The sequence below is a fragment of the Exiguobacterium sp. GL_137 genome (assembly GCF_057834585.1).
This window is the reverse complement of the sequence record NZ_CM174406.1, coordinates 783,956-841,626: the sequence shown is the minus strand read 5'-3', so window position 1 is coordinate 841,626 and position 57,671 is coordinate 783,956. Positions and strand designations below refer to the sequence as shown.

57 protein-coding genes (2 of these 57 running past the window's edge) are annotated in these 57,671 nt (G+C 46.7%); 7 read left to right on the top strand and 50 right to left on the bottom strand.

The window, feature by feature from the left end; genetic code table 11:
* The 8 genes from wecB to AC3IRK_RS04330 all read right to left on the bottom strand — a co-directional run.
* Positions 1 to 354, bottom strand: partial view of a non-hydrolyzing UDP-N-acetylglucosamine 2-epimerase gene (wecB, locus tag AC3IRK_RS04365; protein WP_131973213.1) — the start only. It extends 747 nt beyond the left edge of the window; the window shows 354 of its 1,101 coding nt (coding positions 1-354); its start codon is at positions 352 to 354; the stop codon falls past the left edge of the window.
* 23 nt (positions 355 to 377) lie between these two features.
* The gene (locus AC3IRK_RS04360) at positions 378 to 1,208 is read right to left on the bottom strand and encodes an ABC transporter ATP-binding protein (protein ID WP_214854082.1); all 831 of its coding nucleotides are present in this window, start codon (positions 1,206 to 1,208) and stop codon (positions 378 to 380) included.
* Between the two features lie 11 nt (positions 1,209 to 1,219).
* Positions 1,220 to 2,020: an ABC transporter permease gene (locus AC3IRK_RS04355; RefSeq protein WP_214854085.1), complete on the bottom strand. Its 801-nt coding sequence runs from the start codon at positions 2,018 to 2,020 to the stop codon at positions 1,220 to 1,222.
* Entirely contained in the window at positions 2,017 to 3,309 is a 1,293-nt protein-coding gene (locus tag AC3IRK_RS04350) for a nucleotide sugar dehydrogenase (RefSeq protein ID WP_489170446.1), read from the bottom strand. Before AC3IRK_RS04350 ends, AC3IRK_RS04355 begins: the two co-directional genes overlap by 4 nt.
* A gap of 300 nt (positions 3,310 to 3,609) precedes the next feature.
* The gene (locus AC3IRK_RS04345) at positions 3,610 to 4,848 is read right to left on the bottom strand and encodes a glycosyltransferase (protein WP_489170445.1); all 1,239 of its coding nucleotides are present in this window, start codon (positions 4,846 to 4,848) and stop codon (positions 3,610 to 3,612) included.
* Positions 4,845 to 6,167, bottom strand: a complete 1,323-nt coding sequence (locus tag AC3IRK_RS04340) for a glycosyltransferase family 4 protein (RefSeq protein WP_255508425.1) — start codon at positions 6,165 to 6,167, stop codon at positions 4,845 to 4,847. Before AC3IRK_RS04340 ends, AC3IRK_RS04345 begins: the two co-directional genes overlap by 4 nt.
* Positions 6,059 to 7,063 (bottom strand): methyltransferase domain-containing protein, encoded by a 1,005-nt coding sequence (locus tag AC3IRK_RS04335; protein ID WP_131503940.1) that lies wholly within the window; start codon positions 7,061 to 7,063, stop codon positions 6,059 to 6,061. The genes AC3IRK_RS04340 and AC3IRK_RS04335 overlap by 109 nt, the downstream gene beginning before the upstream one ends.
* Positions 7,063 to 9,705 (bottom strand): glycosyltransferase, encoded by a 2,643-nt coding sequence (locus AC3IRK_RS04330; RefSeq protein WP_131503939.1) that lies wholly within the window; start codon positions 9,703 to 9,705, stop codon positions 7,063 to 7,065. The genes AC3IRK_RS04335 and AC3IRK_RS04330 overlap by 1 nt, the downstream gene beginning before the upstream one ends.
* A 279-nt stretch (positions 9,706 to 9,984) precedes the next feature.
* On the opposite strand from AC3IRK_RS04330, the gene AC3IRK_RS04325 reads away from it, so the two are divergent.
* Positions 9,985 to 10,146, top strand: coding sequence for a hypothetical protein (locus tag AC3IRK_RS04325; protein ID WP_165871660.1), 162 nt, complete (start codon positions 9,985 to 9,987; stop codon positions 10,144 to 10,146).
* 68 nt (positions 10,147 to 10,214) lie between these two features.
* Here the strand turns inward: AC3IRK_RS04325 and AC3IRK_RS04320 are convergent, their stop codons facing one another.
* Positions 10,215 to 11,207 carry an NADP-dependent oxidoreductase gene (locus AC3IRK_RS04320; protein WP_489170443.1) on the bottom strand — a complete coding sequence of 331 codons (993 nt, stop codon included), beginning with the start codon at positions 11,205 to 11,207 and terminating at the stop codon, positions 10,215 to 10,217.
* A 190-nt stretch (positions 11,208 to 11,397) separates the two neighbouring features.
* On the opposite strand from AC3IRK_RS04320, the gene AC3IRK_RS04315 reads away from it, so the two are divergent.
* Positions 11,398 to 12,459, top strand: a complete 1,062-nt coding sequence (locus AC3IRK_RS04315) for a PTS sugar transporter subunit IIC (protein WP_131973216.1) — start codon at positions 11,398 to 11,400, stop codon at positions 12,457 to 12,459.
* A 49-nt stretch (positions 12,460 to 12,508) separates the two neighbouring features.
* Here AC3IRK_RS04315 and AC3IRK_RS04310 read toward each other — a convergent pair whose 3' ends face one another.
* The 3 genes from AC3IRK_RS04310 to AC3IRK_RS04300 form a co-directional block, all read right to left on the bottom strand.
* Complete coding sequence (locus tag AC3IRK_RS04310) at positions 12,509 to 13,135, bottom strand: HAD family hydrolase (protein WP_188005230.1); 627 nt, start codon at positions 13,133 to 13,135, stop codon at positions 12,509 to 12,511.
* 12 nt (positions 13,136 to 13,147) lie between these two features.
* Entirely contained in the window at positions 13,148 to 13,732 is a 585-nt protein-coding gene (locus AC3IRK_RS04305; RefSeq protein ID WP_131973218.1) for a DedA family protein, read from the bottom strand.
* Positions 13,733 to 13,876: 144 nt separating this feature from the next.
* Positions 13,877 to 14,311 carry a YkvA family protein gene (locus tag AC3IRK_RS04300; protein WP_026829007.1) on the bottom strand — a complete coding sequence of 145 codons (435 nt, stop codon included), beginning with the start codon at positions 14,309 to 14,311 and terminating at the stop codon, positions 13,877 to 13,879.
* Positions 14,312 to 14,479: 168 nt separating this feature from the next.
* On the opposite strand from AC3IRK_RS04300, the gene AC3IRK_RS04295 reads away from it, so the two are divergent.
* Together AC3IRK_RS04295 and AC3IRK_RS04290 are read left to right on the top strand one after the other, a co-directional pair.
* On the top strand, positions 14,480 to 15,229 hold the full coding sequence (locus tag AC3IRK_RS04295) for an SDR family NAD(P)-dependent oxidoreductase (RefSeq protein WP_131973219.1): 750 nt from the start codon (positions 14,480 to 14,482) through the stop codon (positions 15,227 to 15,229).
* A gap of 320 nt (positions 15,230 to 15,549) precedes the next feature.
* On the top strand, positions 15,550 to 16,806 hold the full coding sequence (locus tag AC3IRK_RS04290; RefSeq protein WP_489170442.1) for a murein hydrolase activator EnvC family protein: 1,257 nt from the start codon (positions 15,550 to 15,552) through the stop codon (positions 16,804 to 16,806).
* A 65-nt stretch (positions 16,807 to 16,871) separates the two neighbouring features.
* On the opposite strand, the gene AC3IRK_RS04285 is transcribed toward AC3IRK_RS04290, so the two are convergent.
* The 15 genes from AC3IRK_RS04285 to lepA all read right to left on the bottom strand — a co-directional run bounded on the left by AC3IRK_RS04285 (position 16,872) and on the right by lepA (position 34,225).
* Positions 16,872 to 18,521, bottom strand: coding sequence for a methyl-accepting chemotaxis protein (locus AC3IRK_RS04285; RefSeq protein ID WP_489170441.1), 1,650 nt, complete (start codon positions 18,519 to 18,521; stop codon positions 16,872 to 16,874).
* On the bottom strand, positions 18,518 to 19,495 hold the full coding sequence (locus AC3IRK_RS04280) for a BMP family lipoprotein (RefSeq protein WP_131973222.1): 978 nt from the start codon (positions 19,493 to 19,495) through the stop codon (positions 18,518 to 18,520). Before AC3IRK_RS04280 ends, AC3IRK_RS04285 begins: the two co-directional genes overlap by 4 nt.
* 156 nt (positions 19,496 to 19,651) lie before the next feature.
* The gene (gene deoC / locus AC3IRK_RS04275) at positions 19,652 to 20,317 is read right to left on the bottom strand and encodes a deoxyribose-phosphate aldolase (RefSeq protein WP_026829012.1); all 666 of its coding nucleotides are present in this window, start codon (positions 20,315 to 20,317) and stop codon (positions 19,652 to 19,654) included.
* A gap of 76 nt (positions 20,318 to 20,393) precedes the next feature.
* Positions 20,394 to 21,278: an EamA family transporter RarD gene (gene rarD / locus AC3IRK_RS04270; protein WP_131503934.1), complete on the bottom strand. Its 885-nt coding sequence runs from the start codon at positions 21,276 to 21,278 to the stop codon at positions 20,394 to 20,396.
* A gap of 22 nt (positions 21,279 to 21,300) precedes the next feature.
* Positions 21,301 to 22,176, bottom strand: coding sequence for an EamA family transporter RarD (gene rarD, locus AC3IRK_RS04265; RefSeq protein WP_131503933.1), 876 nt, complete (start codon positions 22,174 to 22,176; stop codon positions 21,301 to 21,303).
* A gap of 58 nt (positions 22,177 to 22,234) precedes the next feature.
* Positions 22,235 to 22,930 carry a 23S rRNA pseudouridine(2604) synthase RluF gene (rluF, locus tag AC3IRK_RS04260; protein ID WP_131503932.1) on the bottom strand — a complete coding sequence of 232 codons (696 nt, stop codon included), beginning with the start codon at positions 22,928 to 22,930 and terminating at the stop codon, positions 22,235 to 22,237.
* Between the two features lie 125 nt (positions 22,931 to 23,055).
* Positions 23,056 to 24,390, bottom strand: a complete 1,335-nt coding sequence (mtaB, locus tag AC3IRK_RS04255) for a tRNA (N(6)-L-threonylcarbamoyladenosine(37)-C(2))-methylthiotransferase MtaB (protein ID WP_131973224.1) — start codon at positions 24,388 to 24,390, stop codon at positions 23,056 to 23,058.
* Between the two features lie 5 nt (positions 24,391 to 24,395).
* Positions 24,396 to 25,142 (bottom strand): 16S rRNA (uracil(1498)-N(3))-methyltransferase, encoded by a 747-nt coding sequence (locus tag AC3IRK_RS04250; RefSeq protein ID WP_131973225.1) that lies wholly within the window; start codon positions 25,140 to 25,142, stop codon positions 24,396 to 24,398.
* Between the two features lie 4 nt (positions 25,143 to 25,146).
* Positions 25,147 to 26,094 carry a 50S ribosomal protein L11 methyltransferase gene (prmA, locus tag AC3IRK_RS04245; protein WP_489170440.1) on the bottom strand — a complete coding sequence of 316 codons (948 nt, stop codon included), beginning with the start codon at positions 26,092 to 26,094 and terminating at the stop codon, positions 25,147 to 25,149.
* Between the two features lie 23 nt (positions 26,095 to 26,117).
* The gene (dnaJ, locus tag AC3IRK_RS04240) at positions 26,118 to 27,224 is read right to left on the bottom strand and encodes a molecular chaperone DnaJ (RefSeq protein WP_012369687.1); all 1,107 of its coding nucleotides are present in this window, start codon (positions 27,222 to 27,224) and stop codon (positions 26,118 to 26,120) included.
* A 133-nt stretch (positions 27,225 to 27,357) separates the two neighbouring features.
* Positions 27,358 to 29,184: a molecular chaperone DnaK gene (gene dnaK / locus AC3IRK_RS04235; RefSeq protein WP_131503928.1), complete on the bottom strand. Its 1,827-nt coding sequence runs from the start codon at positions 29,182 to 29,184 to the stop codon at positions 27,358 to 27,360.
* 55 nt (positions 29,185 to 29,239) lie between these two features.
* Positions 29,240 to 29,806, bottom strand: a complete 567-nt coding sequence (gene grpE, locus AC3IRK_RS04230; RefSeq protein ID WP_489170439.1) for a nucleotide exchange factor GrpE — start codon at positions 29,804 to 29,806, stop codon at positions 29,240 to 29,242.
* Between the two features lie 24 nt (positions 29,807 to 29,830).
* Positions 29,831 to 30,868, bottom strand: a complete 1,038-nt coding sequence (gene hrcA / locus AC3IRK_RS04225; protein WP_489170438.1) for a heat-inducible transcriptional repressor HrcA — start codon at positions 30,866 to 30,868, stop codon at positions 29,831 to 29,833.
* Positions 30,869 to 31,185: 317 nt separating this feature from the next.
* A complete protein-coding gene (hemW, locus tag AC3IRK_RS04220) occupies positions 31,186 to 32,334 on the bottom strand; it encodes a radical SAM family heme chaperone HemW (protein ID WP_489170437.1) in 1,149 nt (382 codons plus the stop codon).
* A gap of 67 nt (positions 32,335 to 32,401) precedes the next feature.
* Positions 32,402 to 34,225 carry a translation elongation factor 4 gene (gene lepA, locus AC3IRK_RS04215; protein WP_114596442.1) on the bottom strand — a complete coding sequence of 608 codons (1,824 nt, stop codon included), beginning with the start codon at positions 34,223 to 34,225 and terminating at the stop codon, positions 32,402 to 32,404.
* Positions 34,226 to 34,458: 233 nt separating this feature from the next.
* Here lepA and rpsT point away from each other — a divergent pair, with 233 nt between their 5' ends.
* On the top strand, positions 34,459 to 34,719 hold the full coding sequence (gene rpsT / locus AC3IRK_RS04210) for a 30S ribosomal protein S20 (protein WP_012369681.1): 261 nt from the start codon (positions 34,459 to 34,461) through the stop codon (positions 34,717 to 34,719).
* Between the two features lie 109 nt (positions 34,720 to 34,828).
* On the opposite strand, the gene AC3IRK_RS04205 is transcribed toward rpsT, so the two are convergent.
* Both AC3IRK_RS04205 and holA read right to left on the bottom strand, forming a co-directional pair.
* The gene (locus AC3IRK_RS04205; protein WP_214854130.1) at positions 34,829 to 35,260 is read right to left on the bottom strand and encodes a GNAT family N-acetyltransferase; all 432 of its coding nucleotides are present in this window, start codon (positions 35,258 to 35,260) and stop codon (positions 34,829 to 34,831) included.
* Between the two features lie 12 nt (positions 35,261 to 35,272).
* Positions 35,273 to 36,274, bottom strand: a complete 1,002-nt coding sequence (holA, locus tag AC3IRK_RS04200; protein ID WP_131503924.1) for a DNA polymerase III subunit delta — start codon at positions 36,272 to 36,274, stop codon at positions 35,273 to 35,275.
* A 102-nt stretch (positions 36,275 to 36,376) separates the two neighbouring features.
* Here holA and AC3IRK_RS04195 point away from each other — a divergent pair, with 102 nt between their 5' ends.
* Positions 36,377 to 36,538: a YqzM family protein gene (locus AC3IRK_RS04195; protein WP_012369678.1), complete on the top strand. Its 162-nt coding sequence runs from the start codon at positions 36,377 to 36,379 to the stop codon at positions 36,536 to 36,538.
* 35 nt (positions 36,539 to 36,573) lie between these two features.
* On the opposite strand, the gene AC3IRK_RS04190 is transcribed toward AC3IRK_RS04195, so the two are convergent.
* The 15 genes from AC3IRK_RS04190 to AC3IRK_RS04120 all read right to left on the bottom strand — a co-directional run bounded on the left by AC3IRK_RS04190 (position 36,574) and on the right by AC3IRK_RS04120 (position 48,923).
* A complete protein-coding gene (locus tag AC3IRK_RS04190) occupies positions 36,574 to 38,733 on the bottom strand; it encodes a DNA internalization-related competence protein ComEC/Rec2 (RefSeq protein WP_489170436.1) in 2,160 nt (719 codons plus the stop codon).
* Complete coding sequence (locus AC3IRK_RS04185) at positions 38,733 to 39,350, bottom strand: helix-hairpin-helix domain-containing protein (RefSeq protein WP_489170435.1); 618 nt, start codon at positions 39,348 to 39,350, stop codon at positions 38,733 to 38,735. The genes AC3IRK_RS04190 and AC3IRK_RS04185 overlap by 1 nt, the downstream gene beginning before the upstream one ends.
* 189 nt (positions 39,351 to 39,539) lie before the next feature.
* Positions 39,540 to 40,268 (bottom strand): class I SAM-dependent DNA methyltransferase, encoded by a 729-nt coding sequence (locus AC3IRK_RS04180; protein WP_131503921.1) that lies wholly within the window; start codon positions 40,266 to 40,268, stop codon positions 39,540 to 39,542.
* Positions 40,268 to 40,615 carry a ribosome silencing factor gene (rsfS, locus tag AC3IRK_RS04175; protein ID WP_131503920.1) on the bottom strand — a complete coding sequence of 116 codons (348 nt, stop codon included), beginning with the start codon at positions 40,613 to 40,615 and terminating at the stop codon, positions 40,268 to 40,270. Before rsfS ends, AC3IRK_RS04180 begins: the two co-directional genes overlap by 1 nt.
* Positions 40,612 to 41,187, bottom strand: coding sequence for a bis(5'-nucleosyl)-tetraphosphatase (symmetrical) YqeK (gene yqeK, locus AC3IRK_RS04170; protein ID WP_131503919.1), 576 nt, complete (start codon positions 41,185 to 41,187; stop codon positions 40,612 to 40,614). The genes rsfS and yqeK overlap by 4 nt, the downstream gene beginning before the upstream one ends.
* Positions 41,177 to 41,746, bottom strand: coding sequence for a nicotinate-nucleotide adenylyltransferase (gene nadD, locus AC3IRK_RS04165; RefSeq protein ID WP_131503918.1), 570 nt, complete (start codon positions 41,744 to 41,746; stop codon positions 41,177 to 41,179). Before nadD ends, yqeK begins: the two co-directional genes overlap by 11 nt.
* Entirely contained in the window at positions 41,743 to 42,036 is a 294-nt protein-coding gene (gene yhbY, locus AC3IRK_RS04160) for a ribosome assembly RNA-binding protein YhbY (RefSeq protein ID WP_012369671.1), read from the bottom strand. Before yhbY ends, nadD begins: the two co-directional genes overlap by 4 nt.
* 1 nt (position 42,037) lies before the next feature.
* A complete protein-coding gene (gene aroE / locus AC3IRK_RS04155) occupies positions 42,038 to 42,823 on the bottom strand; it encodes a shikimate dehydrogenase (protein ID WP_131973232.1) in 786 nt (261 codons plus the stop codon).
* Positions 42,823 to 43,929, bottom strand: a complete 1,107-nt coding sequence (gene yqeH, locus AC3IRK_RS04150) for a ribosome biogenesis GTPase YqeH (protein ID WP_026829033.1) — start codon at positions 43,927 to 43,929, stop codon at positions 42,823 to 42,825. Before yqeH ends, aroE begins: the two co-directional genes overlap by 1 nt.
* A 140-nt stretch (positions 43,930 to 44,069) precedes the next feature.
* The gene (locus AC3IRK_RS04145; protein ID WP_012369668.1) at positions 44,070 to 44,654 is read right to left on the bottom strand and encodes a YqeG family HAD IIIA-type phosphatase; all 585 of its coding nucleotides are present in this window, start codon (positions 44,652 to 44,654) and stop codon (positions 44,070 to 44,072) included.
* A gap of 151 nt (positions 44,655 to 44,805) precedes the next feature.
* Positions 44,806 to 46,155, bottom strand: a complete 1,350-nt coding sequence (locus tag AC3IRK_RS04140; protein ID WP_489170434.1) for an ArsB/NhaD family transporter — start codon at positions 46,153 to 46,155, stop codon at positions 44,806 to 44,808.
* Positions 46,156 to 46,211: 56 nt separating this feature from the next.
* Positions 46,212 to 46,991, bottom strand: a complete 780-nt coding sequence (locus AC3IRK_RS04135) for a phosphatidylserine decarboxylase (RefSeq protein ID WP_131973234.1) — start codon at positions 46,989 to 46,991, stop codon at positions 46,212 to 46,214.
* Positions 46,984 to 47,475, bottom strand: a complete 492-nt coding sequence (locus AC3IRK_RS04130) for a thioredoxin family protein (protein WP_131973235.1) — start codon at positions 47,473 to 47,475, stop codon at positions 46,984 to 46,986. Before AC3IRK_RS04130 ends, AC3IRK_RS04135 begins: the two co-directional genes overlap by 8 nt.
* Positions 47,476 to 47,487: 12 nt before the next feature.
* Positions 47,488 to 48,621 carry a beta-aspartyl-peptidase gene (gene iadA / locus AC3IRK_RS04125; RefSeq protein WP_188005219.1) on the bottom strand — a complete coding sequence of 378 codons (1,134 nt, stop codon included), beginning with the start codon at positions 48,619 to 48,621 and terminating at the stop codon, positions 47,488 to 47,490.
* A 107-nt stretch (positions 48,622 to 48,728) separates the two neighbouring features.
* Complete coding sequence (locus AC3IRK_RS04120) at positions 48,729 to 48,923, bottom strand: YjzD family protein (RefSeq protein WP_012369663.1); 195 nt, start codon at positions 48,921 to 48,923, stop codon at positions 48,729 to 48,731.
* 193 nt (positions 48,924 to 49,116) lie between these two features.
* On the opposite strand from AC3IRK_RS04120, the gene AC3IRK_RS04115 reads away from it, so the two are divergent.
* Positions 49,117 to 49,926, top strand: coding sequence for a Cof-type HAD-IIB family hydrolase (locus AC3IRK_RS04115; RefSeq protein WP_489170433.1), 810 nt, complete (start codon positions 49,117 to 49,119; stop codon positions 49,924 to 49,926).
* A gap of 77 nt (positions 49,927 to 50,003) precedes the next feature.
* Here the strand turns inward: AC3IRK_RS04115 and AC3IRK_RS04110 are convergent, their stop codons facing one another.
* The 6 genes from AC3IRK_RS04110 to AC3IRK_RS04085 all read right to left on the bottom strand — a co-directional run.
* Positions 50,004 to 50,855 carry a YitT family protein gene (locus tag AC3IRK_RS04110; protein ID WP_012369661.1) on the bottom strand — a complete coding sequence of 284 codons (852 nt, stop codon included), beginning with the start codon at positions 50,853 to 50,855 and terminating at the stop codon, positions 50,004 to 50,006.
* 221 nt (positions 50,856 to 51,076) lie between these two features.
* Positions 51,077 to 53,377, bottom strand: a complete 2,301-nt coding sequence (locus tag AC3IRK_RS04105; protein ID WP_489170432.1) for a glycoside hydrolase family 65 protein — start codon at positions 53,375 to 53,377, stop codon at positions 51,077 to 51,079.
* A 246-nt stretch (positions 53,378 to 53,623) separates the two neighbouring features.
* Positions 53,624 to 54,652, bottom strand: a complete 1,029-nt coding sequence (locus tag AC3IRK_RS04100; protein WP_489170431.1) for a LacI family DNA-binding transcriptional regulator — start codon at positions 54,650 to 54,652, stop codon at positions 53,624 to 53,626.
* Between the two features lie 34 nt (positions 54,653 to 54,686).
* The gene (locus AC3IRK_RS04095; protein WP_131503912.1) at positions 54,687 to 56,216 is read right to left on the bottom strand and encodes an alpha-amylase family glycosyl hydrolase; all 1,530 of its coding nucleotides are present in this window, start codon (positions 56,214 to 56,216) and stop codon (positions 54,687 to 54,689) included.
* 23 nt (positions 56,217 to 56,239) lie between these two features.
* Positions 56,240 to 57,073 (bottom strand): sugar ABC transporter permease, encoded by an 834-nt coding sequence (locus tag AC3IRK_RS04090; protein ID WP_012369657.1) that lies wholly within the window; start codon positions 57,071 to 57,073, stop codon positions 56,240 to 56,242.
* Positions 57,073 to 57,671, bottom strand: partial view of a carbohydrate ABC transporter permease gene (locus AC3IRK_RS04085; protein WP_131503911.1) — the 3' end only. Its footprint extends 754 nt past the window's final position; the window shows 599 of its 1,353 coding nt (coding positions 755-1,353); its start codon lies off the right edge, out of view; the stop codon is at positions 57,073 to 57,075. The genes AC3IRK_RS04090 and AC3IRK_RS04085 overlap by 1 nt, the downstream gene beginning before the upstream one ends.

Below are 57,671 nucleotides of genomic sequence, written 5' to 3'. Positions count from 1 at the left end.
TTCGACATGTCCAACCGGAATCTGTTGGTAAAAGGCGGCGAGTGAAGCAGCGAATGTCGTTGTCGTATCCCCATGGACCAACACCAAATCCGGTTGCTCTTTTTCCAGGACACGACGCATCGCATTCAAAATCCGTGCCGTCATCTCTTCGAGTGTCTGGCGTGGACGCATCAAATCCAAATCATGATCCGGAACGATTTGGAACAGTTCTAGGACTTGATCCAGCATCTCCCGGTGTTGTGCCGTCACGACGACAATCGGTTCGACTCCTTCTCGTTTTTCCAATGCTTTGACGACAGGTGCCATCTTGATTGCTTCCGGTCTCGTTCCGAACACTAACATGACTCGTTTCATTCGTTCCATCCCCTATCCGTTATTCATGACGACAATTCAATCGTTTCACCGCGTGTTGAACGCTCGATTTCATCACTTCGCCCTGTTCGTTTTTTCGTAACATAATGTGCCGCTTGTTTTTTTGTAAGTTGTTTGTACCAATAAAGGTACTTATTGTACTCCGCCATCGTTTCCGTTGTCGGACCAAACATCCGGACTTCTCCGTACTCGAGCCAAAGGACTTTCGTACAAAAACTTTTGACTTGATTCAAGGAATGACTGACAAAAAAGATTGTTTTTCCTTGGTCACGAAACTCCCGCATCTTATCGAGACATTTTTCCGTAAACGTCTGGTCACCGACTGACAAGGCTTCATCGATAATCAGGATGTCCGGATTGATGTTGATCGAGATTGCAAAACCAAGCCTTGCCCGCATACCGCTCGAGTATGTCTTAACCGCCTGATCAATGAAATCCCCGATATCTGCGAACTCGAGAATTTCCGGCGTGATGGCTTGAATCTGTTTTTTATTCAATCCCATCATCAAGCCTTTCAGTTCAATATTGTCCCGCCCGGTCAATTGGTTGTTCAGACCACTCGAAATCGCAATCAATGCGGATTTACCACCGAGCGTCACACGACCGTAAGTCGGCGGTGTCACGTTCGCAAGCAGGTGCGACAATGTCGATTTACCACTTCCATTGATTCCGACCACTCCAACAATCTCACCTTGCTTGACGGAAAACGAGACGTTTTTCAACGCATAAAAGGGTTTCCCGCTGACTTTACCAAACAACACTTCTTTTAATTTATCGATTGGGCGTGAATATAGGACGTAACGTTTTGAAACATTTTCAAATACGACGTGACTCATGTTTTCTCCTCCTAGACGTAATCAATGAAGTACCGGCGGAATCTCAAATGGACCGCTGCTCCGACTACCAACAGCACGGATGTCACCGTCCAGAAGTAGAAACCGTACCAGACATGATCAAGTAAATAACCGGTTCCAATCAACGCCGAACGGTATCCTTCAATCAAATAGACGAGAGGATTAATCATCAGCAACGTCTTAAACAAACTGTGGTCCGGCGGGATCCACATGATTGGGGTCAAGTACATCAACATCCGGATGGCTGACGTCACCATATTTTGGACATCACGGATCATGGTCGAAAGGGCCGATAACAACAGTGAAACGGCATACAGGAAAATGACACCTGCCGGCACGATATACAACAATTCAAACGTATGCCAGCCCGGGAAATAGCCGAATGCCATCCCCAGAACAATCGTCAACGCAATCATGGCAAGGTGGCGATAGAACTGCGCCAAGATGACATACGCCGGGATTGTACTAAGCGGAAAGTGCATTTTCGAGACTAAAGCGACCCGACCGTAAATCGAACGTGAACCGCTCGGAATCGTACTGCCGATGAAAAACCAGGCAATCAATCCACTGACCAACCAGAAGACAAATGGAATTCCGTCAACAGGATGTCCGCCGCGAATCCCGAAACCAAAGACGACCCAGTAGACACCAATTTGCAGGAGCGGCGTCATGATTTCCCAAAACCAACCGAGGTATTGCATGCTGTATAGACTTTTTGTCTCATAAAGTGAAAGACGAAAGATCAGATAAAAATGATCTTTCAGCTCTTTCCCAATTGTATGAATTCCGTTCATATCGCTTTTGCGTCCACTTCCGTCGTTTGATGCGTATGCAAGTTACCGAAGTTTAAGACTGTAACGTCTTCGAGCGGCTGGACGATTCCTTTCGTATCAAATAAGAGTGGTGTCCGCATCTGGTTGGCAAGACGACGTGAATCAAAACGTTTAAACTCATCATGATCGACGAGTACCAGGGCAAGATCCGCTCCCTGAATCGCTTCAATTTCATCTACTAGTTCAAAACGTGAGGAAATCGAACGTTCGACATGCGGATCGCAAACTGCGACATCCAGTCCACGGTCAATCAATTGTTCAATCACATCGACAGCCGGGCTCTCCCGCATATCATCAACGTTTCCTTTATACGTGACGCCAAAGACAGCAATTTTCGGTCGAACACGCGAAGAGACGAGACGCTCGGCCTGTTCTGCGACGAAGTGTGGCATGTTGACATTCGTTTCCCGCGCTGTATGGATGATTCGTGCAAGGGACGGGGCTTTCGCGACAATGAAGTAAGGATCGACTGCAAGGCAGTGTCCCCCGACACCTGGTCCCGGATGATGCAAGTTGACACGTGGATGCATATTCGCCATCTCAATCACGTCCAGCACGTTGATCTCGAGTTTATGACACACTTGCGTCAGTTCATTGGCTAGGGCGATGTTAACATCGCGGAACGTGTTCTCCATCAATTTCGACATCTCTGCCGTCTTCGCATCCGTCTTGACGATTTCACCTTGAACAAATGTTTCATAGACAGCCGCTCCTGCATCCGCGCAAGCCGGTGTCAATCCGCCGACAATCCGGTTATTGTGAATGAGTTCATGTAAGATTTGTCCCGGAAGCACCCGCTCCGGACAATGAACGACGAATACGTCTTGACCGATAACGAACCCCGCTGCTTCAATCAATGGTCGGACATGATCATCCATCGTCCGCGGAGCGATTGTTGATTCGACGATGATGACGTTGCCTTTTTGAACGTGCGGCAACATATTCTGAACGGCTGACAGGACATACTTCAAGTCACACGATTTATACGTGTCATTTAAATTCGGTGTCGGAACAGCAATTAAAAAGACATCTGCCGGTTCCGGTGTCAGTGTTGCCCGAAACTTTCCGTTTGCGACGACACGCTTGATGACATCTTCAAGTCCCGGTTCTTCAATATGAATGTCTCCCGCATTCAACATCTTAACGATGCGCGGGTCGATGTCGACCCCGACGACGTCCGTTCCGTGATCTGCAAACATGGCTGAAGAAGGTAATCCAATATATCCGAGTCCGATTGTACAAAGTTTCATTTTGTCATTCCTCCATCTAGGTACGAGTTAGTCCTTCACGTCAGAAAAACTGACTGTGTCGTGGCTGTACCTAGACCATAACGATAATTGCTTGTGTTTCCAATGCTTCTAACCATCTCTTAAACCATTCTTCACAGACCTTACATTCCGCCCTTTTCCTATGCTTTTTGTAAAGCTTGTAAATAAACAACGAACTTTTGTTGCATTCGCGAGAGAAACAACACAATCCGATCAATTCCATCATTCTTCAGCGTGGAATTACCTGCATCTTTGTTGTTTCTCGATTCTGTTCTCGTTCATTTACTTCACTAATTCATGGTAGACAGTCAATAATCGGTCTTTTTCTTTATCCCAGTTGTATTTCTGCCGTGCCTGCTTTGTCCGTTCTTTCATCGCCTGACGTAACCCGTCCTCTTCGACGATTTGATTGACGGCAGCGGCAATCGATTGCGGTGATTCAACGTCAACAATCAGTCCGACGGCCTCTGTCTCGACGACACCACGGATTTCCGGTAAATCTGCTGCCACGACCGGGACAAGGGCTGACATGTATTCAAATAATTTATTCGAAGAGGCCGAATAATGGTTAAAACAAACGTTTTCTAACACTTGAAACCCAACCGTCGCTGCTGCTGTATAACTCGGTAACTGATCAAGCGGTACCTTATCCATAAAATGAATACGTTCTCGTTCTGAGGACGCAGCCGCCAGCCGTTGAAGCTCCGGTTTGATTTTTCCGTCGCCAATGAACAACAGTGTGCCGTTTCGAATCAACGGCATCGCTTCAATCAACCGCCCGAGCCCCCGTCCTTCCTGAATACCGCCTTGGTACAATAAAATCGGTTCGTTTTCGTCCATTCCGAGTTCTTGACGGAGCGGGCGTGCTTCCGGTACCGTTTCTTGATAAAATGGATAATTGTGCAACACGGCCGGTCGCTCTCCGTAAAGGGCTAAGTGGTAATCGGCACGTGTCTCATTTTCGACCATCGTCTGATCCACAAATCGTAATAAATGACGTTCTAAACCGCCTTGTCCTTTTCCGTAGCCCGTCCGATCCGTCTGGACTTCATGCGAATCGTAGACGATTTTTGCCCCTCTCGCGGCCGAAATCGCTTGCGGTAATGTATTTAAATCGTTGGCATGCATGATATCGTAGTTCCGCTTACGTGCTGCCCGTGTCATCCGGACAATCCCGAAGCTGTTATAAAGTGCATAGCGGATAAACCGGCTTTTCTGCAACATATACAGAATGACGGCAACCGGAATCAGCCAAGGAACGAACAAGAACAATCCTGCGCCAGCCAGAAGCGTAACCGGGTTACGCTTCTTCAGACGACGAAGGATTGTTTCAAAAGGAGGTGTCCGTTCAATTCGGATGATTTGAAAGCCGCTCGGGTGATACTCCATCGCTGGTAATGTGCCATCATTTAGACAATATAAATCGACGTGATACCCTGCTTCCGCGAGTGCCGTACACTCCCGTAAAACACGTGCATCATTCGTAAACGTATTCCAAACAAACATCCCGACCCGTTTCATTCACTCACCCCTACTACTTGAAAATTAGTTTTACGAATCGCTTCAAACAATCGTTCTTGATTTTGTTCCCAGTCAAAATGGGTCTGAACATACGCTATACCCGATTGGCCCATTGCTTCACGCGCTTCCGGATGTTCTGCGAGATACCGGATTTGTCCGACGATTGTCTCACGACACCGCTCCCGTGAGACGAATCCTGCACCGGCCTCTTCAATCACTTTTGCCGCATGTCCTGAAACGGCTCCGACAATCGCACATCCCATTGCCATATAGTCGATGATTTTCCCGGGCGTTACCGTATCGAATGCCGTACTTTCGACTAACGTCGCAAAGGCGATGTCACTTTTCGCAAGTTGTTTCAGCGCGTCCCATCTCGGCATCGCGTTCATGAAATGAATATTCGTCAGTCCGCGTTTTAAGACATGTTCTTCAAACTTTTCTTTATGGTAGCCGTATCCGACGACGTGAAATTCAATGTTTCCATCCTCTTGTAATTGCTCCGCTACATCAAGCAATAAGAACACATCCTGTGCCAATCCGATATTGCCCGTATAGACGACGCGGACCTGCTCCGACACTTTCCTCCGTTTAATCAACCATTCGTTTTCTTCGATTGAATTCGGAATGTAATGAATTTTCTCCGGTGCGATCCCTTTGCTCTCGATATACGAACGAAACCCTTCACTGTTGATGACAATTTGATCGGCCCGATGATACATCCATTTCTCAAGCCAGTAGAGCGGGGCAAGCAACACACGTGACTTCGTGATACCGACACCGACCAGTGATTCCGGCCACAAATCGCGGACATCTAACACGAGTGGTGCTTTTTTGATGAACTTGGCAACGACTCCGACCAGTCCCATAAAGATGGAAGGCGTCGTCGCATAGATGTAGCTATACTGTTTTTGATCCTGCCGTACTTCCCGGACCGCCAGGACAAACTGTTCTAAAAACAACCGGAGCCGTCGCCATAAGTTTGTCGTCGCCCGCAGGTCACGTGGTTGAATCCGGGTAATGTTAGCTGCATCCAAACTTGGTTCGTCCCAAAACATCGCGTCCGTATACAATTCCGCCGTCGGGTACAGTGGTTCTGATGTCAGGACGTGGACGTTACTTCCTTGTTGTTCCATCCGTTTAAAGATATTTTTCATCCGATTGGCAGCACTGCCGATTTCCGGATAGAAATTTTGACAGATCATCAACACATTCATCGTCTCCGGGCCCGTCTTTGTTTGAGCTTTCGTCGGAACTTCCAGTAACGGACGGCGATTTTTCCAAGTTTTGAATTTGCCAGTGATCGGTATTTTAATTTCCATTGCGTATTCGCCTCCAAGACATCCAGATTCGATACAAGTGCTCCTTCATACCGTTCGAGGACCAACTGATACTGTTGTGCCAACAGTGCAATCGTTTCTTCTTGTTCGGTCACTTGTTGTAACAGCCGCTCATGTTCTGATGATAACTCCGCATATTCCTGCTCATTGGTCTGCTGTTTCAGCTGTTTCTGCTCCCATTTCTTTTGCTGGTTTTTTAATCGAACGATTTCAGTCAAATGCATCCGCTCGATTGCTTCAAAAGCCGTTTCCAACCAGTCGATTTCTTGATTCGTCATACTGCGGACCGGTTGTTTTTCCTCATGAAGCGTCACAATCACGCCTAACCACTTGTCCATCCGCTCCAATCGATCAATCGTTCCATAGGGTGTCAATTGCTCCAACAAATGACGTAAATAATACGTCCGCTTATGGTCAGCATAGTCATTGACACCAAACGGAACCGTTACGACAAGCCGTCCACCCGGTTTCAGGAAGGAACAGGCTTTTTGGACAAAACGTTCAGGTTCGCCGATATGCTCGAGAACTTCCGTCATCAAGACCGTATCAAAACGTTGACTGTTTGAAAACGTCATCAGATTGGCTTCTTCAAACTGAATCAACTCTTTGACCGAACGTGCTTCTTTTTCCAATGCTTGTCTTGACTCTGTGATGGCTTCCGGTGAGACATCGATTCCCACAACCTGTTTCCCTTCACGACCGAGTAAAATCGGGACGAGTCCTCCTGAACAACCGATGTCGAGAATCTGACTGCCCTTTGTCTCGCGAATAATCCAGTGAATCCGTGAGCGGACTTTTTTTCCGAACTGGACTCCGAGTTGGTCATAATAAGCGGCACGGATTTCATCTTTTGGTCGTGTCATCTGTTTTGTCGGCATCACCGTACCTCCTCTAATAACAATGCTTGAATAGCATCAGTCTGTTTTTTATCCGCAAGTTCAACGAATCGGCGGATCAACGGATTCGTCAATGTCACCGGTTCATAAAAAGCGACAATCATTCGGAGGAGCGCGACGCTCGGACCAAAATCTTTATCACTGCAGTAACGAAGTTTCACCAAATACCAATGTTCAAAAAAGTGTTCGAAGCGGGTTTCTTTGTAGGCATCGAGGACACCATAACGTGCAAACTTTTCAGCCCGGGCCTTTTCCCGGACGACGCTGCGTTCAAAGAAGCGAACGGTCAGGGAGTTGACAGTCGAACCTGCTACTGCGGCGTAGTAATAATGAATGACACGGTTGACGAGTAAGACACGGTCCGCATGCAACATCATTTCTTGGAAAAACAAGGAGTCTTGTCCGACGGCTCCGACGACTTGCTCCAGCTGATGATTCTGCAAAAAGCTTTTCTTGACGACTAACGCTTGAATACTTTGGACGGAAAAGCGGTTCTCTAGCAAATACGTTTTAGGTTGATCGCAAACCATCCGTCCTTCTTTCCGAACTTTCGGTAAAGCGATGATACTTGTTTTTTCGGCCAGCTTTTTCATATGTCCGACTGCAAAATCGAGTGTCGGGTCTTGATCGAGTTCCTTCAACAATTCGGCATACCGGTCACTCAACACTTCGTTATCAGGATCCAGGAACGCAATCCGTTCGGCACGCGCCAGTTCAACACCCTTATTGCGCGGACGTGACGCACTGCCGCTTCCGCCTGTCGGGAACAGGTAGGTTACGACGTTGCCGTGTCGTCGCGCGAGACGATTAATCGCTAGTAACGTCATCCGGTCTGTTGATCCATCATCCACTAAGATAATTTCCGTCTCGGCAAATCGATCCATTCGTTTTAAACTGGCAAAGCATTTATACGTGAGATGATATCCATTATTAAAAATCGGCACGACGACGGACAGTATCGGTGTTTCAACAGCAGATGACTTCCCTTGTTCGTTCCACTCGAGTGCATCAAGAAGCAATGTTTTGCCTGCCATCTTCCCTTCACTGAACTGTTCATAAGAAAAGTCAGCACGCCAAATCATACTGCCACCCGTCCGGCCCAGCTCGTCCTGAATGACGAATGGTATCTCATCTTGAGCTGTTTTACGGACAATGCTGGCATCACTGTATTTAAATCCGTTCACTAAATCTTCAAGGTAGTACTCTCCGTATGACTCCGTCCCATCAAGTACAGCGACTAAATCGGTCTGCTCGTATAATTCTTTCGTCAGGTCTTCTTCGCGGTAAATCCAATCCGGTGATACGGTTTGGTGTTCTAGCATCCGGTTTAGCTCCGGTGTCACTTTTCGTAAGACAACCAGGAGTTTTCGTCGCAACGGCTGGACAGGTAATTTCAGCAAGCGGGCCATCTGATCAATCCGGTCATAGACGGTATGGGATGACATGACGGAACGAATGCCTTCTGCCCGGAGTCGCTTCACGTCATCCCCGGTCGTACGTTCTAAAATCGCTTGCGCCTCTTGATGATCATGGACGGTAAACACGTTCGGAAAATCATTGTTGACGGCGATGCTGTAATTCGACAAAATCAGATTTCCGAGTGCTTGGGATTCATAGATTCGTCGTGCACACATCGTTTTACTATATTTAATGCTGTTTAAATTCAACACCCAGTCATAACACTTACTGACTTGTTGCAATGTCTCATAAGGAATCGATGGTGCGACGCGCGAGACGTAACGTTGCGGAAAATGATAATCCGGTAAGTTCAACTGATAGTTGCGGTCAACGATATCGAGTGTATGATCGGAACGTAAGACACCATCAAATAACATCTCGGTGTCTTTGACACGCTCCGGATACTTTGCCATCCAGCTGCCGGCAAACAACACGTGTTTATTTCGACTGCGTGTCGCACCAATCGGATTATGGATGATTGGATTCACCCCGAACGTCGTCGCTTCAATCCGGTCATGCCCGCATAACACCTGATATTCCGGAATCATCGCTTCGTCTGACGTCAAAATATAATCCGCTTCCTTTGCCACATCACTAAAACGGTCAAAGTTGCTTGGATCCTCTGTCGATTGAAAAACAACCGGTATTTCTTTCCCCTTCACCTGCCGAATCATTTCCATCAGACGGGCCCGTTTTTTGGAGGTCGGTGTGGCGACACCTTTCCAGTCATCTCCCTGAAGTCCTTTCCATGAGGATACGACCAGGAACAGGTCAATCGGTTTTTCAAATACCTCTTCAAACGTTGCCGGATTGACGTAGTGTAAGTGGAGCGCATCTTGATAGTAGGCATACATGAATTCGGAACAGACGATGGCGACTTCCAGTGGCCGCTGCTCAAAATAACGCGTTCCGCTGTGCAGGGGAATATCTGCATATGCAATCTCCTGTAACAATCCGCTGTTACTTTGTTCGTGATAAGTCGTTGTTGTTGAAGGACGTCCGGAAGTATTAGGCCGGATTCCGGTCTTCATCGTCAGTACCGGGAGTTTCTGTAAACGTTCAATGGAAGCAACACTTGCCTTTGATTCCAATCGAAGCCGTTGCTTCTCCTCGCGTACCCATTGAAGTTGTTTCATGACTGCTTTTTTAAATTGTTGTCCACTCACGCGTATACACCCTTCCTTCTTTCATCTCCCTATCAGTCTACGAGTCCAGTTCAAAGGAGACTTAAAGGATCTGCAAGGTTTTTGTAAAGACTTGGTGAAGCCTTTAACGGTTTTCCGGACATTCGTCATGAAATCAGGACAAAAATGCGTGGAGTCGATTTGGTTCACAACGTGTTTCGCACAAAACAATGAACTCAAACCTGTCGCTTTTCGTTTTAGAACAATCAATTGGGGTAAATGTAAAAGAAAAGTATTGATGATAAGGGAGATGACAGAATCATGACGGATAAAAAACAAGACTTGCCAAACAAAACAGCAGATGTCGGTTTACACCCGGATCCGGAACCCGCGGAAACATCTGATCCCGGTATCAAACCGGCTGAAACACAGCATCCGGATCCAGACTTGGAAGAATTAAAAAAAGATCCCGCTGATCAATAAATAGGATTTTCCATAAAAAAAGGTTTTGCTCTCCCATAAAGGAAAGCAAAACCTTTTTTGACGTCTTCTTATAACTTGACCAACAATTTTCCTGTATTCGAACCATCAAACAGTCCGAGAAACGCATCCGGCACTTGATCAAACCCTTCAAAAATCGTTTCTTCATACTTTAATTCACCGTTATTGACCCATTGCCCCAGCTGTTCCGCTGCCTCTTTAAAACGTTTTCCGTAATCTCCGACTAAGAAACCTTGCATCCGGGCACGGGCGATGATCAGTTTGGATTGCACACGTGGCCCAACATCTTCTTTTTCATTGTAACCGGAAATTGCTCCACAGACCGGGATACGGGCAAATGGATTTAAGCGGTTGAGTACTGCATCACCGATTTCCCCGCCGACATTTTCAAAATAGACATCGACGCCGTCCGGACAGGTCCGATCGAGTGCTTCTCCGATTTGCTCCGTTTTGTAATTGATGACTTCATCAAATCCGAGTTCTTCTTTGAGATACTGAATTTTTTCATCACTTCCCGCAATACCGACGACCCGTGCACCTTTGATTTTAGCAATTTGTCCGACAATCGAGCCGACTGCTCCGGCTGCTGCCGAGACGACAACCGTTTCACCGGGCTGTGGATTCCCGATATCCAGTAATCCGAAATAAGCCGTCATACCAGTCATCCCAAGTACACCAAGTGCCGTTGAGACAGGTGCCAATGATGCATCAATTTTACGGACTTGTTTGGCGTCCACGACTAATTTTGTTGCCCAATCAAGCATTCCGACGACGATGTCGCCGACTTCGAGTGTATCCGCTTTTGATTCGATGACACGTGCGACTACGCCTCCTTGAATCGGTGCATCCAGTTCAAATGGCTGAGAGTAAGAGCGGGAATCGTTCATTCGTCCCCGCATGTATGGATCAACTGAGATATAAAGCGTCTCTAACAGGACTTGATCCGTTTGCAACTCATTCAGTTCAATCTTTTCGTACCGGAACGTCTCCCGTGTCGGACGTCCGTCCGGTCTGTTGGCTAATACGATTTGTTGTTCTGACATAACTGTTCCCTCCCCGATTTTTACTCTTTCACTCTAGCAGTCCTATCCTGTGAGTGCGAATACTTTGCCTTAATTTTTTCAGAAAATTCCATTTTTACCTTGACGTGCTACAGGGACTTTCGTATGATTAAACACAATTCATCGCTTTTATACTGTTATGCACAAAAGTGATACATAAGGAGTGATTTTTATGAAGACAACTTCGAAACGGTTTGACCGCCAATTCGGAATCCATGTGTTAAACGGTCTTAGTATCGGGATTTTAGTTGCACTTATCCCTGGAGCCTTACTTGGCGAACTCGCCAAAGCCTTGCTTCCGTACTTTTCTCCCGCCCAACATATCATCGACTCTACCGCGCTTGCGATGCGTTTGTTACCGATGGTGATTGGTGTCGCCGTAGCGATGCAGTTTAAGACGTCGCCCATCGAGACTACATCGATTGGTCTCGCGACTGTCGTTGGATCAGGTGTCGCCAGCCGGACCGATACAGCAGGTTACTTATTCGTCGGCACGGGGGATGTCATCAATGCCGGACTAACGGCTGCCATTGCAACGGCTCTCGTTATGTGGATCGGCAATCGGTTTAAAACGTATACTGTCCTCGTCATTCCGACTTTAATTATTGTCGGAGCAGGCGGAATCGGTGTCCTGACCTATCCTTATGTCACAAAAATCACTGCCAGTATCGGTCAGTTGATTACTCATTTTACGGTCCTTCAACCTGTGTTGATGGGCATCACGTTAGCCGTCATCTTCTCTGTCCTGATTGTCTCTCCGTTGTCGACCGTCGGAATCGCAACTGCAATCAGCTTATCCGGTGTTGCCGCCGGTGCTGCCAACTTAGGTGTCTGTGCCGCCGGTTTCGGACTTGCGATTGCCGGTTGGCAAGCCAATTCACGGGGTACTTCTATTGCTCATTTTTTAGGATCTCCTAAAATCCAGATGGCAAATTTCATCCGAAACCCTATCATGATTTTACCTGTCATGTGCAGTGCAGCAGTTCTCGGCGGACTGGCTGGTGTTCTTGGGATTCAAGGAACCCCGTTCAGTGCCGGTTTCGGCATGTCAGGCCTGATCGGACCGATCAATGCGTTACATTTAATGACCGGCGGTTGGACATGGGGCAATATCTCGGTTGTCTTCGGACTCTTCATCATTTTACCGATTCTTCTTTGTCTCTTATTCCACCACTTATTCCGTCGTTTCCGTCCATGGACAAATCATGAACAATACCGGCTCGATTTTGATTGATACAAAAAAGAAGCGACGCTGTCAGCATCGCTTCTTTTTTGTATCTTTATTACACGTATTTCAATACGTCCATCGGTGTCTCTAACTGATAATCAGCCGAATTCCACTCCTGTTCCGTTCCGAAACCGAACCGGCAAATCGCAACGGGCATCTGTTGGATCCGTGCTGCTTCGACATCCGATGAACGGTCTCCCACCATCAAATATTCGACCGCTCCGAATTCATCTCGATGGGCTGCTAGAATATCGGCTTTTTGTTTCCCTTGAACCGACTCCAGACATTTCGGACTTGTGAAATACGAGCGAATGTTTTGACTGTCGAGCACTAGATTCAAATAGTGAACGCCACAATTGCTTGCTGTCGAAACGATGTGTCCATGTTTGGTTAACGTTTCTAACGTCTCACGAATCCCGTCAAACAAAACATCCTGTCCCGCCATCGTCTGTTCTAGATGATGGTGACGTTTTTTTCGAATCGCGCGAATATCTTCTTCTGAAGCATCCGGAATCGCTTTTCTCCAAAAAGCATTCCCTGCCAAACCATAACTGGACTGCACACTCTCTTTTGATGGTTTGACAAGATGCGGCATATCTTCCATCGCCAAATGAATTGCCTCCGTCATTTGATTGGTTGAATCAATCAATGTTCCGTCGATATCAAATAAAATCACTGCCATATGAACACTCCTCTATTTTTTTAAAGCGTTTTGTTTTTTCATAAGCGTTTTCTTCCGGAAATAGACATATCCGGCTCCGAATACGAATAACCCGATGAACCAAGGTGTATAGTGATGGAGTTCATGATGCCGTCCCATCATACCATGCCCCAGTTTTTTCCCGCCCCAAATGAAAAAGACTGACCAGGCAAAAAAGGAGATTGTCGTGGCAACTGTGAACGTCCACCGTGAAACACCTGTTAATCCGGCCCCGATGGCAAATCCCATCCGCCACATCGGCGACAACAACAGGATAAAACGGCCGCGTGTGTCCATTTGACGTTGAAACTGATTCATCTTCGTTTCAGAAATCCGAAACCATTTAAATACACGGGCAAGCAGACGGTCACTTCCGAGCCGACCAATCGTAAAAAAGATGTTTTGACTAATCACGAAACTGAGTACTGCGACGATCAACATGATAATGAGATTAAATTGCGTCGTATGTACCAGGTAGCCCGCATAAGCTAACGGTACTTCACTCGGTAAAAATGGAAACATTAACGTCAACATCATTCCGAAATAGCCATACGATTCAATCCACGAATGCCAAGCCATGATTCCCCCCCTTTCACTGGATTTTTCTTCTAACTCCAGTGTAACGAACTTTTGAGGTAGCGTACAGAAATCGTGTTCGGTTTCACGGCTAAAAACCCCGTCGCTGACTCCATGTCAGCGGCAGGGTAGGATCAATCCATCCGATTAATACGCATCTTCACTTTGAAGCGGTTGTGTGCTTGCTTTTTGTTGCTCATCTTGCCAGTCACTAAAACGTGTCAATTCTTCAAACACTGTTTTTGTCACGAACAGAACGATGGCGATATCATCCGCAAAACCAAATCCAAGTACAAAATCAGGGACCAGGTCAATCGGAGAAACGAGATAGATCAAAGCACCGATGACTTTCAAAATCGTCGTCCGGCGAATATTTCGATATTCTCCTGATTGGTAAGAGCGAACCATGTCGACAAATAAGCGGACCGGCGAGAACACAACTGATAAACTTGAGTTTTTATTTATTTTATCAATTGCTCGTTTCAGCATCGAATTCGTTTTTTTAGGTTGATTGATGTACGCTTTAGCTTCATCTGCATATTTTTCTTGTTCTGTTTCGAGCTTTTGATTTGATAAATCCATCAAAAATCCCCCATTCAACATAATAGTAGCGTTAGCTACCTTTTATGTTCCCTAATGCCTATCTGGATAATCCTTTCTTCAAGGATCCAGTATGTTTTAATCGATTCATTTTCGGCTATCTGATTATAGCAGTCTACCCAACTACACATTCCCCAGGAGGAATTTACAATGAATCATATCAATCATACTGTCATCATCACAGGTGCCGCCAATGGCATTGGAGCAACACTTGCCAAGACTTATGCCAAGGAAGGCGCATCAGTCATTCTTGCCGACATTGATCAAATGACGGGTGATGACCTGGCAGCAGAAATCGAAGCCGACGGCGGAACCGCTTATTTTTATCATTTGGATGTTCAAGATGAACAAGACGTCAACCTATTGATTGATAAAGCCATCGAACATACCGGTCGAGTTGATATCCTGATTAACAATGCCGGCATCATGGTTCGTAAACCGTTACTTGAATTATCGATCGATGAATGGGACCGTGTTCAACATACCAATCTGCGGAGCATCTTTTTAACGACAAAAGCCGCCGCCCCTTATCTGAAGAAAAACCCGGCCGGTGGACGGATTGTCAATTTGGCCTCCACCCGTGCCTTTATGTCCGAGCCGGATACGGAATCTTACGCGGCTACTAAAGGCGGGATTGTAGCACTGACGCATGCTTTGGCCGTTTCTTTAGGACCCGACCGGATTTTGGTCAACGCCATTGCTCCCGGATGGATTGAAACCGGAAATTATCATGAACTTTCACCAGAAGATCATAGTCAGCACCCGGCCGGACGAGTCGGAAAACCTGAAGATGTCGCCCGGGCTGCTCTGTTTTTGACGAATCCTGATAACGACTTCCTGACGGGAGAAACATTGGTTCTCGACGGCGGAATGACACGAAAAATGATTTACGAAGAATAAAGCAAAACTAATTTTTATAACCTTTTTGTTGATGCATCAAACGCTTCTTTTTTCACTTCTTCTTAATATTACAAAAACATATCACGCCTTTTTTAAAAGTGAATCCTGGTATTCACTTTTTTTATTTTTTCTTCTTTCCTGTTTTGCCAACAGTTTTCTCTTTCTTTTGAAAAAATTCAAAAAATGATTTACAAAAAGGAATGTTACTCCCTGATAATTTCCATATAATATTTTTAATGAAACTGTAACGGAGACTTGACCTATTTCTTGTTAGAGTAGAACAGGTAACATTTTAAAAAATGTATCTGATTAAGGAAGGAATGATTGATTCAACTATGAAATCATCTTTAAAACAAACACTCGGTCTGTCCCTCATGACGATGACATTACTCTTCAGTCCACTTGCCCATCCGGTCGGAGCAGCAAGTTCTTATAAAGAAAAACAGCAGCAAAACCAGCAACAACAGTCAAAGCAAAAGCAGGCACTCTCAAAAAAGACAGCTCAATTGTCAAAAGCCCAGCAAAAAGTCTATGCCCTTGATCAACAAATCAATGGATTGACATTGCAGGTCGTTGAAAATCAACAAAAAATTGATCGCAATCGTAAACAGATCAAACGATTGGAACAAAAAATTGATGCCTTGCGCGAAAAGATCAACAAGCAGGAAAAAATGTTAGGAGACCGGTTAGCAGTCCGCCAGTCGAAAGCAGATGAGGATCCGCTTCTCGAAGCCGTTTTCGGTGCCAAGGATGTCGGCGATATGATCAGCCGGTTTAATGCCTTTAATACGATTGCTGAAAGCGATGCTTCTTTATTAAAAGATTACGAACACAACAAACATCAATTGGCACTTGCTCAAAAAGAATTGAAGCAAACCCGTGTCGATTTGATTGATGATCGCACGCTTCTAAAAAAGAAACAACGTGAATTAACGGCAGAAAAAATCAAACGAACAACGTTGCTGAAACGCTTGAAGACAGAAAAACGTTCCATCGAAACGAACATCTTGAGCCTAAAAGATGCAGCCGCTCAATTGAAGGCACAAGAAGCTGCGGCCCGTTCAGCTGCCCGAGCTGCACGACTAGCAGAAAAACAAGCAGCCGCGCAATCGGCGCAACCTGCTTCTGTTACAAAAGCAAGTACAAAAGTCCTCTCCAAAGCAACTGGAAAGTTCATTAAACCGGCTGCCGGTTCCATTTCACAAGGAATGGGTGCTGCCAGCGGAAGTAACGGCTATGCGTATCATAACGGGATTGATTTTGCAGGTCCACTGAATTCGCCAGTCGTTGCTTCTGCGAGTGGAACTGTCATTTTGGCAAGCTCAGGCGGTCCTTACGGTAACCACGTGTATCTGTCGCACGGCATCGGCGGAAAAACGTACACGACCGTTTATGCGCACATGAATTCCCTGACCGTCAAACAAGGTCAACAGGTGAAACAAGGACAACAAATCGGTAACCTTGGAAGTACCGGAAATTCAACCGGTCCCCACCTTCATTTTGAGATTCATGACGGCGGTTATCAATACAATGCCAATGGCCGGACAAACGAACTGAATCCAAGTGACTTCTTTTAACTGTTGATGCAAAATCCCTCACCGGAATAACTCCGATGAGGGATTTTTTGATGTTTCTTTTTGAATTACAGTTTGAACTGGCTGGTTTGTTGATCGAGTGAAGTCGTCGTTTGTTCCAGTTCCAGCATCAACTGATGGATTTGTTCAAATGATGCTTGTTGGTCACGCATCGACGCTGCGACCTCTTCGTTCCCCGCAGCCAATTCTTCCATCACGCCACTGACTGAACTGACCTGATTGACCACTTGATTGGCCTGGTCTTTCGATTGAAGCAGCTGCGTTGTCATGAACTGAACAGCTTCCGTTACATCCGTCACATGTCCCCGGGTTTCTTCGAATGCTGCTGTCACCTCTGCAAAGTTTTGAACTTGGTGTGCTTGTTCTTTTTCAGATTGAAGTAACGCTTCCTGCAAAATTGCTCCGTCTGCCCGAATTGAACGAACCAAAGAGAAAATAGAGCGGGTTGCTTGATGTGTTTCATCCGCCAGCTTTTTCACTTCACTCGCAACGACAGCAAACCCGCGTCCCGCCTCTCCTGCCCGTGCTGCTTCGATTGCAGCATTTAACGATAGTAAATTCGTTTGTGCCGAGACACTTGAGACGAGTTGTGCCATCTGTTCGATTTGCTGTGTTTGTTGTAAGAATCCAGCCAACTTGCGACCGAGTTCCTGATTTTGGAGAGTAGCCGTCGTCAGTGATTCCGCTTGTTCCTGCATGATGGTGGCACTTTTCCCCATCGTCGTATCGGCGAGCTGTCCTTGACTCAATGCCTGTTGCGCCCGTTGTTCACTTTGTTCGAACAATGTACTCATATCCGTGATCGTACTGACGGTCGTTTGTAAGTCATCTGAGACGGTTTGCGTACCACTGGCCATTTCATTGATGGCATGTGTCATGTTTCCGGATACTTCAACGATATTGGCATTTTCAGCTGTCGCCTGTTCGCTCATCTGATTAATGGTCGTCGACGTTTGGCTAATCGTTCCAATGACGCCATGCAATGTCCCTTGCATTTGGGCGATTGCTGACTCAAGACGGCCAATTTCATCCGTCCGTCCTGATACCTGGAGTTGTTGTGAGACATCCCCTTGTGAAATCTGTTCCGCTGTTTTAACGACCCGGCTGATTGGACGGGTGATGCTCCGAGCAAAGTACCAATTGTAGAGTGCTAATGCAATCAAAAGGATGAATGTCGCGATTAAAACTGAACGCGTCAGATTCAACGTTTTGTCTTTCGCTTCTTGTTGCAGTACATCGTAAAATTCACCGTTCTTCGTATGTAACGTGTATAAATCGCTTAATACCCCTTCCACCTGAGCTGCATGGGAACGGATCGCGATTGGATTGAGCTCATTTAATAATGTCGTCCGTTTCTCTGCTAAGACCGTATACTTCATTTTGGCACGATTCAAATCGAGTTTAAACCGATCAATCAAATAAGTTTTTTGTAATGAATCAACAGCTTTTTCATTTTTTTTACTTAAGGCAAGTGCCTGTTCTTTTTGGTTTTCTGACGGCTGGCTTGCTAACCGGTTCCAGGCCGCCTGCTCATACAGTAACTTGGTCTCCAGTTCTGAAATCTCGACTAATTGTTTTCCATAATCCTCATTGTAGGACTGGATTTGCCGCAGCTCGAATAATGTCCAACCCATCAGGGCGACGACACTGACAATCGTCACGAGCGTCGAAATTAAAAATCGTTTTCGTAACGTCATTGGACCTTCACCTTGCCTTCCAGTATTTCTTGTTTCAATTGTTCGAGTCGTTGCAGTTCTTTTGCTGTAAAGTTGGCATTACGAATCGGTGCTAATTGAATGGCTCCATCTTTGACCCCTAACACGATTTGACCGGATTGAAGACCCGATGCCTTAACGCTGTCGCCAATTTTCGTAATCGCAAGATCGACCTGTTTTAACATCGACGTCATGACTGCGTCCGGTGCAATTGCCGTTTGATCACTGTCGACACCAATGGCCTTATTTCCTTTTTCTTCTGCCGCTTCCAGAACACCACTTCCGGTAAGCCCTGCCGCCGCATATAAAACATCCGCCTCTTTTTTCATTTGAGCGTTTGCCAGTTCCCGTCCTTTGTCCGGCGCAGCAAAGTCTTCCGCATAATCAACGAGGACACGGATGTCCGGATTAATCGCGGTTGCACCGGCCCGGTAGCCTTTTTCAAACTTTTCAATGAGCGGTGATTTCATACCGCCGATGAAACCAATCGTTTCACTGTCGGACTGAATCGCTGCCGCTGCTCCCGCCAGATAACTGCCTTCATCCTCTTTAAATGTGACGGATAATACATTCGGTAGTTCCGACACGGCATCAATCAGTGCAAACTGCTGTTTTGGGTACTGTTTGGCGACTTTCTCCAGGTCTGCCTGTCCCATGAAACCGAGACCGACGACAACGGTCGGCTGTTGTTTGGCTAATGTGGCAAATGCCGCTTCATATGACTTTGTTTCACTTAATTCTCTATAATCAATGAACCAGTCTTCTTTTTCACGCAGTAAGGACATGCCGCTCATCGCTGCATCACTGAACGATTGATCTCCTAATCCGACATCGGATAAAACGACTGCCATTTTTCGACGCTCCTTCACTGCTTGTTGCGGATCATCGATGATACTTCCACAACCTGCCAGACCGATTGTCAATACTAGTACGGACAAACTGAATCGTTTTGACATATTTCCACTTCCCTTCACTGTTCTACAATTGATTATCGGAAAGGTTGTCTGACTTCTTAACCTAAAAATCAAATTCAGAATTATCCCAAAATAAAAAAGCATGTCCTGTTCACAACCAAAGTTGTAGAACAGGACATGCTCGATAATCACTTTAAATTAATAATCACTGTCTGAAGAACCGCCTGTGACGATGGCGATTCCGGCAGAAGCACCGATGCGTGTGGCGCCAGCATCGATCATTGCTTTTGCTCCTTCGAAATCACGAACGCCGCCTGAAGCTTTGACACCAATGTCAGGTCCAACCGTTTCGCGCATAAGACGGATATCTTCCACCGTTGCGCCGCCTGTCGAGAAGCCAGTTGATGTCTTGACGAAATCTGCACCTGCTTTAACGGATAACTCAGCAGCTGTTTTAATTTCTTCTTTTGTTAAAAGACAGTTTTCGAAGATGACTTTGACGAGTGTACCGTTCGCTGCTTCAACAACCGCACGGATGTCGCGTTCAACAAGTGAAAGATCGCCGTCTTTCAATGCGCCGATATTTAAGACCATATCGATTTCTGTTGCACCGTTTTTGATAGCATCTTGCGTTTCGAATGCTTTTACTTCTGGTGTGTTTGCACCAAGTGGGAAGCCGATGACTGTACAGACTTTAACTGCGTCATCTGATTTCAAAAGTTCTGCCGCGAGTGCTACGTTTGTCGGATTGACACAGACACTTGCAAATTTGTATTCGAGTGCTTCCTTACAAAGTGTTTCGATTTGAGCACGTGACGTTTCTGCTTTTAAAGCGGTATGGTCTATCATTCCTGCTAAATTCATGATTCATTTCCTCCTTAAGGATATCCCTTAGACTCTGTTTTCATTCTATCACGCAAGAGGTCAGACTTCTATCTTTTTACGCGACTTTTCGTAACTGTTTTTTCCGAATCAATAAACCATTCAAGGTAAAGACCAGGGCAGCCGACCAAATGAATGTAAACGCAATCAAGTGCGTTCTCGTAAAGGGTTCATCGTACAGGAGAACACCGATGGCAAGCGACAATGTCGGAGCAACAAATTGCAGAAAACCGACGACCGTAAACGGAATCCGCTGCGCTCCAAATCCGAACAATAATAACGGAACAGCGGTAATGATACCTGTCAAAAAGAGTCCGATCATCACAAAGGGAGACGACGTAAATGTCTCTTGTCCACTGATACCCATGTATCCTAAGAACAGGATGGCAATCGGTAACGGAGCCAGTGTTTCAATCGTCAAACTGACCGTTGACTCAAGCGGCCGTTGTTTTTTGACGACACCGTAAAAACCAAAGCTGAAGGCCAGCGCCAGCGAAATCCAAGGAAACTTCCCATAACCGATCGTCAGAATCAAGACGCCGATCGTCGCAAGGAGAATCGCGAGCCATTCAATCCGTGACAGTTTCTCCCGGAAAAAGAACACCCCGAAAACGATGCTGACGATCGGATTGATGTAATACCCAAGCGATGCTTCGACAATAAAATTATGATTGACCGCCCAGATGTAGATGAACCAGTTCATGCTGATGATCAGTCCGTTCAGGAAAAAAAGACGACGGGTGAACGGGTTTTTCAATGCCCCTGTAAACTTCGGCAATGCTTTTTGAAGGGATAATAATAACAGTAAGAAAATAAACGACCAGACGATTCGGTGGGCTAATATCTCTTCACTCGAGACGGTCGCAAGTAATTTCCAGTAGATCGGCAACAAACCCCAAATGATATAGGCGGATAATGTTGCGATAAAACCTGATTTATTCATGAATAATTTCCTCTTTTCTCAATCACGATACTTTTTTCATTTTCATTCGTCCGCTTGATATCCCACTGATTGTAAAGACAGCGACGGCCAGCCAAATGAACAGGAACGCGATGAAGTGAATCGGTGTAAAGACGTCATTGAATAAAAAGACTCCGAGAATCAAGGTCAAGGTCGGAGCGATATATTGTAAAATCCCGACATAGACGAACGGGATTTTCGGCATTCCGTATCCAAACAACATCAATTGAATCGCCGTTGCCACTCCTAACATGACGATCGCGAACAAAGCTTCCGTCGGCAAGGCGAGCGGATTCGCTCCGGTCAGACCAAGCGTCAACAAAGCAAAAGGCAGCGTGACCAGTGTTTCAAGAAACAGACCGGATAACGGTTCTGCCGCCGCCTTCTTTTTAAGAACGCCGTAAAAAGCAAATGAGATGGCGAGCGAAAACGCGATGATCGGAAACTTTCCGTACCCGAACGTTAAAATCAGGACACCCGTGACGGCACTCACGATTGCGAGCAACTGGGCCCGGTTCAGACGTTCACCGAAAAATAATAAGCCGAACAAGACACTGACCAGTGGATTAATATAATAGCCGAGTGACGACTCGACGAGATACCCTTCGCCGATTGCGTATAAATACAAGGTCCAGTTTCCCCCAAGGACGAGTCCTGCCGCTAAAACGGTATTCCGTTGACGTTTGCTTCGCCAAAGTTGCTTGACGTGCTTAAACTTCCCTGTCAGTCGCAGTAACAACGTGACAAAGATAAAAGCACTGATGATGCGAATCGAGACGACCGTCCAGGCCGGTATTTGATCCGCAAACAGTTTGTAGATCGGTAACAATCCTCCAATCACATAGGCGACGAACGTCGCACTCATTCCCCGTTTATCCACGATGAACCCCCTTCAATGTATACAAGTAAAGCCGCCATCATCATGGCGACTTTTCAGCTTATTGTTGATCGAGAATCTGGAACAATGTCTTCATTTCCGACTCCGTCAAATCACGCCATTCCCCGATTGGTAAATCACCGAGTTCGATGTTCATGATTCGGACGCGCTGCAGGCGTTTGACACGATAACCGAACTCTTTACACATACGGCGAATTTGTCGGTTCAATCCTTGTGTCAAAACGATTCGGAACGTCCGCGACTCGAGCTGTTCGACGACACATTCCTTCGTCGTCGTTCCCAGAATCTCGACGCCGCTTGCCATTCCTTCGATAAATGTTTCCGTAATCGGTGCATCGACCGTCACGATATACTCTTTATCGTGATTGTTTTCTGCCCGTAAAATCCGGTTGACGATATCTCCGTCATTCGTCAGGATAATCAATCCGTCCGAGTCTTTATCGAGTCGTCCGATCGGGAAAATCCGTTTCGGATGATTGACGAAATCAATGATATTACCTTCAATGTCACGTTCCGTCGTACATGTGATGCCGACCGGTTTGTTTAAAATCAAATACTCGAGTTCCGGCTTTGCTTGAAGCGGATGTCCGTCAATTTCGACGGCGTCCGTTTTTTCGACCTGCGAGCCGAGCTCAGCTACATTTCCGTTAATTGTCACACGTCCGGCATCGATGAGCTTATCTGCTGCCCGGCGGGAACAAAATCCTGTTTCACTAATAAATTTATTGATTCGCATAAGTGGATGTCCTCTTTCTCTTTTGTAATCTTTACTCAGTGTAGCGTATCCGTTACCTGAAAACAAAATAATTTATTGGCAGGAAAACAAAATTCGCCTTCCTGTAATCAGAAGGCGAATTCCTTTTAGATGGCTTGCTCTTTTAACGTCTCCATGACGCGAACGAATTGCCCATCGTTCATCGGGTAACCTGCTTTTATGATTTTGACGCGAACGAGTTGACCAATCAATGATTCGTCTCCTTCGATGGCGACACGTAAGTAATTATCCGTATAACCGACGAGACGGCCACCTGCTTCTTCCGAAAATTCTTCCGGAATGATTTCAAGCAGTTCTCCTTCATACTTCGATGCATATTCTTTTGCCAGCTGATCCGACAAGGCAATCAAGCGGGCGACACGTTGTTCTTTGATGTGCTCCTCGACCTGATCATCCATCATCGCAGCCGGTGTCCCCGTACGTTTTGAATACGGGAAAACATGCAATTCACTGAACTTATGGTCGTTGATGAAGTTAAACGTCTCCATGAACTCATCTTCCGTCTCTCCCGGGAAACCGACGATAACATCTGATGTAATTGCACAATCCGGCAAGACTTCTTTTAAGCGGGTAATCCGTTCACCGAACTCCGACATCGTGTATTTCCGGCGCATCCGGCGTAACACGGTATCCGATGCCGATTGAATCGGAACATGGAGATGGCGGACGACGATCGGTGACTCTTTGAGGACGTCTAATACTTCATCCGTGATTTGGCTCGCTTCAATCGACGAAATCCGAAGCCGTTCGAGACCTGTCACGGATTCCAAAGCTTTTAACAATTTCGCCAAGTTGTAGTCTTTGAGATCTTCCCCGTAACCGCCTGTATGAATGCCGGTCAGGACAATTTCTTTGTATCCTGCGTCGACAAGCTGTTGCGCCTGCTTCAGGACATCTTCCGGTTGACGCGAACGCATCAGACCGCGTGCCCAGGGAATGATACAGAACGTGCAGAAGTTGTTGCATCCTTCTTGAATCTTCAAGGAAGCCCGTGTCCGGTCGGTAAAAGCCGGCACGTCGAGTTCTTCGTAGATTTTCGCTTTCATGATGTTACCGACGGCATTGATCGGCATCCGTTCTTCCCGGAACTGTTCGATATAACCAATCATCTTATGACGGTCCTGTGTTCCGACGACGACATCGACTCCTGGAATCGCCATGATTTCAGCCGGTGACGTCTGCGCATAACACCCGGTGACACAGATGACGCTGTCCGGATTTTGACGGATGGCCCGTCGAATGACTTGCCGGCTCTTTTTATCACCCGTATTCGTTACTGTACATGTATTGACGACGTAGACGTCGGCATGATCTGCAAAGTCGACACGTCCATATCCCGCATCCTTGAACAGTTGCCAGACGGCTTCTGTCTCGTAATGATTGACTTTACAACCAAGCGTTTGAAAGGCTACCGTTGCCATTTCACTCACCCTTTCAATTCAAAATGATACGATACGGCGGACAGGACATAGAGTGGTGCAGTTTCCGTCCGTAAAATCCGTCGTCCGAGGGATGCCGGCACGAAACCGCCAGCGGTTAAACGCGATACTTCTGTTTCCGTCAGTCCACCTTCCGGACCAATCACAACCAATAAGGAGTCCCCGGACTGAAGCCGGGACAGCGTAGAAGCGAAAGCTGCCGTCTCCCCTTCTTTCGCCGATTCTTCATAAGCGATCAAACACGCCGTATAATCAGCAGCACGTTGTAGGACTTCATCATACGTCACATACTCAATCGTCGGCAAGTGTGCCCGGTAGGATTGTTCCGCTGCTTCTTTACTGATTTTTTGTAGGCGTTCCAGCTTTTTCGGGATTTTTTTCGCATCCCATTTCGAGACCGAACGGGCCGATTCGAACACAAGCAGACGGCTGATCCCAAGCTCCGTCGCTTTTTGGGCAACGAGTTCGACTTTATCCCCTTTTGGTAAGGCATAAGCAATCGTCACGTGAATTGGAAGTTCCGTCTCAATCGGCAATTCTTCAAGCATTTCTGCGACGGCAGTTTGCTTATCAAGTTGCTCGAGTCGGCAACGGAACAGTCCTGTGCCGTCTAACACTAAAATCTCATCCCCGACATCCATCCGCATGACATTTTTCATATGATGCGCGTCGTCTTTGGGCAGTGTAAAGGTATTTCCCGCACGTGCGGTCTGTTCGACGAAATATCGTTGCATCGGCTTAAGCCTCACGTTTCGCGATAATGACGACCCAGTCCTCAAGCTTCGTCGTCTCGACGATGGTAAATCCGGCGGCTACCATCGCGTCACGTACCATGTCTTTTTTCTGACCGATGATTCCGGAAGCGATGAAGTGACCGCCCGGCAAAGTCAGTTCATAAGCATCGTTGACGAACAGCAAGATGACTTCGGCTAAGATGTTCGCGACGATCAACTCAACCGGTTCTTTAAGTTCTTTCATTAAATCGCCTTGGCGGACCGTCACTTGCTGACTGACCTGGTTCAATGCCACATTGTCCGTCGCGGAACGAACAGCGACTTCATCCAAATCAAGGGCAAAGACGTCTTTTGCTCCGAGTTTAGCTGCTGCAATCGCAAGCACACCGGAACCGGTTCCGACATCGACGACACGATCATTTTCTTGAAGATAGTTTTCGATTGCCTGGATACAGAGAACTGTCGTCGGATGTGTTCCGGTTCCGAATGCCATTCCGGGATCGAGTTCGATGATTTTTTCATCGGGTTGCGGTGTGTAGTCTTCCCACATCGGTACAACCGTTAAATGACGGCTGATTTTAACCGGTTTATAAAACTGCTTCCACGAATGGGCCCAGTCTTCCTCATCGACTTGTGTCAGCGTGACAGTTCCTGCACCAATCGTCAGACCGAATTTCGTCAGCATCTGAATGTCGCGTTCGATTCCTTTGATCGTATCCGTCAAATCACTGCTTTCCGCAAGATACGCTTTGACGAGTACACCGCTGTCCGGATATTCATCGCGCTTCTTCTCATCCCAAATCTCACCGAAGTTATCTTCACGGTGTGACATCATCTCGAAATCTTCGACGTCCTCGATGACGACACCGCTTGCTCCTGCTTCATGTAAGATGTTCGAGACTGCTTCGATTGCTTCTTGTGTCGTATGGACACAGACTTCCGACCATTTCATTTCCTGTCACGCTCCTTTAGTGATCACCCTGTAAAGAATGTTTTGATGCGGCTGAATACGCCTTCGTGTTGTTCTTCGACACCTTTTTCATCACTGATTTCGTTGAACTCACGAAGCAGTTCTTTTTGACGGTCTGTCAGGTTTTTTGGTGTAATGATGACGACATTGACATACTGATCCCCGTGATGGCCTGAGCGGACGTTTGGCATCCCTTTGCCGCGCAGACGGAACCGTGACCCGGTTTGTGTGCCGGCTGGAATTTTCAAGCTGACTTTTCCGTGAACAGTCGGTACTTCGATTTCATCTCCTAGCGTCGCTTGGGCGAACGTGAGCGGCATATCCATGACGATATGATCATCCACACGCTCAAATAATTCATGTTCCCGGACACGGACGACGACATACAAATCACCGAATGGTCCGCCGTTCACACCGGCTTCCCCTTTACCTGCCAGACGAATCTGTTGACCGTTGTCGATCCCGGCTGGAATCTTGACGCGGACATCTTTATTTTTACGGACACGACCGGCTCCGCGGCATGTTTCACACGGTTCTTTGACGATTTGTCCACGACCGTGGCATGTCGAACACGTCGTTTGATTGACGACACGTCCGAACATCGTATTTTGCTCGACGTTGATGTGTCCCGATCCACCACAACGTTTACACGTTTCCGGATGCGTTCCCGGCTTAGCACCCGAACCGTGACACGTTCCGCAGTCTTCTTCAACTGGAATCGTAATGACTTTCTCGACTCCGGAAAAAGCTTCCATGAAGTCGATTTCTTCGACATACTGTAAATCCTGTCCTTTACGTGGGGCATTCGGATCCTGACGACGTCCGCCGCCGAAGAACATATCAAAGATGTCGCCGAAACCTTCCGCTCCGCCGAAGCCACCGCCGCCTTGCGATGGATCCTGGTGACCAAACTGGTCGTAACGGGCACGTTGATTGTCGTCTGACAAGACTTCATAGGCTTCCGATAATTCTTTGAACTTTTGATCGGCATCTGCCTCTTTATTGACATCCGGATGGTAGGTCCGGGCAAGTTTCCGGTAAGCTCGTTTGATTTCTGCTGCTGAGGCATCGCGCGCGACGCCCAACACTTCATAATAATCGCGTTTTTCCACGTGCATTCTTCCTCTCTTTAGGTCCGATTCATTTCATACTGTTTGATTTTACCGAACTTCAGGCGACATGGAAAGAGCCAAAGCGCGGATTACGCTTTGGCTCTCTCTAGCGCCCGAAAAATCGGTCGGTTACTTATTTGTTGTCTTTGTCGTCGACTTCTTCAAATTCAGCGTCCATGACATTGTCGTCTTGTCCGCCTGCTTGCGCACCTTCAGCGCCCGCTTGTTGTTGAGCCATGTTTTCGTAAACTTTTTGCGTCAATTCTTGAACGACTGTTGATAATTCGTCTTTCGCAGCACGAATTGCTTCGATGTCTGTTCCTGCGAGGGCAGCTGTAACTTTTTCTTTTGCTGCTTCCGCTTTTTCTTTATCTGCTGCGTCAATTTGCTCACCGAGATCTTTGACTGCTTTATCTGTTGCGAAGACGAGTTGATCCGCTTCGTTGCGAAGTTCCACTTCTTCTTTACGTTTGTTATCCGCATCTGCGTTCGCTTCCGCATCTTTGACCATTTGGTCGATGTCCGCTTCAGTCAAGCCGCTTGATGATTGGATTGTGATTGACTGTTCTTTGTTCGTACCAAGATCTTTCGCTGATACGTTGACGATTCCGTTTGCATCGATATCGAATTTAACTTCGATTTGCGGCACACCGCGTTGTGCTGGCGGAATGTCTGTCAATTGGAAACGACCAAGCGTTTTGTTATCTGACGCCATCGGACGTTCCCCTTGAAGAACATGGATGTCAACGGCTGGCTGGTTATCAGCAGCTGTTGAGAAGACTTGTGATTTTGAAGTCGGGATCGTCGTGTTACGGTCGATCAGCTTCGTCATCACGCTACCCATTGTTTCGATCCCGAGCGAGAGTGGTGTAACGTCGAGAAGGACAACGTCTTTGACATCCCCTGTTAATACGCCACCTTGGACTGCTGCTCCGAGGGCAACGACTTCATCCGGGTTAACCCCTTTGAACGATTCTTTGCCTGTGAAATCTTGAACTGCTTTTTGAACTGCAGGAATACGAGTCGATCCACCAACGAGGATGATTTTATCGATTTTGTCCGGTGTCATGCCAGCATCGCTGAGAGCACGACGAGTTGGTGCCATCGTCCGTTCTACGAGATCAGCTGTCAAATCGTCGAACTTCGCACGTGACAATGTCATTTCAAGGTGAAGCGGACCTGCTGCGCCGGCCGTGATGAACGGAAGACTGATTTGTGTGGAAGAGACGCCTGAGAGGTCTTTCTTCGCTTTTTCAGCAGCGTCTTTCAAACGTTGAAGCGCCATTTTATCTTGTGCAAGATCAATGCCGTTGTCTTTTTTGAATTCTGCGACTAGATGATCGATGATTTTTTGGTCAAAGTCATCGCCACCAAGACGGCTGTCACCGGCAGTTGAAACAACTTCGAAGACACCGTCTCCAAGTTCAAGGATCGAAACGTCGAATGTACCGCCACCTAAGTCATAGATAAGGATTGTGTGGTCTTCGCCTTTTTCAAGACCGTAAGCAAGTGCTGCTGCCGTCGGCTCGTTGATGATCCGTTTGACGTCAAGACCAGCGATTGTTCCTGCATCTTTTGTTGCTTGGCGTTCTGCATCGTTGAAGTAAGCCGGAACCGTGATGACCGCTTCCGTTACTTTTTCACCGAGGTAGTCTTCCGCTTGTGCTTTGAGTTTTTGAAGAATGATGGCAGATACTTCTTGTGGTGTGTAGTCTTTGCCTTCTACTTCAACTTTATAGTCTGTACCCATATGACGTTTGATCGACATGATTGTGTTCGGGTTTGTGATGGCTTGACGTTTTGCGACTTCCCCGACTTGACGCTCACCGTTTTTGAAAGCAACGACAGATGGCGTCGTACGGTTTCCTTCAGCGTTTGCGATAACGACAGGCTCTCCGCCTTCCATTACTGCGACACATGAGTTTGTTGTTCCTAAGTCAATACCAATGATTTTTGCCATGATAAATTCCTCACCTTCAAATAGTTAGTAGTGTTAAATCAGATCGAAACGTAGATTATTCTGCGACTTTGACCATACTTGGACGAATGACACGATCGTGTAATTTGTATCCTTTTTGGAATTCCGCTGTGACGACACCTGATTCGTGTTCTTCACTCGGCTCCTGAACGACTGCCTGATGCAGGTTCGGATCAAAGGCTTCCCCGACTGCTGGAATCTCGATGACACCTTCATTTTGAAGTGTTTCCACCAATTGGCGTTTGACCATCTCGACACCGGCAAGGACAGATTTTGTCTCTTCGTTGTCCGATTCGATTTGAAGCGCACGGTCAAGATTATCGACTAATGGGAGCAACTTCTCGACGATTGTCTGCGAAGAATATTTCGCACGGTTTTCGGCTTCAATCCGGTTCCGGCGTTTGAAGTTGTCAAAATCCGCACGGAGGCGTAATTCTGATGCTTTCGCTTCTGCGAGTTGTGCCTCAAAGTCAGGTGCCGCCGGCTCTTCGACGAGATCCGCCTGGACGACTTCTTCTTCTGTTACTTCAACTGTGTCTGCTTCTGTTTGTTGCTCGTTTGTTTCTTCAGTATTGAGGTTTTGATTCTGTTTATTTTCTTCCACTCTGAATCGAGCCCCTTTCTATATTCAATCCAAGTTGTTTTTACGCAACTCGGTTTGGAATGCTTGTAAAAGATGAATGATCGAATTGATGCCTCGATTATAATCCATCCGTTTTGGACCAATCAGAGCCAATGTTCCGAGCGAAACGCCGTCAACGGAATAATGGGCACGAATCACACTGCAGTCTTTTAAGGCATCGACGTTATTTTCGCTGCCGATCGTAATCAAAATCTGATTATCGAGACTCGGACTCAAGAAATCGAACAAAGCTTCCTGTTGTTCAATCAATTCGAGGACCGGACGCAGTTTCGCGACATCCTGAAACTCAGGTTGATCAAACATGTTCGCTTTCCCCCCGAGATAAATCAAAGGGCGTTCCTCATGCTGATCCGTCAAGACGATATCGAGTGCTTTTGACAGCAGCGTCGTCTGCTCCGAATGTTCGGAACGGAACCGCCTGATTTCTTCAAGCAGACGGAGACGCAACTGACTGAGCGGCGTTCCGCGTAACGTCTGGTTCAACCGTTCCATCAAGCGACCGGCCGCCTCACGTGAGAGAGCTTCCGCGAGCTGAAGTGTCTTATGTTCGACGTGACCGGTTTCTGTCACAAGAACGATGACGACACGTCCTTCCGCCAAGGGAATCAGCTCTAAATGATGGAGACGTTGTCCTTCTTCTTTTGGACCTAATACAAGCGTCGTATAATGTGTCAATTCGCTCAACAAGTCCGCTGTATGACGGATTAACCGATCATTTTCATTCACGGAATGGGCAAATAACGATTTTAACGCTTTTGCCTCTTGCGGTGAGATGCTTTCCGGACGAATCAGATGATCGACGTAAAATCGATATCCGAGCTCAGATGGAATTCGGCCGGCAGAAGTATGCGGCTTTTCAATCAATCCCATTTCTTCGAGGTCCGCCATCTCATTTCGAATGGTCGCGGAACTGAACGTCACGTCACTCCGTTTTGAGAGCGTCCGTGAGCCGACGGGTTGAGCGGTTTTGATATAATCATCGACGATTGTACGTAAAATCAACAATTGGCGATCCGTCAGCACCTTCTTCACCACCTTATTTTGTTAGCACTCACTTTTAACGAGTGCTAATTACATCTTTACTATAAGGAATCCTGGAAATGATGTCAACCAATTTGCTGAACCCTTTGAAGACTTTCCCATTCTGCGATACAGTGAAACAAACGACGCAAAGGATGAGGTCTATGCTCGAACTGTTTGCCATGGCCGGTGTATTCGTTTGGGTGTTCATCGCGATCATCGGAACGACCGCCTATTTTTTACGAAAACCGAAAAAATAAAACGGCGTCGACATACTTTCGTATGGACGCCGTTTTCATTCGTACGGTCTTACTATTCTCTTACCCTTCGACTTCCGCTTCCCCGATGAACTCGGCAAACACTTCGTTAGCGAGCGGTACACCCGTGTCCGTTAAACGAAGATGGGTCGTTGTCCGCTCGACGAGTCCGCGTGGTAACAGTCTCGCGATCGTCTGTCCAAACACTTGATCAAGCGAATGCCCGTATTTTTCTTCGAAGTGTCGTTCCGACACCCCTTCTTTCATCCGTAATCCGAGGAACATCTCTTCTTCCATCCGTTCGACTTCCGTCAACGGCGTCTCATTTCGGACCGGTAAACCCTCTGCTTTGATATAGTGCGGAATCGGTGCAATGTTCGCACGCCGTGTCTTGTTGATGTAACTGTGTGACCCGGCACCAAATCCGTAATATTCGTCGTTTTCCCAGTAGACCCGGTTATGCCGGCTTTCCCGACCCGGTAAGGAAAAGTTTGAAATCTCATATTGATGCAATCCACCGGCTTCAATCGTTTCAATCATTAAGCGGTACATATCCGCTTCTAAATCCTGTGTCGGTAACGGCAACTTCCCTTTTCGTTCCTGAATCGCAAAAACCGTATGCGGCTCAAGAATCAACGAATACGACGAGATATGGGTAATCGGTAAACGTAACGCCCGTTCGACATCGTATTTGACTTGGTCGAGCGTTTGATTCGGCAGACCAAACATCAAGTCAACCGAAATGTTGTCAAACCGTTTTGCGGCATGTTCGAGCGTCTCGGCAACTTTGGCTTCCCGGTGCGTCCGGCCGATGCGCTCGAGTAATCCGTCATCAAACGACTGGACCCCAAAGCTGACCCGGTTGACGCCGCCCGCTTTCATGATGTCGAGTTTTTCCGGTGAGACACCGTCCGGATTCGATTCGACCGTATATTCAAGAGCGTCATCCGCCAGCGGCAGGAGATGCTTCGCGATGATATCCATCAGACGTTGCATCTGATCTTCGTTTAAGGCGGTCGGTGTTCCTCCGCCGATAAAGATCGTTTCGAGCCGATCAGTCGGGTACTGTTGTAACGTCAGCTCGATTTCCCGTTCCAACGCATCGAGATACTCGTCGACCGGCTGATTTTTTAAAAAGACTTTATTAAAGTCACAGTAATAACAAATATGCTCACAAAACGGAATGTGGACATATGCGGCGCGTGGAGTCATTTCGCCTCATCCTTTCTTCACTTAAACAGAAAAAGGGTGCGCCAGAAACGCCCCCTTTGTGTCTTCCTTAATCTTCATCCATCGACAGAACCGACATGAAGGCTTCTTGCGGTACCTCTACCGAGCCTACCATCTTCATGCGTTTCTTACCTTCTTTTTGCTTCTCGAGCAATTTACGTTTACGCGAGATGTCTCCGCCGTAACACTTGGCGAGAACGTTTTTCCGTAACGCTTTGATTGTCGAACGGGCGACAATCTTCGTTCCGACGGCCGCTTGAATTGGTACTTCGAACTGCATCCGCGGAATGAGTGCTTTTAATTTATCAACGATGACTTTCCCACGTTCGTACGCAAAATCACGGTGAACGATGAAACTCAAGGCATCGACGTTTTCATTGTTGAGTAAGATATCCATCTTAACAAGACGCGATTGCTGATAGCCGATCAATTCATAATCCAGCGACGCATATCCTTTTGTGCTTGATTTCAACTGATCAAAGAAATCATAGACGATTTCCGATAACGGGAGTTCATACGTGATTTTAACACGTGCCGTATCGATGTATTCCATATCAATAAACGTTCCGCGTTTCTTTTGACAGAGCTCCATGATAGCACCGACATAGTCGTTTGGTGTCATAACGGCTGCTTTAACGTATGGCTCTTCAATGAACTCGACTTTTTGTTGTTCCGGCATCTTCGACGGGTTATCGACATGGAGTACTTCTCCGGCCGTCGTCGTCACATGATAGATAACCGATGGAGCCGTCGTGATCATATCGATGTTGAATTCGCGTTCGATCCGTTCCTGAATGATTTCCATGTGAAGCATACCAAGGAATCCGCAACGGAAACCGAATCCGAGCGCCTGTGATGTTTCCGGCTCGAATTCAAGTGCTGCGTCACTCAATTGAAGACGTTCGAGCGCTTCACGCAAATCATTATAGCGTGCCGCGTCAATCGGATACAGACCACAGTATACCATCGGGTTCATCTTCCGGTATCCCGGTAAAGCTTCTGTCGCCGGTTGTTTCGCCAAGGTAATCGTATCCCCGACGCGAACATCACCAACTGTTTTAATCGAAGCCGATAACGTACCGACATCTCCTACCGTCAATTCTTTTTGACGGAGCGGTTTCGGTGTCGAGACCGCGAGTTCCAAGACCTCAAAGTCTTTTCCGGTCGACATCATCCGAATCTTGTCACCGACTTTCACCGTCCCGTTGACGACACGAATCGACGCGACGACACCACGGTAGGCATCGTAATACGAATCGAAAATCAACGCTTCGAGCGGTGCTTCCGGGTCACCCGTCGGTGCCGGAACTTTCGCAACGATTTGTTCGAGGATCTCTTCAATCCCGATACCGGCTTTCGCGGATGTCGGAACCGCTTCAGAAGCATCCAGTCCAATTACGTCTTCAATCTCTTGACGAACACGTTCGACGTCTGCTGAAGGCAAATCAATCTTATTGATGATCGGCAAGATTTCCAAGTCGTTATCCAGTGCCAAATACACGTTAGCCAGTGTTTGTGCTTCGATGCCTTGCGCCGCATCAACGACGAGGACAGCTCCTTCACAAGCTGCGAGGGAACGGGAAACTTCGTATGTGAAGTCGACGTGTCCCGGTGTATCAATCAGATGGAGGATATATTCCTCACCATCTTTTGCCGTATACTTCAATTGAACAGCATTCAACTTAATGGTAATCCCACGTTCACGTTCCAAATCCATCGCATCCAGTGTCTGATCTTTCATCTCACGTGATGTCAAAGCACCTGTTTTTTCTAAAATACGGTCAGCAAGTGTCGATTTCCCGTGGTCGATATGAGCGATGATAGAGAAATTACGAATACTTTTTTGCCGCTTTAAACGATCTGCATTATTCATGTTTATAGTCACCTTACCTTATAGTCAAACGTACATACGCTTCATTATACCAAAAATCACACGGGGTGCACCATCTCGTTTTGTTTTCCAAAAAAACAAAAATCGAAAGAAACCCTAGAGCTGTTATTGCTTTTAAGAAAAACGTTTGCTACAATTGTGTTTGTTCTGTTGAACGATAAATGCAGATATGCGAATATAAATCTCGAATGAGTTTTCTTGGAGGTGAATCATCCATGGCTAACATTAAATCAGCAATCAAGCGTGTTAAAACAGCTGAAAAACGCCGCGTCGCTAACGTACAACGTAAATCGTCTATGCGTTCAGCTATCAAAGCAGTCGAAACTTTCGCTACTGAAGGCAACAAAGAGCAAGCGCTCGTAGCTTTCAACACAGCATCTAAGAAAATCGACAAAGCTGCTGCTAAAGGTCTTATCCACAGCAACAAAGCTGGTCGTGACAAATCACGTCTCGCTCGTCTCGTAAACGCACTTTAATTCTTCTTTGAAGGATACAGTGATCGATCACCTCTCGGAGCCCGCTCCGGTGGTGATTTTTTTGTATCTAAAAGAGGCTGACTTTTGAGTCAGCCTTTTTTCTTTTTTCTCAGAAACGATCTACCATGACATGATGCGGACCGATTCCTTCAATTTCGAATGACTCACTTGCAACTGCCAAACCCAATCGTTCGTAAAAAGGAACGGCATTGAGTCGGGCGTTACACCACCAACCGTCTGCACCTTTTGCTTTCAGTTGATTTCGTGCCTCTTCTAACAATGCTTTTCCATATCCTTCTCCACGGACAGCAGGACTCGATGCCATTCCGCGTAATTGATAGGTCAATTCCGGATACGCCTCATGAGGACGATTGGAGAAAGTACCGATAGCTACAATCCTTCCGTCTTTGACGGCTCCTAAATGAAAAGTGGATTCGAGATCATCGTCCGGATAGACACACATTTCAATCGGCTGGTTGGGACGTAATACTTCTTTTCGAAGTGGAATGACCTCTGTTGCTGAAATGATTCGAATCTCCATCTGCTCTGCCTCCTATAATGTAGCGAGCCGGACAATCAGGGCGTCAAACAATATCCGTTTGTCACCTCGGCCCGTCTTCATACCCTCGTCTGTCGTCGTGATTGCGACCAATGCCTGTTCGAGCTGCGCGAACGTAAACCGTTTACCAGCCTGTAGGGCGAGTTTGATCGCATATGGATGCGCCCCGACTTTGGACGCGATTTGCCGTTCCCCGTACCCTTGTTCCGCCAGACGTTTGGACAACAACATCATCCGGTACTGTCGTGCCATCAGTCCAAGTAACGCCAACACTTCCTGTCCCTGCTTTTCGAGATCGCGAATCAATCGAATCGCCGGTTCAAGTTGACGTTTCATCAGATAATCCGTCAGTTGGAACACATTATCCTCTAACGTCCGCGGCACCAGTAAATTAACATCTTCCAGTTCAATCGTCGGATGATCTCCGGCATAAAGCATGAGTTTATCCAGTTCACGTGTCAGTGTCGCCCACATCTCACCCGTCAGGAAAATCAATCGTTCGATGGCAGGCCGTTCCATCCGGTACCCTTTGTCATTGACCGCATCCATCACGAAACGAAACAGTTCTTCCGTCGTCGGTTTTTTTGCTTCGAGTACGACAGCCCGGTCTTTTAACCGTTTGACAATCGTTTTTCGCTCATCCAGTTTTTCCGCCTCAACAATCAAAACGACAACTGCATAATCCGCAGGTTGGACGATGTATTCAGTCAACCGCTCCACGTTATGTGTTTTCTTGTCTTTTGCACCTGTCAAAAAAGTAGCCGGTTTAGCGATGACGACACGGTAATCACTTAAAAAAGGGACCGTTTCCGCTTCATCGAGTACCGCATCGAGCGGTTGATCGTTTAAATCAATCTTCATGTAATCAAAGCGTTCGCCGTCCGGCAATGCGGCTTTGACGATTTCACGTTCCCATTCTTCCAAAAGATGTCGTTCCGTTCCATATAATAAATAAAGGTTCGCCAGTTTTCCGTTGACAAGCCAAGGTGTTTTCATCTTCCCCACCACATTTCACAGTTTGTTCTTAACTTCATCATAGATAATCCTCTTTTATTCCGCTATACTAGAAGCGGAATCTATTTTTAGGGGGAATGCAGCATGGCACATTCAGTACGTCCACCAAGTGAGAATGCGTTTGAAAACGATATTCAGTCAAAACGTAATGACGCGCTTGACTCAGCGGTCGGTTTTGGCGCATCGTTCGGCTTTTTCGCAGTCTTGTTCATCATTGGCGTCGTCATTAAATTCTTAAGCCTATAATCAGTAAAACAGCAACCTTGGGGGGTTGCTGTTTTTTATTTTAGCATAGGTTCACAGCCTGTTGCAGAACAAGTTATCATTCCCGATTGATCGGTCCGCATGACATTCCGATTCCTTGTCCGCTCCAATACTTCTGCATGAGGGTGACCATACCGGTTATTTCGTCCTGCCGAAATGATGATCAGTTCCGGATCCGTTTTCTGCAAAAGCTGTTCTCCAGTTGACGTTTTTGAACCGTGATGCCCCGCTTTTAAAATGTCGACTTTGGGGACGGACCATGTTTCCTCTTGATTGATACTCGCATCTCCCGTCAATAAGACACGTTTCCCGGCAACGTCAGCAAGTAACACGACCGACCGGTCATTTTCTTCTTCCTCGCTCGTTGCAGGAGCCAATACCTTGAGCCAGGGACGAATCCGTTGTCCTGAACGAATGTATTCAATGCGTGTTCCTGTCGCTTCAATCTGTTCGATCAACGCGTGGCGTTTCGCATCTTGATTGTCGAACTGACCCATATAAATCGTATCGACTTGAATTTTTCGCAAAACCCCTAGCAATCCGCCGATATGATCATGGTCTGCATGCGTGATGACCAGCCCTTCAATCCGCGTTTCTCCCCGCGTATGTAAAAACGGGGCTACGATTTGCCCTCCCGGATCAAACGGACGCAACGGGGGACGAAGTGATAAGGAAAACGTTCCCCCTGTATCAATGACAAACGTTTCTCCTGCTTTTTCGATGATGGTGCTGTCTCCCTGTCCGACGTCAAGAAAGGTGATTCGTTCCGGCGTTTGCTGATCCATATAAAGGCTCGCTGCGAGCAGCCCGACCAGCGGGACAAGATGACCGAACCATTTGCGCTCAGCCAACCACCAGCCTGTGAGGACCACTCCTGCCATAATCAGAAACACAGGAAGCGAAAACAGATGAACCGCAACGGTTGGAACGGGGAGTTTCTCCGCCCAAGTCAATGCTTGATCCAAAAAAGAAGTAGCCTTACCATGCAGACCAATCAGATTATCAGACGACGGAATCAGCACAGTTGCACTGACAAGGAAAGACAGCGGTAGAATCACCCATTCAATCCATCCCCCGATAATCAAATTCAACAGCGGGGACCAAAAGGAAACTTCTGTCTGTTGCGCCAATTGCAGGACTAGACTTGTCATGATTTGCGCCCAAAAGCTAATCAGCAACCAGTTCCAGGGACGTTTGATCGTTTCCCACATCTTGCGGGACAGTAATAAAAAGATCGTCAATCCGACGGTCAGTTGAAATCCGACATCGTACAGATACGTATACGAGACTGCCAATTGAAATGCCCCGATTGTACCGATGACCACCAAGGGATCCGGTCGCCGATTGATCCGGTGACAGAACAGCAGTACCATGGCGACACACACTGCACGTGTGACTGGAGCACTCCACTCCGTCAACCATCCGTACAACGGCAGGGTCATTAATAGAAATTCAAATCTCCGCTCCCGCGTCAACCGCAGTTTTTTTAAAAGCCATAACATCGTCACAATCAAAAAGGCGATATGTGAACCGGAAATAACAATCGCATGGAGCAAACCGAACTTTTTGAAACGTTCCATCGTCGTCTGATCCATCAAACGATCTTCCCCTAATACTAAGGCTTCCACGTACAAGGCTTGTTTGATCGGAAGTTGCTCAATCCGCGTCATCCACTGCTGACGAATACGGCGTCCATTCGCCCCAAGTCCCGGTGTCTCAGTACATTTCCCCCACGTTACTACCTCATACTTCCCTCGTAACTGTTCGATTCGCATCCAACGGGCTTCATCAAATCCGCCCAGATTCACTCGAGGCAATACCGGCCGTTCCTCCAACTCGACTTCACACCGTTGCCCGATTCGCTCATAGTCACGGTCTGTTTTTTCATCCAACGTGGCTGCGACAACGATTTGCTGATTTTCGGATTCGGCGAGATAACGGATTCTGTCGCCATTCTGCTTCGCGTCCAGAATATCGATGACCTGAATCGGCGCAGCCAGCTGTTCTATCGTCATACTCATTAAAAATACAATCGTCAGTCCAACGAGCGACAAAACAGAGTACTTCGACATCGACCAGGATTTCAGTACAAGAATCATCGAACAGACCGCAACCAGCCACAGGGATTCTTTTAAGGCGATGAGTCCGATCATAAAAAATAAAGGCAACAGCGGCATCAGTAGACGATGAGATAAGCTTTCAGATTTTCCAACGTCTTCGGTCCAAATCCTTTCACATCGCCCAGATTCTCATATGTTGCAAAGCCGCCTTTTTCTTCCCGGTATTGTAAAATCGCACTGGCCTTCGCAGGACCGATTCCCGGTACTTCCAACAGTTGTTCTTCCGTCGCTGCATTTAAATCAACTAATCCTTTTGGCACTTCCGCTTGTTCAGACGTTTCGGGTACTACCTTCTTGGATGTCTTAACCTGTTTCTTAGTCGGAACAATCACTTCCTGACCATCAATTAAACGTGCTGCGAGATTAAGTTGTTTGATATCCGCTTCTGCCGTCACTTCTGCACGTTTAATGGCATCTTGAACGCGATCACCGAGTCGAAAACTGTATGGACCGGGCCGTTTGACCGCCCCTTTGATATCAACCATGATTTTTTTCTGGACGAGCGTCTGATCCGCCGAACGGTCTTCTGCCTGTGCTTCCTGTTCTCGTTCAACGACTGCCGGTTTTTCAACCAATGCCTCGTTCGAACATGAAGGCAGCGGAACAAATAAGACAACGAGCAGTAAGAGAACAACCGCAATCGTTGCTACTTGCTGTAAACGTGGAATCGTCATCCATATCCCTCCTGTCTCATCGACTGTATCAATCTTTCCGTCGCTTCTGAACAGGACTATTCTTTATTATCCGGTGACATGCCCCTCTTTTCGTTTCATTTAGTTTTCCTTGCTTCAACCAATTGCCTTGCTAACCTAAAACAACATAAAAAAACCATCAACATGAGATCCGTTGATGGTTAGAGACGTTTATATTTTTTCAGCAACGAAAAAAATACGTTCGGCTGTTTCAGTCGGTGCATCGGATGTAAAATCACCGGTTACGGCACATACACGAAAACCTGCTTCGCGCAACCAGGTAATGTATTGTTCAGGCGGATACGTCCGTTGATGATGTGTCTCGTCGACACGATCGTACCGGCCGTCCTCGCCTTCAATAAAGAAGGTCAGTTCATGGACAACCGATAACGGTTCTTCACCGGGATCCGCGAACCAGATATACGAACTTTGCTCAGCATGGGTCGCGTACGTTTTCCCGTTAAATAATGTCTCCATTTTATAAGGGGAATGAACATCAAACAACAACTTTCCACCGTTCGTCAACAAACGTACTGCACTGTCGAATGTCTGTTTGACATCTGCTTCCGTCTGCAAGTAATTCAAGGAATCACATAAAATCGTTATCGCATCCACCGGTTCCGGCAATTCCAGTTCCCGCATGTCCTGTACCCAAAAATCAATGTGCCGATTGGTCTCCATTGCTTTTTCTTGAGCAATTTCAAGCATCTCTTCCGATAAATCGACGCCGGTGACTTCATAATGGTCAGCCAGTAACAAGGTTGCCGTTCCGGTCCCGCAACCGATATCTGCGATTCTTTTGCCGGGCTCGACCTGTTCAAGTACCCACGCGACCCATTCAGGATACGGGACATCTTGCATTAGTTCGTCATAGACATACGCAAACTGTTCGTACGCCATTAGTCGATCTCGACTTCGACTTTAGGAGCATCTGCCCATAGTTTCTCAAGGTTGTAATAATCACGGTCATCACGGTGGAAGACATGTACGACGACGCTCTCAAGATCCGCGAGGACCCAGCGCGCTGCATCCATTCCTTCTAGTCGTTTGATTGGTAATTCGTTTTTGTGGGCGACTTCTTTCACTTCACGCGCGATGGCTTGAACTTGTTTTTCCGAGTTCCCTTCACAAATCACGAAGTAATCCGCGATCGGCGAAATACTCGACATGTCGAGTACGACGATGTCCTCGGCACGTTTATCATCAATTGCATTTACGATTAATTTTAATTCTTGTTCGACTGTCATAGGACGGTCCCCTTTCGTTTTTCCGGAACGAACGCATTATACGTCTCAATCGTCAACGGAAAAATCACTGTTTGTTTTTTGCATAAAAATGAAATCGTCTGGACAAGTGTCGCAATGACAGCTTGCGTCAAATCTTCCTGCGCAATCTGCCGAAGCTGTTCGACACCCGGATACTGACGATTCGGCTCAATCGCATCTGCGACAAAAATGATTTGATCGAGCAACGGCATATCCGGAGCGCCCGTCGTATGATGAGCAATTGCTTGATAAATCTCCATGTCCTCGATGCCGAGTTCTCGCTTGACGAGTTCTGCCCCGACCGGTGCATGCAACAATTCTTCATCATAATTGAGTAATTCATCCAGTCCAAGTTCCACTGCTACACGCTGCATCTCGGACACATTCCGATATTTCGCATAATCGTGCAACATGGCTGCCAAAGCAGCTTTATCTTCCTGAACCCCGTATTGTCGTGCCATTTGAATGGCGGTCTCGACTACGCCGAGTGTATGGATGTAGCGTTTTTCGGGCAACGTTTCCTTAATGATTCGTTTCGCTTCTTCAAGTCGCATAGAGGTTCCACTCCTCGATTAATTGTCGGACCGGTTCCGGAACAAGATAACGGATGCTGCGTCCTCTCGCCATCCGTTGACGGATGTCAGTCGAAGAGACTTCAAGCAACGGCATGTCGACTGCCGTGACACGCGCGCCTTCCGGAATCAAATAACGACTTCCCGGACGTGCAACTGCCCCGAATTCGATTTCCTTATACAATTCTTCCGACCGGTGCCATGTCCCTAAACTGACTAATGAATCCGCGCCGATCAGGAAAAAGAATGCATGCTCGGGATAACGTCTCTTCAGTTCCCGGATTGTATCAAACGTGTACGATTTCGTTTCCCGTTCGAACTCAATCTCGGAGACTGAAAAATCCTGATTGTCCCGGACGGCTTCTCGGACAAGTTGCAGCCGTTTCGCCGCACTCGTCACGGTCGATTGTTTGTGCGGCGGCAGTTTTGCCGGCAAAAACCAGACCGCATCCAGTTGAAGTTGCTCTTTCGCTTGTTCGGCAATCAGCAGATGACCGATATGGGGTGGATCAAATGTTCCGCCCATCAAACCGATCTTCATCGTGGTAATTGAAGCGTCTTATTCTCTTTCGATTCCTTGTAGAGAACGATGACTTTTCCGATGACTTGAACGAGTTCGGCATTTGTTCCGTCAACGAGCTCAGCCGCGACATCTTTCGGAGCGTCAGCACAGTTTTGAAGAACTTGAACTTTCAAGAGTTCACGTTTTTCAAGTGCATCCATCAAATCTGCACACATCGCTTCACCAACACCGTTTTTTCCGACTTGGAAAATCGGGCTTAAGTCGTGAGCCGTCGCGCGTAAATACCGTTTTTGTTTACCTGTTAACATATTATGATTCCTCCAATTGCTTTCTAATCACCTGCTCGCCGAGTGCGAGATCAGGTTTATGACCGGTGAAGCGTTCAAACGCTTCAGCCGCTTGTAGTACAAACATTAAAACACCATCTAGTGTATCAAGCCCGTTTGCGGTCGCTTCCCGCAAAAGACGGGTCGGGGTCGGTCGATAAATAATATCACAAATCAAAGCCGTCGTCGCTGTCAATTCGATCGGCGTCTGATCAATCGCGGGCGCCATTCCGACAGAAGTCGTATTGATGATGACATCATACGGCATCAAATCCAGTGTGCTCGACCAAGGAACAGCAGATTGCCCAAATTCAGCAGCCACCTGTTCAGCCGTCTGATTCGTCCGGTTCATGACAGTAACATGACCGGGAAGCATTGGAATGATGCCGCGGGCCGCTCCGCCTGCTCCAATCACTAAACTGTTTTTCGCATTCGTTCGTGTCGCAAGGGCGCGGGCAAATCCGGTTCCGTCCGTATTGGCACCGACCAGTTCCTCCCCGTCCCAATAGACGGTATTGACGGCACCGGCGCGTACTGCTGCCGGCTCCAGACGATCAAGAAAAGGAATGATCGCCGACTTATGCGGAATCGTCACATTGATTCCATCAAACTGCCGTTTTCTTACCTTCTGAACGAACGCTTCCAATCCGTTCACTTCGACATCTACCGTGGTATAACAACCGAAAAGCCCAGCCGCCTTCAGCCATGTTTCATGCAACATGGGTGAAAGCGAATGGGCAATCGGATGACCGATGACAGCAAATTGCATCAGACAAGCGCCTCACGTAATGAGACAGCAACACCTTTTGGTGCGTAGGCAGCAACTCGTCCGCCTTTTCCGTGAACTGCCACCCAACCGAGTCCACTGAAAACGATATCCGTTTTCATGTTGTCGCGTAGACTGAACTCGTGTCGAACGAGCGGCGGAAGCATCTCAAGCGTCTTCTCATTCGGCGGTGATAACAATTCTCCGTTATGATTCGCATACAGATCGTCTGCTTTATCGAGCTTCGTCCGGTGTACTTTCAAGTCATTTGACATATAGATGACGAATGACCGTTTGTTGCCTTCCATGTAGTCAAGACGAGCCAGACCACCGAAGAACAATGTTTGTTGTGGATGAATTTGGAACACTTGCGGCTTGATTTCTTTTTTCGGCGTAATCAACTTCAAGTCTCTTGCATCCACGTAATGTGCCATTTGGTGATGATTGATGATTCCTGGTGTATCGTACAGATTACAGTTATCGTCCAACGGAATATCAATTAAATCAAGTGTCGTTCCCGGGAAGTGACTGACTGTGATGACCGCCTCTTCTTCTTCCCCGAATCGTTTAATGACTTGGTTAATCAATGTCGACTTACCGACGTTCGTACAGCCGACGACGTAAACGTCGCGTCCTTTGCGGTAATAATCGATTTTCTCTGCCAGTTCATCCACACCGTGTCCTTTTTTCGCACTGATCAGATGCACGTCGACCGGACGTAAGCCCAGCTCTTTTGATGTTTGGCGCATCCAGTTCATTAAGCGATTCGGATTAAGTGATTTTGGTAGCAAGTCGGCTTTGTTTCCGACGAGCAAAACATCATTTTTTCCGACGAAACGGTGTAATCCGGGTAACCAACTTCCATTAAAATCAAAGATATCAACAATTTTAACGACTAATGCATCTTTTTGACCGATTCCATCTAAGATTTTGACAAAATCATCGTCCGTTAATGCGACGTCTTGAATTTGGTTGTAATGCTTCAGTTTAAAACAACGTTGGCAAATGACCATTTCCCGGTCAAGTGCAGATTTAGGCGCATAACCAGGTGCTTTCGGATCCTCTGTTTGGATCGCGACACCACAGCCTGCGCAATTGATTTCTTCCATGTGTGTGTTGAGCCGCATCGGGACTTTCCCTTCTCTATTCAACGTAGCGCCCTGCACGCCACTCCAAGAGCGTAACTTCCGACCTTTTGCCGTACATGTTGCGACTGCTGCCTATCCTTTCATCTACCGGTATGACAGGGTCATTGCTGCTTATCTTGACGAAGGGTCTCAATCGGGTGTTTTAACACTGCCGGATCTTCTTTGACACGTTGCGTCAATTTGTAGATCCCTTTGCGTTTCATCCGACGGAAAATCAACCGTTCCATCAAGCGATTAAATTTTGTGACGACACCGTCTGTCTTGACGACGGGTTGAACGTGAATTACTTCGATACCTACTGAATTTGCGCCTAACACATCTGTAAACAATTGATCTCCAAGGAAGACAACTTCCTTCGCGTGATAACCAAATTCCGTCAACGCACGTTTGAAACCAATCGGTAAAGGTTTACGGGCCGGTGCAATATAATGTAAGCCAAGTGGATCCGCAAATTTCTTGACTCGATCGCCGTTATTATTCGAGACGATGATGACGTCAAATCCGTATTGGTTATTCACCATATCGAGCCATGACACCAATTCGTCTGGAGCATCGGCAATATTCCAAGCAACAAGTGTATTATCAAGATCCGTCAAAATTGCTTTGACACCGTTTCGTTTTAACATCTCTAAGTCGATATCATAAATCGACGCCACAAAATGTTTTGGATAAAGTCGTTTAAACAAGAATAAAACCTCCAGATAATGGTCTAGCTCTATAGTTAAGTTTAAGAAACAGTTATGTTCTTATCGTTCGATTATAGCACAATCCATTTGATAGAGCGACGACCAAAAGAAAACGAAAGAGTACATGTCTCTTCCGTTTCAAAAATTTTCTTCAATAATAGCGGATCCATAAATAAAGTTGCGAAATAATCAGCGTTACGATGGTGATCGGAGCCCCGTAAAGTAAGAATCTTCCGTAGGTGAACTTCTCCCCTTGCCGCGTAGCTAATCCCGCGACAATCACATTGGCTGACGCGCCAATCAATGTTCCGTTCCCTCCAAGACATGCTCCGAGCGACAAGGACCACCATAAGACGTCGACTTGTTGACTGTCGGGTGACAATCCAATTCCTGTCGCCACATCATTGATCAATGGAATCATCGTCGCGACGAACGGAATATTATCAATCGTCGCACTGGCAATGCCGGATAACCAAAGAACAGCGGTTGCTGTCGTCTGGATGTCTCCCCCTGTCAACGTGATTGTTTTTTCTGCCAAGAAACGGATGACGCCCACTTCCTGAATTCCGCCGACTAAGATAAACAGTCCCGCGAAGAAAAAGATTGTCGTCCACTCTACCCGGGCGAATACTTCCTCCAATTGGTGGTTGTTTTCAATCGTCAGCAGCATTAAGATAGTCGCTCCTAGGATTGCGATGGCAGGTGCTTCCAAATGAAGACCGATTCGACTCAGTAACGGATGAATGACGAACAATGCAATCGTACTTACCAGGACGATACTGCTGCGCGTGACTAATTTACGGCTGACGATGTAGCTGTTTTCTTCAATCTCCATCAATTTTTGTTGGTCTTCCGGTTCCACGTGTAAGTGTTTGCGGAAAATCATATACAAAATACCGATTGTCACGATTGTAATCAGCACAATCACAGGTGCGAGGTTCAATAAGAAGGCATTGAACGTCAAATGCGGATTAGCGGCTCCAATCATGATGTTCGGAGGGTCACCGATCAATGTGGCCGTTCCACCGATGTTGGCAAACAGGACTTCCGCCAGTAAAAATGGAAACGGCTTGATTTTTAAGACCTTCGTAATCGAAAACGTAATTGGAACAATCAACAGGACCGTCGTGACATTGTCTAAAAAGGCAGATCCGAGTGCCGTCAATCCGGATAGTAAAATCAAGATTTTTACCGGATCTCCCTTTGTTTTTTTAGCCGCCCGAATGGCAATGTATTCAAACAATCCGGACTGATTGGCAATCGTCACTAAAATCATCATCCCGATCAATAAGACGATTGTTCCCCATTCAACGTATTCAAACAAGGCAGATTCCAACCGGACGATGCCGAATATCACCATTGCTAATGCACCTAACAGGGCGACAATTGCCCGACTGATTTTTTCACTGATGATAAATGCATAGGTCACTAAAAAAATGAATAAGGCCCCGTAAATTTGAAGCGACGAACCCGATGCTCCCGTAAACATTAAAACCTGCATGATAGCTTCCTCCTAAGCATGACGAAACGCTCCCTTCGTAACGGGAGCGTCTCCATTCATGAATTCCAATAACCGATGCGTTGCCCCATCAAAACCGGACCTTTGATGTCCGTTTCTAATGTGATGGCATCTTTCGGGCAAATCAAGACGACTGTTGAGCCGAATGAAAAATAGCCGAACTCATCGCCCCGTCTGACTTCTCGGTTTTGATTCGTTTGGACGATGGTGTTCACGTTCAAGGCACCGACCATGACATGTTCAAGTGCGTGTTCCCCATGTGTGATACGTGTGACCCGACGGTAATTCCGCGTCAAAGGTCGTTTCCCATAGGAAAGACCGAGATCGTTGACCGGTGCCGAATCACGGCCGAGCGTGTAACTGGTCCGGATTGTCCCATCAACCGGTACATGAACACGATGATAATTTTGCGGACTGAGGTAAAAAATCAATACCCGTCCTCCGATGTAGTGATCGGCTTCGTGATGCGAACCGAGCAACTCGGAAACTGAATACGTCTGTCCTTTGACGGTAAAACGACTTTCTTCCGTCAAATCCTCGACAACGGATAAAACGCCATCACACGGGCTGACGACAGCCTGTTCTGACCCGTCAATCGGACGAACCGTTTCTTTTAAGTTTCGAACGAACAATTCATGTAACGACTTATACGATTCAAGCGGCTGATTGGCCTCATGCATTTGTAAATCATACATCTTAACGAACGGTTGAATCAGCGGTCGACTGACCGGACTCATCGCAAAGCGACGCAGTTGTTTCGCGACGGTTGGATGACCGTTCAGTTCAAACAGTTGCGTAAAGAACCATTTTTTAATCATTTAAATCACCTGACGACTCTTCTTCAGAATTTTTAACGGCTTTACCTGCGAAAAATTCTTTATAGGCGTCTTCTGTCTGCTCACCGGATACCCGGCTGACTTCTTTCCCATCTTTGAAATGAACGACAGTTGGCGTCCCTTCGATGGCAAACGTATCCCAAGCCGACTGTTCAACTGCCAGATCAATTTGTTCAAATGGAATGTCCTGTTTCTCACCGAGTGGCACTAAATACGGTTTTACTTTCTCACAGTGTACGCATCCCGTCTGATAAAAATACGTGTAAAATTCATCGCCGGACTTCAGCTTATCCGCCACTTGACCGGCCGTTAAATTACCGTTTTTCGATGCAGAATCCTCTCGATCCGTAAACAGTAACATCGTCGCCCCGATTAAGACGATCAGCGCAATCACACCAGCTGTAATCCAGTTGGCTTTCGATTGCGGTTTTTTTGTTGGTTTTACACGGTTAGATTTCTTTGACACAGTATCCCTCCGTCATTTTGGCAACAGCCATTTTTTCTGAATCATTATAGCACGCCCTTCTGCAAGAATCGTATCGATTTGCAAAGCGTCATCAATCAGTAACAGATCAGCACGCTCGCCTTCCTGGATGAGTCCTCCGGAAATGCCATATGCTTCTGCGACGTTTGATGTAACAGTTTGGATCGCGTCCTTTAACTGCACGCCATGTTTCACCGCATCACGGACCGCATCCAAAATCGATGTCGGCTTTCCGGTCTCAAGACGAAGCAGTTTCCCGCTTTCATCAAAGGCGGGTAAGCTGGCCCCGGCGTCACTCGACATCGTAATCTGACGTAACGGGATACCGGCAGCAAGAGCACGCTGTAGTGCCTGACCTGCTGGTATCTCCCCTTCTTCAATGAACGTTTCCGTCGTACAGGTCGTAAAATCAATCCGTCCGCCTTGTTTCGCCCAACGTAAACCGGCGTCAAATATCCGTTCGCTGCGGTTGATATGGGTCGGTAAAAATTGTGTAATCGGAATATCGGTCGTTTCGACCACTTCGTTGAGCAGGTCAAGCGCATGTTTTCCGTCCCCGATATGAACATTCATCGTCCCCCGGACCCCCTTTAAAAGACCGGCAATCCGTGCTTGCGAAGCAAGTCGTGCCACCTCAGGAACAGTCGGATGTGTCGAACGATGGTCGTTGATGGCAATCTCACCAATCCCGATAACTTCGTTAATCAACAGGATATCTTCCGCAATTGACTGCGTAATCGAAACCGGAGGGACCGCGTAACTGCCTGACAAGAGGAAGGAACGGATACCTTGACTCATATAGCCGCGCATGTGCGCAAGCAGATCGATTCCAGTCCGCGTCCATCCATCTGTTCCCAGTAATCCAACGACAGTCGTGACGCCGGCTTCCAGAAAATCAGTTGCCAAAAGTGGCAGCGTCCGTGTCGAAAAACCACCTTCCCCGCCTCCGCCGATCGGATGAACATGTCCATCGAGTAATCCTGGGACCAATTGTTTGCCTGATCCGTCAATCGTCTGCGTAATCAGCCGTTCGTCCATTGTATAGGAACCGATTGCGAGAATCTTTCCCCCACCAACCCATACATCCGTTACTCCCCCGGCTAGGGTCACATTTTTAAGTACAATCATCACTTGCCTCCTAAACTTTGAACTACTCGTCACTAAAGTCACGAGTGTTCTCAGCTAAATCATAAAAAGCGAGCCTATCGTCCGAATGACGATATCTCGCTTTTACCTTATTCTGCCTTTGTCCCTTGACCAAGACCAAGATCTTCGTTGACTGCATCAAGTGCGAAGACGACAAGTGAAGTCACGACTGACATAGCTGTCGCGAATCCGAAGTTATACGTGACTGCATCGACCGCTGATACGATGAACACAGCTGTGTTCACGAGTAAGAACGACCAGAAGAATGTAACGAGAAAACGCATTCTTCCCCCTCCATTTCTTAACTTACTTTTTAATGTCCTACGTTTCGTAGTATATCATTTTTTAGGACCATAGACAGCTTTTCTCCGATTTTTTTAAACGCTTTCCTGAATTCAAAAAGCAGGCAATTTCAGATATTTTTCAGCCGATTATGCTACAGTAAGCGTAATGAATCCAGAGTGGAGTGAGTATCCTATGCAACGTCATCTGATTGCCGTCGATTTGGACGGGACATTATTACGCGACGACAAAACCATCAGTCAGGCCAACTTACATGCGTTAAGAACTGCACGCGACAACGGTCATGAAGTCGTCATCGCGACAGGGCGTCCTTTCCGGCACGCCAAACGCTATTACGACGAACTCGGATTGACGACACCAATCGTCAATTTTAACGGCGGACTTGTTCACCATCCGCAAGACCGTCATTTTGAAGTCAGCCATCATCCGATTCCGCTGAAAACTGTTCAGCACATCTTGGAATCGGTAGCGGACTCGAAAACACAAAATATCGTCTGCGAAGTGACGGATCATGTCTACTTCCAAAACGATCCGACCGGTATTTATGAATTCTACACGGATCATGCCTTATCCGTGACGACAGGTGATTTACGGAAGGTCTTGCAACATGAACCGACATCCCTGCTGATTCATGCGAAAGGCGAACATGTCCAGGAAATCCGGTCCGAACTTTCGAGCATTCATGCCGAAACGGTCTTAAACCGCCAGTGGGTCAAACCTGAATATATGGTCGAGGTCATGCGAAAAGGTACGAGTAAAGCCATAGGTTTACAACAAGTCTCGCGTCATCTCGGGATTGAACAAAAACAGATCATTGCTTTTGGTGATGAAGAAAATGACTTGGAAATGCTCGAGTATGTCGGGCATGGCGTCGCGATGGGCAATGCCATCGGCGCGTTAAAACTGGTTGCTAACGGCAAAACGAAGTCGAACCAGGAAGACGGGATTGCCTACTACCTGAAACATGTCCTCGGTCTGATTTGATGTCATTAAACAAAGCCGGCTTCTCTGTCCATCAGACAGAAAAGCCGGCTTTGTTGTTGTGCCCCCCTAATTTTCAATCATCCTTTGCGGAAGTATCCGACTACAGAATCTGTCGCAACGACGTTGATGAACACCGTTTCGTCTGCATCGCGGCAAATGCGCTCGATATCGCGCAACTCGTGCCGTTCGATGACCATCATCAGCGTCGACTTCTCAGCCCGTGAATACGTACCGATTGCCGGCATCTGGGTGATGCCTCGAATGATGTGTTGGTGAAGTGCCGTCGTAATATCGTCGGCATGATTCGTAATGATGAAAATCGTCAACCGTTGATTGCTTGTATGGATTTCATCGACGACTTTTGAAGTGACATAAATGAATACAATCGTGTACAGTGCCGTTGACCAACCAAACAACGCTCCAGCGAGGATTGCAATCAGGAAGTTCAACACAAACAGGTATAATCCGACGCTACGGTCAGAGAAACGCGCGAAAATCAACGCAACGATATCAAAACCACCCGTCGATGCCCCGAATTTAATCGTAATCCCCGTTCCGATCGCCAGCAAGACACCACCGAACACGGCATTGAGTGTCTGATCACCCGGAATGACAGCATACTGAGGAATAAGTCCGATAAAAATCGTTGTCGCCAAAACGGAAATCAATGTAATGATGGTAAAACTGCGTCCGAGCATAATCCATGCCAAAACAATCAAGGGCAAGTTCAAGACTAAAAACCAGACGTTTTCCCCAAAAGCAAACGCCGTTCCTTGCAAGACCTGCGTTAAAATTTGGGCCAGTCCTGTAAATCCTGTCGAGTAAACACCACTTGGAATCAAGAACCAGTTCATCGCTACTGCGATGACGAACCCGCCAATCGAGGCGACAATCACTTTTAACATACTTTCCTTTACAACCGCTGTCACACCTTGTTCTCCTCTCATTCGTAAACTATCTTGGAACACTTTAGCACATAACAATTGTGTCCGGATAGTCAAGATGAAGAAAGAATTATATTTCTTTTTTTGATAACGCTCTCATTTTCAGAAGTTGAACACTTTCTTCTTCAAATGAAAAAAGGCGGCAGATATGAAATCTGCCACCCTGATTCATATAAAACTTACGGTTTTGTCTTTTCTCGATTTTATCAGACGGTCATGGAAGCCGGGATTGTAACCGCACCTTCTGCCGGGACTTCAACTGTTTCGCCATGAAGCTGTAACGTGAATGCTCCACCCGCATTTTGTTCGATACACACTTCTGTCTGTTTGACCTGAACCAAGATATGATGTCCGCGCCATTGCATCCGGAACGAATAACTGGTCCAGCCCTTCGGCAACATCGGTTTGAAGGACAGCGTTCCCTGCTCGACACGAAGTCCGGCAAACCCGTGAACGATCGACATCCACGATCCGACCATCGATGTGATATGGAGACCATCTTCTGTATCATTGTTATAATTATCAAGGTCAAGCCGTGCGGAACGCTGATAAAGTTCCATGGCTTTTTCTTCATAACCGACTTCTGCCGCGATGATGGAATAGATACACGGTGAAAGGGATGACTCATGAACCGTCCGTGGTTCATAAAAATCAAAGTTTTTCTTCTTCTCTTCGATTGAGAAACGATCTGTCAGGAAATAGAGTCCTTGCAGGACATCGGCCTGTTTGATGAAGACAGAACGCAAGACACGGTCCCATGACCAATTTTGATTTAAAGGAAGATGTTTTGGATCAAGATCCGCGACCATAATCTGTTCTTTATCCATAAAACCGTCTTGCTGCATGAACACATCCGGAACGGAATCGTCTTTCGGATAATACATTTTCTGATCAATATCGGCCCAGTGAGCTAATTCTTCATCCGTAATAGCCAATTGATGAATCAATTCTTCCAGACGTGCCGGTTCCTCTTGCTCAAGATGACGGTAGACCGTCTGAGCGTACTCAAGACACCAGGCAGCCATCAAGTTCGTATACCAGTTGTTATTGACGTTATTTTCGTACTCATTCGGTCCTGTGACACCAAGAATCATATAGACATCTTTATGCGGGACATAATTGACGCGACTCGCCCAATAACGTGCGATTTCAACAAGTACTTCAAATCCGTATTGCCCGAGGTAGGATGTATCTCCTGTGTAGTTCGTATAGTTATAGATTGCATGGGCAATCGCACCATTCCGGTGGATTTCTTCATGCGTGATTTCCCACTCATTGTGGCACTCTTCCCCGTTCATTGTCACCATCGGGTATAACGCACCCTTCATGCCAACATTCTTATCCGCATTTTCTTTCGCTTGCGGCAATTGGTTATGACGATACTTCAATAAGTTCCAAGCCACGTCAGGCTTCGATGTCGCAAGATAGAAGTTCAGGCAGTATGCTTCTGTGTCCCAATAGGTCGCGCCACCGTATTTTTCCCCGGTAAATCCTTTTGGTCCAATGTTCAGGCGGGAATCTTCGCCTGTATATGTTTGGAACATATGGAAGATGTTAAAACGAATCCCCTGTTGCGCTTCAACATCGCCTTCGATCTTCACATCCGCTTCTTCCCAGTGCTTCAACCAGGCCGCTTCATGCGCTGCAAGCACTCCATCAAATCCGGTATCAAACGCGTCGTTAACACGTTTCATCGCCTGCGCCAATAAGTCTTCAATTTCATAATCACGATTCGTCACGAGTGCTACTAATTTTTCAGTTGTCACCGCTTCGCCTGCCGGTACCTGTTTCGTGAAACGATTCGCGACATACTGTAATGTACTTTCAAGCACTTCACATCTCGCACCCTCGACATTGGTAATCATGGCCGCTGTGACGTGCCAATCCAGTTTCTTCGTTTTAGAAGTAACATAGGCAAATCGTTCTTCCGCTCCGTGCTCTACAGGAAGCCAGAATTTCTCATCATAGTTGGAGTCTTCGTTTTCGACGTCAGCGTCAAGGTATGATTCGATGACCACTTCCGCATCAAAGTTGACGGGTGTGACTGTATATCGAAGTGCAGCCAGTTCTTTATCGACGATCGAGAAGAAACGTTTTGATTCAATTTTTGTTTCCTCCACACCATTTCTGATCAGCATCGTCCGTGTCAGAACTCCATGCTGCATATCGAGTTCCCGTTTGAAGTCGACAACTTCCCACTCGTTCAGATCGACATTTTTTCCATTGATCGAAACACGAAGTCCCATGATGTTCACCGCATTCAAAACTTTTGCGAAATATTCCGGATACCCGTTTTTCCACCAGCCGACCCGTGTTTTATCTGGGTAGTAGACACCGGCGACGTACATCCCTTGATGCGTGTCTCCCGAGTAATCTTCTTCAAAGTTTCCGCGCATTCCCATATGGCCGTTCCCAATCGCCGTCATCGATTCAGCAAGGCGGTTATCCTCCGGATGAAAACCCTGCTCCGTAATTTTCCACTCATTAATATCAAACAATCGTTTCATTATAAGTCGCTCCTTTATTATTAATCACATAGATGCTCAAGCACCTTTTTTGTAAGCGTTTTTATTTTCTCTACATTCTTTATTCTACACATAATCATCGTTAATGCAATCGTTTGCACGAAAATAAAAATCTTTTTCGATTCGCACGGTCATTTCGTGTTCCTGATTGGTTTACGGTTCTTTTTTCTTCAAAAGAAAACACCACTTTTCCTGAACGGACAAGTGGTGTTTCGGGATGGTATTCAATTATTTTACCGTGCCGCCACAAGATTGACGCACAACTAAATAATGAGGAACAATGACACGTTTGCCATAGGGTGTCGCCTCTTCGTTCATTTGTTCAATCAGACAGTTCGTTGCTTCAAATCCTAAACCGAAGATGTTGATTTCAACCGATGTCAACGGCGGACTGGAAAACTCCGCGATGAATAAATTGTTGAAACTGACGACGGCCATTTGATCAGGCACACTGATTTCCATCTCATTCAGCGTACTCATGACACCAAGTGCCATCATGTCATCACTGACGACGACAGCCGTCGGCGGGTGTTCCAGCGACATCAACCGTTTGACGGCGTCCGCTCCTCCGGTCGTCATGAATGGTGCACTGACGATATAAGATTCATGGATAGGTAGTCCCTCTTCCATTAAAGCTGTCTTATACCCACCGACCCGTTCTTGCGTGACCGCTAAATCCTGCGCTCCTCCGACAAACGCGATGCATTCGTGTCCGAGTTGATGTAAATACTTCGTGACTTCTCGTCCTGCAAGATAGTTGTCCGTATCAACGTACGTGACATGTGAGGAATCACTAAATGGTTTCCCGACAACGACGAACGGAAACTTCGAATCTTGTAAAAATTGAACGACCTTGTCATCTGTTCGGGAATACAAGACAATGACGCCATCCACTCGACGACCCTGAACCATCGAGACAACGCCTTCGTAAACTTCTTCTTCCGAAACCCCCGTCGTCATATATAAGGAATAACCGTTTTGATGTGCTTTCGTACTAATGCCGCGAATAACTTCCGAGAAAAATGGATTTTGCAGTGTTTTCGTTGCTGCACTCGGCATGACAAGACCGATCGCTTGAGTCGTTCGATTGGCAAGACTCCGGGCATGGACGTTCGGATAGTAGCCTAACTCTTCCATTGCCTGGCGGACACGTTCTTTTGTTTTTTGACTGATGCGCGGACTGTTGGCAATTACACGCGAGACCGTTGATGGTGCAACGTTCGCTTCTCTTGCGACATCCTTGATTGTTACTTGCATCCCTTTCACCTCATCATTTCCCTACAAATGTATTTTAGTGTGTTTCCTTTGTCCGATTGATCCGTCGTCGATGGACGAACAAAATGATTAAGGCAAGGATTGGAGCGATTGATCCAATCGCAACGAGCGAGACCCAGTTGACCTGTGAACGTTCCACGACATAGCCGTTCGCGCTGCCTGCATCGAGCGTCACTTCATAGGCATCTCCGTCTTGACGTACCACGTCAGAGAACAACAATCCCCGAAGGCGTTGATCGTCACCGATTTCTGCTGCTTTCACACGCAACGTCGTTTTCTTTTCCCCTAAATTGATGGCATACAAGACAGACTGATCTTTAGTTTTTCGTTCGAAGACGGCCATATGATCGGTTTTAGCCACCAGCCGTTGTTTCCCTGTTTCGAAAGCCGGATAGTTATTACGCATCTTATTTAACGTCTGTACATATTCCTGCATCTTATCGTTTTTATCGAATTCCATCATCATTCGATTTCCCGGATCTTCTCCACCAGGCATCGCGATCTCTGTCCCTTGATAGACGATCGGCATACCAGGTGCTGCATACAAGGCGAACAACGCTAAACGCAGTTGCCGTTCCTCATCAGCGGCTCCGCCAATCTTGGCTTCCGTAATGAAGCGTTTTAAATCATGATTATCAATAAAGTTCGCTAATGATATCGCTTTCGGATTAAACGTAGTATCTCGATTATAAACTGAATCGAGCTCTTCCGCTGAACCATTTTTGCGGGCGAACTGATCCTTGATCCCGTAGTAAAACGGGAAGTTCGTCACGGAATCAAATCCTAATTTAGAATAGGTCGCAATCTTACGCGGATCGCCGTCAAATACTTCTCCGAGTAAAAAGAGATCCGGATGTTCTTTTTTGACGGCCGGGATGAAGGTTTTCCAAAAATCCGATGGCACATGACGAACTGTATCGAGTCGGTAACCGTCGATTCCGGTCTCATCCACCCAGTAGTTCGCGACATTAATCAAGTACTTCACGACTTCTTTATTTTCTGTATTAAAGTCCGGTAAATCAAACAGCCAATTGTTCTCGACTTCCGCTTGATTGTTCCAGTTCATGATCGTCTGTTCTTCATGGAACCAGTCCGGTTTTTCTTTTACGAGCGGATGGTTCGGACCTAAATGGTTGACGACTAAATCGAGCACGACTTTAAGATCACGTTTATGTGCTTCTTTGACCAGTGCTTTAAATTCTTCTTTTGTTCCGAAGTGCGGATCGATTTCGTAATAATCGTCCGTCCAATACCCATGATAACCATTTGGTCGGTTCTTAAAGATTGGTGTCAGCCAAATCGATGTGAATCCTTCATCCTTGATGTAATCCAAACGTTTCGTGACACCTGCCAGGTCACCGCCCTGAAAAGCTTTCGGATCGTTTGGATCGGCCTCTAAATCATTGCTTTTGTCACCGTTCTCAAACCGGTCGACCATAATGAAATACATTCGTTCTTTTTCCCATCCTGCAGCTTCGCTTGTCTGTGGAAATATTCCGATAGACAAGAGAAGCGGCAAGAGGAGAAGCATCACGCCTCGTCTCATGCCGCTGATTCCCCCTTGATTGATTAACCTTTCGTTCCACCTGCCGTCAATCCAGACACGAAGAAACGCTGGAAAGCGAAGAACAGAAGAACGATTGGTACTGCTGATAATACAGCACCTGCCGCAAACAATGTGAAGTTGTTGTCGAATTGCTCTGAAACCATGTTGTACAGTCCAACAGCTAACGTTTGTTTTTCCGGCGAACGGAGAACAAGTGACGCCAGGATGAAATCGTTGAACGGTGCCATGAAGTTGAACAACGCAATAACAGCAACCATTGGTTTTGCAAGTGGAAGAATGATTTGCCAGAAAATCCGTAGATGTCCTGCTCCATCCATCCGCGCTGCTTCATCCAGTTCTTTTGGTATTGTATCAAAATATCCTTTTGCAAGATACGTGTTCATTGGAATCGCTCCCCCTGCATACAGAAGAATCAATGCCAAGTGCGTATCAAACAATTGCAACATGTTCAACAGGACGTAAATCGCGATAATGGCAACGAATTGCGGCACCATCTGCAGCACGAGGAACAAAATCAGTGAATTTTTACGGCCGACGAACCGGTACCGTGAAAAAATGTAACCCGTCAACGTAATCAAGGCCACTGAGACAACCATCGTAATGACAGCGATTTTGATGGTGTTCAAATACCACATCCCGTAATCCGTTTGTGTCGCATCAAATAAATCAAAGTAATGGATTAATGTCGGATTGCTTGGGAAGATGTCCGAGGTGATGCTTTTCCCCGGGTTGAGCGATGTGCCGACAACCCATAAGAGTGGATACACGATAATTATTGAGGCGATCGTCAAAATGAGGTATGACAACGCCATGTTGATTCGGTTTTGTTTTCTCATTAGATCATATCCTCATCTTTGAATGATTTTGAACGTTTAAACTGAATGACGGCAATCGTCATGATGAAGAACGACAGCACAAGTGTAATCGCTGCGGCAAATCCGTATTGCGGATTCGAACCAAGCGAGAGTTTGTAAATCCAGGAGATCAGGATATCCGTTCCGCCGGCCGATTGACCCGGAACAGCCGGTCCCCCGTTGTTAAAGAGATAGATGATATTGAAGTTGTTGAAGTTAAACGTATATTGCGTGATCAAGATTGGTGCTGTTGCAAACAGGATCATCGGTAGTGTGATCAGGCGGAATTTTTCACCTGAAGTCGCACCGTCAATCGTTGCTGCTTCATACAAATCTTCTGGAATCGACTGCAGAATCCCTGTCGTCAATGTCATGATGTACGGGAAACCGAGCCACCACTGAATTCCGATCAAAGCAAGCTTGGTATATGTCGGATCCGTCATCCACTCGACACCGCTGTCAAGGCCGATGGCAGGAAGCAATGTCGTATTAAAGACACCAAACGTCTCATTGAACATCGAACGGAAAATCAAAATCGTGATGAATGCCGGTACAGCCCATGACAAGATTAAAATCGAAC

Coding starts and splice junctions, on each gene's coding strand:
- AC3IRK_RS04180 (WP_131503921.1), bottom strand. CDS start 40,268: ATGGCGTACGAACAGTTTGCGTATGTCTATGACGAACTAATGCAAGAT.
- AC3IRK_RS04310 (WP_188005230.1), bottom strand. CDS start 13,135: ATGGCAGTGATTTTATTTGATATCGACGGAACATTGATTGATTCAACC.
- AC3IRK_RS04250 (WP_131973225.1), bottom strand. CDS start 25,142: ATGCAACGATATTTCGTCGAACAGACCGCACGTGCGGGAAATACCTTT.
- AC3IRK_RS04195 (WP_012369678.1), top strand. CDS start 36,377: ATGGCACATTCAGTACGTCCACCAAGTGAGAATGCGTTTGAAAACGAT.
- AC3IRK_RS04115 (WP_489170433.1), top strand. CDS start 49,117: ATGCAACGTCATCTGATTGCCGTCGATTTGGACGGGACATTATTACGC.
- AC3IRK_RS04300 (WP_026829007.1), bottom strand. CDS start 14,311: ATGGATTTATCAAATCAAAAGCTCGAAACAGAACAAGAAAAATATGCA.
- AC3IRK_RS04205 (WP_214854130.1), bottom strand. CDS start 35,260: ATGGAGATTCGAATCATTTCAGCAACAGAGGTCATTCCACTTCGAAAA.
- aroE (WP_131973232.1), bottom strand. CDS start 42,823: ATGCAATTTGCTGTCATCGGTCATCCGATTGCCCATTCGCTTTCACCC.
- AC3IRK_RS04360 (WP_214854082.1), bottom strand. CDS start 1,208: ATGAGTCACGTCGTATTTGAAAATGTTTCAAAACGTTACGTCCTATAT.
- AC3IRK_RS04350 (WP_489170446.1), bottom strand. CDS start 3,309: ATGAAACTTTGTACAATCGGACTCGGATATATTGGATTACCTTCTTCA.
- AC3IRK_RS04280 (WP_131973222.1), bottom strand. CDS start 19,495: ATGTCAAAACGATTCAGTTTGTCCGTACTAGTATTGACAATCGGTCTG.
- AC3IRK_RS04140 (WP_489170434.1), bottom strand. CDS start 46,155: ATGCAGGTTTTAATGTTTACGGGAGCATCGGGTTCGTCGCTTCAAATT.
- AC3IRK_RS04090 (WP_012369657.1), bottom strand. CDS start 57,073: ATGAGAAAACAAAACCGAATCAACATGGCGTTGTCATACCTCATTTTG.
- AC3IRK_RS04285 (WP_489170441.1), bottom strand. CDS start 18,521: ATGACGTTACGAAAACGATTTTTAATTTCGACGCTCGTGACGATTGTC.
- AC3IRK_RS04095 (WP_131503912.1), bottom strand. CDS start 56,216: ATGAGACGAGGCGTGATGCTTCTCCTCTTGCCGCTTCTCTTGTCTATC.
- AC3IRK_RS04355 (WP_214854085.1), bottom strand. CDS start 2,020: ATGAACGGAATTCATACAATTGGGAAAGAGCTGAAAGATCATTTTTAT.
- mtaB (WP_131973224.1), bottom strand. CDS start 24,390: ATGGCAACGGTAGCCTTTCAAACGCTTGGTTGTAAAGTCAATCATTAC.
- AC3IRK_RS04290 (WP_489170442.1), top strand. CDS start 15,550: ATGATTGATTCAACTATGAAATCATCTTTAAAACAAACACTCGGTCTG.
- rarD (WP_131503934.1), bottom strand. CDS start 21,278: ATGAATAAATCAGGTTTTATCGCAACATTATCCGCCTATATCATTTGG.
- AC3IRK_RS04185 (WP_489170435.1), bottom strand. CDS start 39,350: ATGACGATTCCACGTTTACAGCAAGTAGCAACGATTGCGGTTGTTCTC.
- AC3IRK_RS04295 (WP_131973219.1), top strand. CDS start 14,480: ATGAATCATATCAATCATACTGTCATCATCACAGGTGCCGCCAATGGC.
- dnaK (WP_131503928.1), bottom strand. CDS start 29,184: ATGGCAAAAATCATTGGTATTGACTTAGGAACAACAAACTCATGTGTC.
- rpsT (WP_012369681.1), top strand. CDS start 34,459: ATGGCTAACATTAAATCAGCAATCAAGCGTGTTAAAACAGCTGAAAAA.
- hemW (WP_489170437.1), bottom strand. CDS start 32,334: ATGACTCCACGCGCCGCATATGTCCACATTCCGTTTTGTGAGCATATT.
- nadD (WP_131503918.1), bottom strand. CDS start 41,746: ATGAAGATCGGTTTGATGGGCGGAACATTTGATCCACCCCATATCGGT.
- AC3IRK_RS04305 (WP_131973218.1), bottom strand. CDS start 13,732: ATGGCTTGGCATTCGTGGATTGAATCGTATGGCTATTTCGGAATGATG.
- lepA (WP_114596442.1), bottom strand. CDS start 34,225: ATGAATAATGCAGATCGTTTAAAGCGGCAAAAAAGTATTCGTAATTTC.
- AC3IRK_RS04100 (WP_489170431.1), bottom strand. CDS start 54,652: ATGCAAGTAACAATCAAGGATGTCGCAAGAGAAGCGAACGTTGCACCA.
- AC3IRK_RS04135 (WP_131973234.1), bottom strand. CDS start 46,991: ATGATTAAAAAATGGTTCTTTACGCAACTGTTTGAACTGAACGGTCAT.
- AC3IRK_RS04190 (WP_489170436.1), bottom strand. CDS start 38,733: ATGCCGCTGTTGCCTTTATTTTTTATGATCGGACTCATCGCCTTAAAA.
- AC3IRK_RS04120 (WP_012369663.1), bottom strand. CDS start 48,923: ATGCGTTTTCTCGTTACATTCTTCTGGTCGTTCTTACTCGTGAACACA.
- holA (WP_131503924.1), bottom strand. CDS start 36,274: ATGAAAACACCTTGGCTTGTCAACGGAAAACTGGCGAACCTTTATTTA.
- AC3IRK_RS04315 (WP_131973216.1), top strand. CDS start 11,398: ATGAAGACAACTTCGAAACGGTTTGACCGCCAATTCGGAATCCATGTG.
- AC3IRK_RS04340 (WP_255508425.1), bottom strand. CDS start 6,167: ATGGAAATTAAAATACCGATCACTGGCAAATTCAAAACTTGGAAAAAT.
- AC3IRK_RS04320 (WP_489170443.1), bottom strand. CDS start 11,207: ATGTCAGAACAACAAATCGTATTAGCCAACAGACCGGACGGACGTCCG.
- yqeK (WP_131503919.1), bottom strand. CDS start 41,187: ATGCGACTTGAAGAAGCGAAACGAATCATTAAGGAAACGTTGCCCGAA.
- rsfS (WP_131503920.1), bottom strand. CDS start 40,615: ATGACAGTCGAACAAGAATTAAAATTAATCGTAAATGCAATTGATGAT.
- AC3IRK_RS04105 (WP_489170432.1), bottom strand. CDS start 53,377: ATGAAACGATTGTTTGATATTAATGAGTGGAAAATTACGGAGCAGGGT.
- AC3IRK_RS04345 (WP_489170445.1), bottom strand. CDS start 4,848: ATGAAACGGGTCGGGATGTTTGTTTGGAATACGTTTACGAATGATGCA.
- deoC (WP_026829012.1), bottom strand. CDS start 20,317: ATGAATTTAGCAGGAATGATAGACCATACCGCTTTAAAAGCAGAAACG.
- yqeH (WP_026829033.1), bottom strand. CDS start 43,929: ATGGAAGAAATCAATTGCGCAGGCTGTGGTGTCGCGATCCAAACAGAG.
- AC3IRK_RS04335 (WP_131503940.1), bottom strand. CDS start 7,063: ATGCCGACAAAACAGATGACACGACCAAAAGATGAAATCCGTGCCGCT.
- prmA (WP_489170440.1), bottom strand. CDS start 26,094: ATGAAATGGTCGGAAGTCTGTGTCCATACGACACAAGAAGCAATCGAA.
- AC3IRK_RS04325 (WP_165871660.1), top strand. CDS start 9,985: ATGACGGATAAAAAACAAGACTTGCCAAACAAAACAGCAGATGTCGGT.
- rluF (WP_131503932.1), bottom strand. CDS start 22,930: ATGCGAATCAATAAATTTATTAGTGAAACAGGATTTTGTTCCCGCCGG.
- yhbY (WP_012369671.1), bottom strand. CDS start 42,036: ATGTTAACAGGTAAACAAAAACGGTATTTACGCGCGACGGCTCACGAC.
- iadA (WP_188005219.1), bottom strand. CDS start 48,621: ATGATTGTACTTAAAAATGTGACCCTAGCCGGGGGAGTAACGGATGTA.